Origin of the sequence: Microbispora rosea (genome assembly GCF_900156315.1) — a bacterium.
Lineage (GTDB): Bacteria > Actinomycetota > Actinomycetes > Streptosporangiales > Streptosporangiaceae > Microbispora > Microbispora rosea.
This window is the reverse complement of record NZ_FTNI01000032.1, coordinates 57217-112730: the sequence shown is the minus strand read 5'-3', so window position 1 is coordinate 112730 and position 55514 is coordinate 57217. Positions and strand designations below refer to the sequence as shown.

Sequence of the window (55514 nt, the reverse complement as noted above, 5' to 3'; positions counted from 1 at the left end):
GACATGAAGGACCTGCACATCGGCGGGCAGTGGCGCGACGCGGCCGAGGGCGGCCGGCGCGAGATCCACTGCCCGGCCGACGGACAGCACGTGGCCACCGTCGCGGAGGCCGGCCGCGCCGACACCGAGGCGGCGATCGCGGCGGCCAGGCAGGCGTTCGACGAGGGCCCGTGGCCGCGCACGCCGGAGCGGGAGCGCGGGGCGCTGCTGCTGCGCGTGGCCGGTCTGCTCGAGCGCGACAAGGCCGAGATCGCGCGGGCGGAGTCGCTGGACACCGGCAAACGCCTGGTGGAGAGCGAGTACGACGTCGACGACGTGATCGGGTGTTTCCGCTACTTCGGCGGGATCGCGGGCACCGACGCCGGACGGGTGGTCGACACCGGGCGGACCGACGCGATCAGCCGGGTGGTGTACGAACCGGTCGGGGTCTGCGGCCTGATCACGCCGTGGAACTACCCGCTGCTGCAGACCTCCTGGAAGGTGGCGCCCGCACTGGCGGCGGGCAACACCTTCGTGCTCAAGCCGAGCGAGCTGACGCCGTCCACCGCGATCCTGCTGATGCGGCTGCTGGAGGAGGCGGGTCTGCCGCCCGGCGTGGGCAACCTGGTGCTCGGGGCCGGTGCGGAGGCGGGCGCGCCGCTGGCCGAGCACCCGGACGTCGACATGGTCTCGTTCACCGGCGGGCTGGCGACCGGGCGCCGGATCATGGCCTCGGCCGCGCAGACGGTCAAGCGCGTCGCTCTGGAGCTGGGCGGCAAGAACCCCAACATCGTGTTCGCCGACGCGGACTTCGACACCGCGGTCGACTTCGCCGTGACCGCCGTGTTCCTGCACTCGGGGCAGGTCTGCTCGGCCGGCGCCCGGCTGCTGGTGGAGGACTCCGTCCACGAGGAGTTCGTCGACGCGGTGGTGCGCCGGGCCGAGCGGATCAGGCTGGGCGGGCCGTTCGACCCCGAGGCCGAGACCGGCCCGCTGATCTCGGCCGGGCATCTGGCCAAGGTCGAGGCGTACGTCGAGGCGGGGATCGCCGAGGGCGCGACGCTGCGCTGCGGCGGCCGGCGCCTGGAGGGCGCGGGCTACTTCTTCCCGCCGACCGTGCTGGACGGCTGCCACCGCGGCATGCGGGTCGTGCGGGAGGAGTCGTTCGGGCCGGTGCTGACGGTGGAGCGGTTCTCCGGTGAGGACGAGGCCGTCGCGCTGGGCAACGACACCGACTACGGGCTGGCCGGGGCGGTGTGGACGACGGACGCGGGCAAGGCGCAGCGGGTGGCCGGCCGGCTGCGGCACGGCACCGTGTGGATCAACGACTACCACCCCTATGTGCCGCAGGCGGAGTGGGGCGGGTTCAAGCAGTCCGGCGTCGGCCGGGAGCTCGGCCCGACCGGGCTCAACGAATATCGCGAGATCAAGCACATCTGGCAGAACACCGATCCCCGCCCCCAGCACTGGTTCCGCCCCTGAGTCAGTCGCCTCGCCCGTGCGCGGCGAGGAACTCCTCGATGCGGCCGTCCATCTCGGGCGGCGCCGCGAGGGGAAGGGTGTGATGGGTGGCCCCGGGCAGCACGGCCGTCTCCACGCGCGGCAGGAGCGCCGCGGCGGAGGCGGCCACCCGGCCGATGTCGTGCGCCCTGCTGCGCTCGGCCAGGAGAAGCAGCACCGGGAGCCGCAGCGCCCGCAGCGCCTCCGGGGCGGGGCGCGGACCGGTCAGGGGCCGGGCGGCGGGGAAGGCGGCGGCGCGGTCGTAGAGGCGCAGCCACGTCTCGTCCAGCGCCGCCTGCCCCGTCTCCCAGCCGAGGAACGCGCGGCGTCGGCGTACGGTCGGGCGCAGCAGCATCGGCAGGGCGCGCAGCAGATAGCGGCGGGAGAAACCGGTGAAGCAGTTCGTCGGGTCGGCCAGGACCAGGGCCCTCACCCTCGCGGGCGCGTGCGCCGCGTAGTGCAGGGCGCTCCATCCCCCGTAGGAATGGCCGCACAGAGACACTGCCGGGGACACTCCTGAGATGGCGAGCCCGTCGAGCACGGCGTCGAGCCAGGCCATCTGGTCGCTCAGCGTCCGGATCGCCCGATCGCCGGCGACGCTGCGTCCCGCGTCCCCGACGGTGTCGACCGCGTGCACCCGGTAGGCCGTGCCGAGCGCCCGCGCCGTGCCGGACCAGACGGTCGAGGTGGTCCCACCGCCGTGCAGGAGGACCACCGGCGGCGCGTCCGCGGGGCCGACGGAGTTGACGTGAGTCGTGCCGTAGGGCGTGCGGATCTCCGCCGACTCGGTGGAGGCGGGCCAGCGCGTCGCCAGGACGGCGTCGTAGGCCGCGAGAAACCCGTCGTCGATGGTCGTCAAGACGCCTCCAGAATGCCTCGCTGAGCGATAATCTCGTTCAGCGAGATAATAGGAGGTTTCATGATGACGCGCGGGCACGAGGGCCCGGAGATGGAGATCTTCCACCTGCTGCGGGCGGTCACGGTGGAGTACGGCCTGCGGCAGGCGGAGTTCGCGGCCGGGCACGGCATGCACGCCACCGACGTGCGGGCGCTCATCTGCCTGCTGGACGCGGAGCGGGCCGGGATCGACGCCACCGCCGGCTTTCTCGGCGCCGGGCTGGGCCTGAACTCGGCGGGCACCACGGGGGTCGTCGACCGGCTCGAACGGCTCGGCCTGGTCAGCCGGGTCCGTGACGTCAAGGACCGGCGCCGGGTCCTGCTGCGAGTCGAGGACCGCGCCAAGGAACTGGGGTGGAGCTACTTCGGCCCGCTCATCGACGCGGCGGTCACGGTCCTGTCCGGGTTCGACGAGCGGGAGACCGCCGCCGTGCGGCTCTTCCTCACCACGACGCTGGACGCGTTGACGGCGCAGGACCGATGAGCCGATGCGGGGAGCATGCTGGAGGCATGGACGTGTCCGTGCGCTTCGCACCCGAGCTGTGGATCTTCCTCGCGCCGCGCAACCGTCGGCCCGAGGTGGTCGTGCCGTACGACGGGACGTCCTCACTCGGCCACCTGATCGAATCGGCGGGCGTGCCGCTGACCGAGATCGGCGAGCCGGTCGCCGGAGGCCGCCCGGTCGAGCGGTCGTATCGGCCGGGCCAGGACGAGGTGGTGGAGGTGCCGGCCGTGCCCAGGCCGCAGGCCGTGCCCGACTGCCGGTTCGTCCTCGACGTCCATCTGGGGACGCTGGCGCGGCGGCTTCGCCTGGTCGGCCTGGACACCGCCTACCGCAACGACATAGACGACGACGCCCTGATCGAGCAGGCCGGCGCCGAGGACCGGGTGCTGCTCACGCAGGACCGGGGCATCCTGCGCCGCCGGTCGCTGCGGCTCGGCGCGTACGTGCGGGGCGCGCGGCCGGACGACCAGTTCCTCGACGTGCTCGACCGCTTCCGCCCGCCGCTGACCCCGTGGACCCGCTGCACGGCCTGCAACGGGCGGCTCGCCCCGGTCGGCAAGGCCGAGGTGGAGGACGCGCTGGAGCCCGGAACCCGGCGCAGCTACGACGAGTTCGCCCACTGCCTCGCCTGCGGCCGGATCTACTGGCGCGGCGCCCACGGCGGGAACCTGGGCGCCGTCGTCGACCGCGCCCTCCACGCCGTCCGTCTCGGGTAGCGGTTGCGTCTCCAGTAGGGGGAGACGCCAGGGTGGGGGCATGGACGGCGACACGCTCTACTCGATCGGTGAGCTGGCACGGCGGACCGGACTGACGGTCAAGGCCATCCGGTTCTACTCCGACTGCGGGATCGTGCCGCCCACCGGCCGCAGCCCGGCCGGCCACCGCCTCTACGACATCGACGCCGCCGCCCGGCTGGAGCTCGTACGGACGCTACGCGACCTGGGGATCGACCTGCCAACGATCCGTAAGGTCCTGGACCGGGAGCTGTCCCTGGCGCAGGTCGCGGCGGCGCACGCCGAGGCGCTTTCGACGCAGATCCGCGTGCTGCGCCTGCGGCGCGCGGTGGCGACGGCGGTGGCCAGGCGCGGCTCCACCCCAGAGGAGACGGATCTCATGCACAGACTCGCCAGGCTTTCCGAGGACGAGCGCCGCCGCCTGGTCGGCGGCTTCCTCGACACCGCGTTCGGCGGCCTGGACGCCGACCTGACCGGGATCAGGCGCACGATGACCCCCGAGCTGCCCGACGACCCCGAGGACGAGCAGGTCGAGGCGTGGATCGAGCTGGCCGGGCTGGCTCGCGACCCGGAGTTCGGGGCGCTCATGCGGCGCGTCACCGAGCAGCATCTGGCCGACCAGCACGGGGCCGGCCGCGCCCGGGGAGACGTCCCGCGCCCGGGCGCGGTGGCGATGGTCCGCGACCACGTCGCCCCCGCACTCGCGGCGGGCGTCGACAGCGCGTCACCCCAGGCGGACGCGGTCGTCGCCGCCGTGGTCGCGCGGTACGCCGACCTCGTGGGCCACCCCGACGACAGCGCCCTGCGACACCGGCTGCTCACCCTGCTGGAGACCGCGAACGACCCGCGCAGGGAGGCGTACCTCCGGCTGCTCGCGGTGGTCAACGGCTGGCCGCCCCCGGACCCGCTGACCCCGGCCCTCACCTGGTTCGTCCAGGCCCTGCGCGCTCGCGCTTCGTGAGACGCGCCCCGGTTCCTTCTGCAAAGATCACTCCGAAATGTCCCCGCGTTCCGGAGTGTCCGCCATGACCGATGGCCGCTCAGCCTTCGCCGAGGTGTTCTCCCACTACCGGGAGCTGCTGCGGAAAGAGCCGTGGCTGGAGACGGCCGTCTGCTGGACGGTCGTCGTCCCGCACGAGCCCCGGCCGTTCTCCCTCGCCGACCTCGGAGCCCGGGTGAGCGGGGGAACCCCGCACGAGGCGCACGAAGCCGCCCCGCTGGAGGCGCTCCCCTACTTCGACGGGGTTCACCCGATGTCGGCGGCGCCCGCGGGCCCGGCCGTGGTGCTGTTCGAGAACAACGGATTCCTGGGCAGCCTGCCCGAGGTGCTGCGGCGGCTCAGCCGCGACGGCCGGGTGTGCGGCGTCTACTGGAACGTGGAGGGCGACAACAGGCTGAGCTACGCGGCCGACGGCAGAGTGCTGGTCAACCTCGACGCGATGTTCTGGGACGAGTGGACCGGCGACGACTTCGCGGTGCTCGAACCCGAGTTGCGTGCCATGACCGACCTGCTCGCCGGGGACGAGGACGACTGGCAGGCCGCCGCGATGACCGTGGTCGAGCTGGTGACGGGGGTGCGGCTCACCGCCGAATGGCTGTCCGGAGCGCATCCCTACCTCACGTTCCGGTGGCCCCTGGCGACGGAGCCGCCCTCACCCGAGGAACTCTCCGCATACCGGAACAACCCCGAGGTGAAACTGAGGGACGCGGTGCGGGCCGCGCCGGAGTCGCGGCAGTTCACCGCGCTCACGCACCTGGCAGCGCTGCTCGCCACCCGGTTCCGCCTGGGCGAGATCCCCGTCGTACGAGACGTCCTGGTCGACCTCGCGTCGGGGCGGCGCGCCGGGGCGCAGCGGGCCGTGGAACTGCGTGAGCAGCTCGTGGCGCCGCTGGCCCAGGAAGCTTTCACCAACGACGACGATGACGACGCGGACGACCCGTCGTTCGAGCAGGACCCGGCATGGCAGCGGATGCAGGCGGGAATCGCCCTGCAGATCGCCGCACGCGGACCGAAAGGCGCCGCCCTGACGGACGTCGACATTCCGATGGTGTTCGACGCCTACCATCACGCCGGTCTGGCCCTGGGCGACGACTGGCCGGCGGTCCGCGAGACCGTCCGCGGGATCCTGTCCGGCACGGACGCCTGAACGCCGCCGTCCGCGGCTACGCCTCGTCTGCGGCGTCGTCGATCGGGCGGCCGAACGTGACCGCGTCGCGGACGGCACCGGGCACGGTGGAGCGAAGAGGCGCGTCGGGGCGCAGGCCGAGCGCGTCGTTGACCGTCGAGAACGCCACGCGGAGCGCCACGAACACGGTGATCGTGAAGATCTGCGCATCGTCGAATCCGGCGTCGCGCAGCTCCTGCACATCCGCCGCGGTGGTGCCGTTGGGGTCGCGCGCCACCTTCCGGGCCCACGCCGCCATGGCCCGCTCGCTGGCGCTCAGGCCGTCGTCGACACCCCTGAGCACCCCCGCGGCAGTCCGCGCGTCGCTCGCCTCGGCCAGCCTGCCTCCCCACACGAGTGAGCAGTAGGAATCGCCGAACGCCGACGCGCACGCGGTGACGAGCACGGAACGCTGACGCAGGCTGAGGCGGTCCCCGGTGTTCACCTGCCGCAGCAAAGCGAACAGCCCGGTCACCGTCGCCGGTTGATAGGCCCACAGGCGTGAGACGCTCATGACGTAACCGACCTCGGCGACGTCCTCGTCGAAGATCTGTCGGGCCTCCGCGCCGACGTCGGGCACGCCGAGAAAACCGATTCTGTCCATGGTCTCTTTTCACCGTCACCGGCTCGCTTGGGCTACCAGCGTCGCCGTTCGCCGGCCCCGGCTCATCCGTGCGACGCACGGATTCTCGTACGGACGCGGTCTCGGTGTCGCCTCCTTCGTATCGCCGGGCGCCCGTGCCGAAGGACAATGCGGGGATGAGGCACCACGAGGGCGGCCTGCCCGATCGGCTGGTCCGCGCCGGGGTCACCGTACGCGAGGCCGAGGTTTTCTGGGCGGTCGCGGAACGGCTGCGTAATCGCGAGATCGCCGAACGGCTGCACGTCTCGGTGCGTACCGTGGAGAGCCACATCGCCGCCCTGCTGCGCAAGCTCGACGCCCCGGATCGGGCGGCGCTGGCCGAGACGGGTGCGCGACTGCGGCGTTCCGCACGGGCCGGCTCCGCGCTGCCCGCACCCCTGACCAGCCTCGTCGGCCGGGCGGAGGAGACGAGCGAACTCCTCGCGCTGCTCGGCTCCCATCGTCTCGTCACACTCATCGGTCCGGGGGGCGTGGGCAAGACCCGGCTCGCGCTCCACGTAGCCGAATCCGCAGGGGCCGAATCCGCAGGGGCCGAATCCGCAGGGGCCGAATCCGCAGGGGCCACGGCCCTTGCCGACCGGTTCCCGGGAGGCGTCCGGATGGCCGATCTCGCTCCGGTGGAGCCGGAGTCCGTCGGCGACACCTTCGCCCGGGCGCTGGGCGTCGTGCCGGAGCCGGGATGGCCGCTACGCGACATCATGCGGGAGGTCGCCGCGGTGTCCGGTTGCCTGCTGCTCGCGGACAACTGCGAGCACGTCGTCGCGGAGGCCGCCGAGATCGTCGCCGACCTGCTCGGCGCCGGCGGCGCGCTGCGGGTGCTCGCCACCAGCCGCGAACCGCTCGGCATCCCCGGCGAGGTCGCCTACCAGGTGCCGGCGCTGCCCCTGCCCGCTCCGGACGCGTCCGAGCGGGCCGAGAGCATCGCGCACTACGACGCCGTACGCCTGTTCGTCGACCGGGCGGCGGCCGCGTCACCCGGCTTCGCCCTCACCGACGCCGTCGCCCCGGCCGTCGCGGCGCTGTGCCGGCGCCTCGACGGGCTGCCGCTGGCCATCGAACTGGCCGCGTCGCGGCTGCGCACCTTCGGGCCGGTCGAGCTCGTGGAGCACCTCGACCGGCGTTTCGAGCTGCTGTCCGCCGGAGCCCGTACGGCCCCGCCGCGGCACCGCGCCCTGCGCAGCACCATCGACTGGAGCTACCGGCTGCTGGACGACGGCGAGCGAGCCTTGTTCGAGCGGCTCGGCGTGTTCCCCGCCGACTTCGACCTGGCGGCCATCGAGTCGGCATGCGGAGGCGAGGATCTCGGCGGCGAAGCCGTGATCACGCTGCTGCCCAGGCTGGTGGACAAGTCGCTCGTCTCCACCGCAGGGCGCGGCACCGGGCGCTACCGGCTGCTCGAGACGATCCGGGCGTACGCCGCCCATCGGCTGGCCGGATCGGGTCGTGAATCGGACGCGAGGGGCCGTCACGCCGCCCACTACCTCGCCTTCGCAGAACAGGCCGCCGAGCGATTACGCACCTCGGAGCAGCGCGTCTGGCTCGACCGCATGACCACCGAGCAGCCGAATCTGCACGCCGCGCTGGCACACGCCGTCAGCACCGGCGACGTCGAGTCCGCATGGCGGCTGATCGCCGCGCTGCAGCGATTCTGGGACGTCACCGGACGGCGCCGCGACGCCCACAAGTGGGTCCGGCAGGCGCTGGCCGTCGCCGACCCGCCCGCCACGCCCGCCGTCGTCGCCGGGCTCACCGAGGCCTGCCTGATCCTCGACTCCCGGGACGCTCGCGCCGCGTTCGACCTGGCCCGCAAGGCGGCGAGCCTGGCTGCCGGCCTCGACGGTCTCACCCGTGCCAGGGCGGCACGCGCGGTCGGGACGAGCGCGACCTGGATCCGGCCGGAGCTGGTCGCCCCGGCGTTGCGGGAGGCGCTCGCCGGGTTCGGCGACGAGCATCCGTGGGACAGCGCGCTGACGATGCAGGGCCTCGCGATCACCACCGCCGACCTGGATCGGGCGCTCCAGTGGGGACGGGACAGCGCGGCGTTCTTCCGCAGGGCCGGCGACCAGATTTGCGCGGCCAACACCTTGTACATCATGGCGCAACGGTCGATGTCCGCCGGTGTCGCCGACGACGAGGTGCAGGCGTGGCTCGGCGAGAGCCACGCCCTGGCCGAGGCCGCGGGCAGCGAGGCGGACATGGCCCACGCGGCGGTCGGTTTCGCGCAGCTGGCGTGGCTGCGCGGCGATCACGACCAGGCCGCCGAGCTCATGACCGAGTGCCTGCCCACCCTTCGCCGGCTCGGTGACCGCCGCTGCACGGGCCGGGCGCTGCACATGCTCGGTCAGCGGGCGTACGAGAGGCAGGAGCCGGCCCGGGCCGAAGAGCTGTTGCGCGCCAGTGTCGAGGCCATCGCGCTCGCCGGCCAGTCGTTCGTGCTCGTGTCGGCGATCGAGGCCCTGGCGGCCGTGTACGCCGCGCAGCGGCGCCCCCGCAGCGCCGCCGTGCTTCTCGGCACGGCGCACAGCGTGCGCGAGGCGGCCGGCGCGCACATGCGCCCCCGGCGACCACCCGACCAGGAGCTGCGCCACGCTCTCCTACGGGTCCTCGGCGCCGGGCCCTTCGACAGCGCCCACCGTCGAGGTGAGCGCCTGTCGCCGGCCGCGGCGCTGCGGCTCGTGCCGCTCCACGAACCGCCTCTCCTCACGACGCCGTGACACGGCCTCCCACGCGGCGCAGCGCCTCGGGCGTGAGGTCCTTGAGGGTGGGATATCCGTCGACGGCCATGATGAGGTCCGCCTCGGCCAGTATCGAGCGCAGCACGTGCACGACACCGTCGACGCCGCCGACCGCCAGCGCGTACGCGTACGGGCGGCCGATCCCCACCGCCGTGGCGCCCAGCGCCAGCGCCTTGACCACGTCGGCGCCGCTGCGCACACCCGAGTCGAACAGGACCGGCAGCCCGTCGGCGGCCTCGACCACGCCGGGCAGGCACTCCAGGGCGGGCAGTCCTCCGTTGGCCTGCCGTCCGCCGTGGTTGGAACAGTAGACGGCGTCCGCGCCGTGGTCCTTGGCGCGACGGACGTCCTCGGGATGACAGATGCCTTTGAGCATCAGCGGCAGCTCGGTCTGCGACCGCAGCCAGTCGAGGTCGTCCCACCTGAACGGTCCGCCGAAGATCGGCAGTCTGCGCACGAACGCCTCGGTAGCGTCCTCGCCGGGACGCAGTCCCCGCCGGAACACGGGGTCGCTGGTGTAGTTGCTCAGGCATCCGCTGGGCACCTGCGGATAGTTCGATGCGCGCAGGTCGCGGGGCCGCCAGCCGGTGACCCAGGTGTCCAGCGTGACGGCGATGCCCTTGAAGCCCACCGCCTCGGCCCGGTGCACCAGGCTCGCGGCCAGGTCCCGATCGGGCGGCGTGTAGAGCTGGAAGAAGCCGGGCGTGTCGCCGAGCGCCGCGGCCACGTCCTCCATCGGGTCCGCGGACAGCGTCGCCGCGAAGAACGGAACGTGCGTACGAGCGGAGGCTCGGGCGCATGCGAGGTCGCCGTGCTCGTCCTGGGCGCACACCCCGATCACCCCGATGGGCGCCATGAACACGGGCGAGGGCAGCCGTGTCCCGAACAACTCGATCGACATGTCGCGCTCGGCGGGAGCGACCAGCATGCGCGGATACAGGCCCCAGTGCGTGAACGCCTCGCAGTTGGCTCGCTGGGTGTGCTCGTCACCGGCGCCGCCGGCCACGTAGTCCCAGACCTTCGGCCGCATCGCGGCCGACGCCCTTTCTTCCAGCTCCGCGAAGGTCATCGGATAGGGCGGTTGATGGCCGGTCTGTCCCTGGGCGTACAGCTCGTCCTGGTACTTCGCGAAACTCATACGTGCGCGTTACCCCTGGCAGAGTGCGCTACCCGAGCCCGGCGGCCAAACGACGGCCAAGTATGCGGAAAAGAGCCGGGGCCCGCCGGCGGTTCTGGACGAACCAGTCGTCGTGGTCGCGGTCCGACTCCCGAGAGCTGTCCGAGCCGGTGTTCAGACGGATTCGGTGAGTCGTGAATAGGGCACGCCCGTCGATTGCTCGGATATCGTCCAGAGTCGACGCCGCTCCACCGGGTCGTAGGCGCGGGCCGGCGCCCGTTGCGGCTTCGGGGCGCCCTTGAACTGCCCCGGACCGCCTGGCCCGTAGTACTCGCCGCCGGTGGCGTGTGGGTCGGTAGCGGCCCGTAGCACGGGCAGAGCACCCCGCTCAGCCGACTGGGTGAGCAGCCATCCGATCGTCGCGTTGATCAGCCGGAACCCTGGCGAAGCGTCCCGGAACAACTCGGTGCGCGCACCGCCCGGATGCGCCGCGAGGCTGATCGTGGAGCAACCGGCCGCGATGAGCCGGTGCTGGAGTTCGAAGGCGAAGAGCAGATTGGCGAGCTTCGAGGCGTTGTAGGCGGTCGTCGGCCGGTATCGGTCGAGGCTGCCGGGGTCGAGGTTCGTGACGGAGCCTGCGCTCGCCCCCTTGCTGCTGACCGTGACTACCCGGCCGTTCGGCGATCGTTCGAGCAGGTCGAGGAGGAGGCCGGTCAGCGCGAAGTGGCCGAGATGGTTGACGCCCATTTGTGACTCGAAGCCGTCTTCGGTGAGGCGGGCCGGCTGCCACCAGAGGCCGGCGTTGTTGACCAGGATGTCGAGCCGGTCGAAACGCTGGTGGAACTCGGTTGCCGCCCGCCGCACGGATCTGAGGGATGCCAGGTCAAGGGCGAGCACGCTGCCGGTGCCGGGTAACCCGCGCACGGCGTCCCCGCCACGCGCGGCATCGCGGGCTCCGAGGACGACGTGTGCGCCCCGGGCTGCCAGGGCCTTCGCTGTCTCCAGCCCGATGCCGGCGGTGGCGCCGGTCACCAACGCGATGGTGCCGTCGAGCGGTGGGATGTCTCGCGCACTCCACATGGTGCCTCCTATGTTCGGAACGATCGCCCCGTTTCGAATATACGGAACGCCCGCCCCGTTTGTCGACGTCTTCAGGAGGAACCTTTGCGCGCCGACGCTCGCCGCAACCGCCAACGCATCCTCGACACCGCCTACGACGTACTCGCCGCCGAAGGCGTCGGCGTACCCATCGATGAGATCGCCCGCCGCGCCGGCGTCGGCGCCGGCACCGTGTATCGGCACTTCCCCACAAAGGAATCACTCATCGAGGCCGTCGTGCTCGACCGCATCCACGCCATGACTGACAAGGCCCGCTCCGGCATCGACTTCACCGCGTTCTTCGCGTTCATGGTGGAGGCCGGCCTCGCCAACCGCGCCATCGCCGACGCGCTGGCCAGCGGCGGCTACCAGATTCCCGCCGACGCCGAGGCAGCCCTCAACACCGCCTTCGCCGAGCTCCTCCAGAAGGCGCAGACAGCTGAAACCATCCGCTCAGACATCACGCCCGACGACCTTAAGGCCCTCATCGTCGGCTGCGTCGCCACCGCCAGACACCGCGGTGACACCGACCTCGTCCAGATCGTCGTCGACGGCCTACGCCCTTGACGCCAGCGGCATCGGCGGCCAGGCGCGGGCGGCACCCCCACGATGGGACGAACTCATCTCGGCATGAGCGGACGTGTCGCTGCGCGACATGATGAGATCGCGAAACCGGATCGCTAGGGGGTCTGCCAAGGTGTCCGAGGCCGACAACAGAGCGTTTCTGCAGGGAGTCTTCGCCGAGACCGCGAAGGGTAACGGGCGGCCCTTCATCGACGCCCTGGCCGACGACGTCCGCTGGACGATCATCGGGCAGACCGCGTGGTCACGCACCTACGAGGGGAAGCGTGCCGTCTTCGTCATGCGCGGCGGCAAGGTCGCCGAGATCCTCGCTCCGCCTCCGGCCGCACTGTCACCACACTGCCCCAGGTGACAGGAAACCGTACGCGCCGGCCAGTCTTGATGAGGAACAGCATCGCCTCGTGAAAGAGATGCGCCTCCTTGGATACGAACATCCTCCGAACGGGGAAAGCGCCAAGCACGGGCAGCGGGGTGTCGGCAACTGACGGCTCGTCCGAGCGACAAACGGGCAACGAGCAACAGAAAAGCCCGCAAGCGGCGGTCTCAGGAGGCGACGGGGTAGGTCGTGAGCGCCTTCTCGAACCAGTCGATCGTGCGGCGCAGGCCGGTGACGGGGTCGATCCGCGGACGCCAGCCGAGCCGCTCCTCGGCGAGCGAGGTGTCGGGACGGCGGACGGCGGGGTCGTCCACCGGCCGCTCGACGAACCGGATCGGTGAGGACGAGCGCGCGAGGTCGCGGATCGTCTCCGCCAGCTCCGCCATCGACATCTCGGCCGGGTTGCCGATGTTCACCGGCCCGGCGAAGTCGCTGTCCGCCAGCGCGAGCACGCCGTCGATCGTGTCGTCGACGTAGCAGATCGACCGCGTCTGGCTGCCGTCGCCTGTCACGGTGATCGGCTCGCCCAGCAGCGCCTGGCGGATGAACGTGGGGATCGCCCGGCCGTCGTAAGGCCGCATCCGCGGGCCGTACGTGTTGAAGATCCGCACGATGCCGGTGTCGGCACCGCGCGCGTTGCGGTAGGCCGTGGTCAGCGACTCGGCGAACCGCTTGGCCTCGTCGTACACGCTGCGCGGCCCGACCGGGTTCACGTTGCCCCAGTAGGTCTCCTTCTGCGGGTGTTCCAGCGGGTCGCCGTACACCTCGCTCGTGGAGGCGAGGACGAACCGCGCGCCCTTCTCGGCGGCGAGCCCGAGGGCGTGCAGCGTCCCCATGCTGCCGACCTTGAGCGTCTCGATCGGATGGCGCAGATAGTCGGCGGGGGACGCGGCCGAGGCGAAGTGCAGCACCAGGTCGACCTGGCCCGGCACGTGGACGAACCCGGTGAGGTCGCACTCCACGAGCCGGAACGCCGGCCGCCCGATCAGGTGCTCCACATTGCGCGGCGATCCGGTGAGGAAGTTGTCCAGGCAGACGACCGCCGCACCGCGCTCCACGAACCGTTCGCACAGATAGGAGCCGAGAAACCCGGCTCCCCCGGTGACCACGACACGAGATCCCTTCACCGCACCCCCACTCCTCGCAACTTCCTGACCGCGTCGAGCACCTCGGGCACCCCGATTTCGAGCAGCCCCTCCGACGGCCGGTCGCCGTGCGGGTCGCCCCTGCGCCCTGCCCACAACGCGATGTGCGGGCGGTCCGGCGGCGGCCCCCACAGCGCGGGCGGCACCGGGCCGTACAGGATGACCGAGGGCGTGCCGACGGCGACGGCCAGGTGCGACATGCCCGTGTCGCCGCAGACGACGAGCGCCGCCTGCGCCGTAAGCGCGGCGAGCTCGGGCAGGTTCGTACGGCCGGCCAGCACGGACTCCTCCGGCAGGCCGGCCAGCTGGGCGACGTGCCGGGCGAGCGCGATCTCGGTCACGCTGCCGGTGAGGACGACCCGGTGGCCCTGGCCGGCCAGATCGGCCGCCACCCGGGCGAAGCGGTCCGGCGGCCACTGCCGCGCCCGGAACGCCGCCCCGGGATGGATGATCACCTCGCCGCCGGCGAGCGGGCTCGGCCCCGGGTCGCCCAGCGCGAGGTCCTCCGGGTCGGCCGCGATGCCGTACCACTCCAGCAGGGAGCACCACCGCCGCCTCTCGTGCGTCTCCGGCTCCCAGGGCGGCCCGCCCGAACCCGGCACCAGGTGGTGGGCGTGCGTGAGCAGGCGGCCCGGCCGGGTGCGGCGCAGCGCCTGGATGCTCTCCGGGCCGCTGCCGTGCAGGTTGACCGCGACGTCCGGAGACTCGTACGGCACCGGCCCGGGGCCGGACACGTCGAGCAGCTCGTCGATGCCGCCGACCAGCGGCAGCAGCCCGCCGAGGTAGGCCGGGGCGGCGAGCACGAAGCGGTGCTCCGGGTGCGCCCTCCGCAGCGCGCGCAGGGCGGGCACCGAGGCGAGCAGGTCGCCGAGCCCGAGCCCGCGCAGGGCGAGCAGCACCGGTCTTCGCGGATCTTCTAGGGCCATGACGTCTCCGTTGAGGCGCACACGACCAGCTCCCTGACCTCGCAGCCCTGCGGCTGGCCGAGCGCGAACAGGATCGCCGAGGCGACGTCCTCCGGCTGGTTCAGCCGAGTGTCGGGGCCGGGCTTGTACTGGTCGGGACGGTCGTTGAAGAAGTTCGTCTGCATGCCGCCGGGGATCAGCAGGGTCACCCCCACCTGCCCCGCCAGTTCGGCCGCCAGGGCCCGGGTGAAACCCACGACGCCGAACTTCGAGGCGCAGTAGGCCGTCGCATCGCTGAGCGCCCGCACCCCGAGCGTGGAGGCGACGGTGACGACCTTGCCACCCGACCGGCGCAGGTAGGGCAGGGCCGCCCGGACCACCGCGGCGGTCCCGAGCAGGTTGACCCCGATCACCCGTTCCCACTGCTCGGCGGCCACGTCCTCCAGCCGTCCGCAGGCGTCCACGCCCGCCGCCGTCACGACGCCGTCGAGCCCGCCCGCCCGGCCGGCGAGCTCGCGTACGGCCCGCTCGGCCTGCTCGCGGTCGGCCAGGTCGGCCCGCACATGATCGAACCCGCCGTCCGGCTCGTCGACGTCCACGACCAGGGGCCGTCCGCCGGCCTTGGCGACCGCCATGGCGGTGGCCCGGCCCAGGCCGGACGCGCCACCGGTGATCAATACGTTTCCCACCATTGAGGTCGATCCCTTTCGATAGGCGGCCGAAGTCACGAAGCGGCTCGGGCGGCGGCGATCAGGCCGGTGGTGGAGTAGCCGGGCACGGTCGGCAGGATGACGACCTCCCCGCCGGCCCGGCGCACGGCCTCGGCCTCCGGCATCGACCGCTCGTCGTAGTCGCCGCCCTTCACCCACACGTCCGGGCACAGGCGCTCGATGACCTCCGACGGCGTGTCCTCGCCGAAGACCGTCACCGCGTCCACGCAGCCGAGCGCGCGCAGCACCTCGACCCGGTCGCGCTCGCTCACCAGCGGCCTGCTCGGCCCCTTGAGCCGCCGGATCGAGTCGTCGGAGTTCACACAGACCACCAGGGCGTCGCCTAACGCCCGGGCCCGCCGCAGCAGGCTCACATGACCGGCGTGCAGCAGGTCGAAACACCCGCCGGTCGCGATCAGGCGGCCCCCCGCGGCGCGTACGGCGGCGGCCACCTCGAAGGCGGACGCGCCGGGCGCGAACGGCACCGGCGGCTCGGCGGCGGGACAGTGCCGGCCGGGCCGGTGCTGCCCGGAATGGTGCAGGCGCAGCGCGGCGGCCCCGCCCTCCTCCACGAACCTGGTCGCCTCGCCGACCGCACGGGCGACGGCGTCCTCGGTGGACGCGCCGTCCGCGAGGGCGAGCGCCGCCGCCGCGGCGAAGCGGTCGCCCGCGCCGCAGGCGTCCGTGCCGGACGCGACGTGCGGGACGGGGACCGGCCCGAACCTGCCGCCGCGCCGGGCCAGCATCGCCCCGCGCTCCCCCAGTGTGATCGCGACGGCCTCGGCGTCGAGGTCGCGCACCAGCCTGCGGGCGGTGCGCTCCGGGGAGACGTACGGCTCCTCGCACATGCCGCGGGCCTCGGCCTCGCTGGGCGTGACCAGCGCGCATCCCCGGACGGGCAGCGACCCCCGGGGATGGGGGTCCCAGACCAGCGGGACGTCGAGGCCGCGCAGCGGCTCGCGCATCAGGTCGGCCACCCCGCGCCCGTAGTCGGCGACCAGGACCGCGCTCGCCGCGGCGAGGGCGTCGGCCGCGCGGGCGAACGCGGAGGCGGAGGCGATCTGGCCGGGCCGGCCCATCGCCCGCCCGTCCCCGGTGTCGATCCTGACCAGCGTCTGCCCGCGGGCGCGGACCCGCGCCTTGCGCACGGTCGTGCCGCGCAGCGGCAACCGCACGATCTCGACCGTGGGCGACAGCAGGTCCTCCAGGCAGCGGCCCGAGGGGTCGTCGCCCAGAGCGGTGATCAGCACCACCCGCGTGCCGTCGCGGGCGGCCAGCAGCGCCGCGAGCCCCGCGCCGCCCGGCCGGTGGTGCTCCGCCTGCCCCTCCACGACGGGAACGGGGGCGTCGGGGCACAGCCGGTCGGCGGTGCCCTCGACGTCGACGTCGAGCAGGGAGTCTCCGACGATGACGAGTGGTCCGCTCACGCGACGGCCTTCTCTATCACGTCACAGAGCATGTGGATCACCGTGAGATGCACCTCCTGGATCGTCGCGGTGTCGTCCGCGGGCACGGTCAGGGCCTCGTCGCACAGCTCGGCGAGCGGGTTCGGCCCGGGGCCGGTCAGCGCCCAGGTCGTCAGGCCGCACTCGCGGCCGGCCTCGGCCGCCTCGGTCACGTTGCGGCTCGTCCCGCTGGTCGACAGGCACATCAGCACGTCGCCGGGGCGGCCGTGCGCCCGCACCTGCCGCGCGTACAGCTCGGCCATGCCAAAGTCGTTGCCGATGGCGGTCAGCGACGAGGTGTCGCCGTGCAGCGGGATCGCGGCGTACGGCCGCCGGTCGGCGCGGTAGCGCCCGACCAGTTCGGCGGTCAGGTGCTGCGCCTCGGCGGCGGAGCCGCCGTTGCCGCAGGCGAGCAGCCGCCCGCCGCCGCTCAGCACCGCCGCGAGCTTGTAGCCCCAGGCGTGGATCTTGGGTGTCTCCGGGTCCACCGCCGTCAGCGCGGTGCTCAGCCGGGCCAGGTGAGGATGCATCGCTCAGCCTCCCGCGGCGGCGAGGGTGCCCAGGCACCCGCCGGCCTGGTTTCGGTACACGGACTCGGTCTGCTCGGCGATCCTCGGCCAGCCGTAACGGGCGCGGGCCCGCCGGGCTCCGGCGGCCGACAGCGCCGCCCGCAGTCCGGGCCGGGTCAGCAGATCGCAGAGCGCGCGGGACAGCGCGCGCGGCCGCCGGGGCGGCACGAGCACGCCGCATCCCGCGACGGTGTCGAGGTGGCCGCCGACCGCGGAAGCGACCACCGGCACCCCGCAGGCCAGGGCCTCCAGGGGCACCATGCCGAACGGCTCGTACCAGGGGACGGTCACCAGGACGTCCGCGGAGCGCATGAGGGCCGGCACGCCGGCCCGGCTCACGCTGCCGATCAGCCGGACCCGGTCGCCGACGCCGAGGCCGTCGGCCAGCGCGCGCAGCCGCGTGCTCTCCTCGTCGCCCGGGTCGCCGCCCGCGATGACGAGCTCGGCGCCGGGCACGTGCCGCATCGCCCGGACGACGGTGTCCACCCCCTTGCGGGGCACCATGCGGCCGATGCTCAGCACCCGGGGCCGGTCGCCGCGCGGGGCGGCCGGGCCGTCCGGGCGGAACACGCCGAGGTCGACGCCGCACGGCACGACCGCGATCCGGTCGCGCGGCACGCCCATCGTGACGAGTTCGCCCACCTCGTCGGAGCAGGTCGCGACGACCGCGACCGCCCGGTGGCCGATGTCGCGCTCGATCGCGAGCCGGCTCGGCGGGCTGGTGTCGGCCTCGCCCTGCCAGCGCCGCTTCACGGTGCCGAGCGCGTGGTAGGTCTGCACGACCGGGATCTCAAGAGGCTCCGCCGCCGTCAGGGTGGCCAGCCCGCTCATCCAGAAGTGCGCGTGCGCCACGTCGGGCGGCTCGGCCTTCCACCTGCGGGCCAGGTGCGCCCCGAACTCCGGCATGTGCGGCAGCAGTTCGTCCTTGGGGAGCGGCTCCGCCGGGCCGGCCGGCACGTGCTCGACGGTGACGCCGGGCGCCATCGGGACGGCGTCCGGCTGGCCGGGGCAGGTCCGCCGGGTGTGCACGACGACCTCGTTGCCCCGTTCGGCCAGGGCCAGGGCCAGGGCCGCGACGTGCACGTTCTGCCCGCCGGCGTCCACACCGCCGAGGGTCGCCAGCGGGCTGGCGTGCTCCGACACCAGGGCGATCCTCATGGCACCCTCTCCTTCACCGCCTCTTCGGCGGGTATGAGGCGGCGCACCGCGTCGACCACCTGCTCGCCGCCGACCGTGGCCAGGCACGGGTGCCCGGGCACGGGGCAGACGCGCGCCCTGCTTCCCCGGCAGGGGGCGTCCTGGTCGCCGAGCACCACCGTGGGCACCCCGTACGGCGCCCAGCGGGCGGCGGGCACGACCGGCGCGAACAGGCTGACCACGGGTGTGCCGACGGCCGCGGCGAGGTGGGCGGGGCCGGTGTTGGCGGCGACCACCGCCGACGCCCCGGCCAGCACGCCGGCGAGCTCCGCGAACGTGGTCGCCCCGCCCAGATCGAGCGCGGGCCCGGAGACGAGCGCGGTCAGCGCGCGCTCTCCCGGGCTGCCGGTGACGACGACCCGCTCACCCGCGGCCAGCAGCGCCTCGACCGCCTCCGCCCACCGCTCGGCGGGCCACGCCCTGGCCGGCGCGGTCGTGCCGGGATGCACCACCACATAACCGGGCGGGCCGGTGAGGTGCTCCACGTCCGGCAGCGGACCACGCACGGCGAGCCGCCCGTCGTCGCCCCGCGGGAGGTCGAAGCCGGCGGCGCGCGCGAGGCCGAGCATCCGCTCCGGCTCGGGGAGGTCCACGCTCTCGTCCACGACGTGCCGCACGTCGAGCAGGGAGCCGGGGTAGTCCTCGCTGATCGCGGCGATCCGCGGCACTCCGGCCAGCCGGAGCAGCAGGGCCGTCGGCAGTGCCGACTGGTGGAAGGACGTGAAGACGACGGCCGCGTCCGGGCCGACGGCGCGAACCTGCTCCACCAGGCGGGCCGCGTGCTCGGAGGTCATCGGGATCCGGTCGGGGTCGATCCACGGGGCACGCCATTCCAGCACGCGGTCGACGCCGGGCAGCAGTTCGGCCGCGGCCCTGCCGTACGGACCGGCGAGCATCACGACCTCCCGCGCCCCGGCGGCGACGGCGCGCACGGCGGGCCCCGCGAGCAGCACGTCCCCCGCGTTGTCGGGCCGCACCACCAGAGCGGTCCCGATCACGAGCGCCTCCCCGTCCGTGCCTTCACCTCGCCTCTGATCCGGTGCGCGCAGGCCACCGGAGGGATGACCAGGCTGGTCACGGCCATGCGCGCGACCTCCTCCGGCGTACGCGGGCCCGGGGCGATGCGCGCCCAGGCGAACTCGGCGGAGAGGCCGAGCCAGGCCAGTCCCGCAGCGGCGGCCAGTCGCCGCCGCCGCGGCCCCCCACCGGCGGCGAGCGTGAGCGCGAGCAGGCCCATGCCGGTGGTGAGGACGTGCCGCTTGAGCCGGCCGCCGTGACCGCCGATGGCCGCCCGCCAGTCGCGGCCGTGCACGCGCCGCATGAGCGCGTCGGACGCGTTGCCGCGCTGGAAGCGCACGCTGGACCAGAAGCCGTCGTCGCGCACCGGGTGGCGGGTCAGGCGTTCGCCCTTCACCAGCGCGAACCCGGCCCGCTCGACCCGCAGCGCGAGGTCGGCGTCCTCCCGGTAGGCGCCGGGGAAACGCTCGTCGAAGCCGCCGGTCGCCTCCAGGGCGGTCCTGCGGTAGGCCATGTCGGCGGTGATCCAGTCGGCGTCGGCCAGCCCGGCGGTGTTGCGCTCCGCGTCGGTCGGGCGGCGGCCCGGCGGCAACGGCACCTCCAGCCGTCCCTGGCTCCCGCCGACGTTCCCGGGCAGGCGGGCGAGGTCGTCCGTCAGCGCGCGGACCCAGCCGGGGCCCGGCACCACGTCGTCGTCGAGGAACACCACCCACGGCGTCGTCGCGGCCCGCCATCCGGCGTTGCGCGCGGCGGCCGGGCCGCGCCCGCCCGACCTGAGCACGCGTACGCGGCCGGGCACCTGCAGCGGCTCCCAGTCGTCGCCCCTGCTCTCCTCCGGCCGGTCGTCCACGACGACGATCTCAGGGCCGGGACCGACGGCGGCGAGCGTGGCGGCCAGGCTCGGGCGCCCGATCGTCGGGACGACGACCGTGACGGCCTGTCCCGTTTCTTGGTGCGGCTCCCCGGTGGGAGCCGCGTTCGTCTCCCGGGTCGTCTCAGTCGTCATCCGGCGAACACCGCCCCCCTGCGCATGACGTACGGACCGAGGACGAGCACGTCCACCGGGGCCGAGCCGAAGCACTCCAGCGCGTCGCGGGGGTCGTCCACCATCGGCCGGCCGGCCGTGTTGAGGCTCGTGTTGACCACCACAGGCAGCCCGGTGCGCGCCTCGAACTCCTCGAGCAGCCTTGCCAGCAGCGGGTCGCGGCCGCGCTCGACCGTCTGGATCCGGGCCGTGCCGTCGACGTGCACGACCGCGGGGAGGCGGTCGCGCCACTCCGGCCGCACGTCGTGGACGAAGAGCATGTACGGGCTCGGCGTCGGGCCCCTGCCGAAGATCATAGGGGCGCGTTCCGCCAGCACCATCGGGGCGATCGGACGGAACTGCTCGCGGCCCTTCACGTCGTTGAGCCGCTCGGTGTTGCGGGGGTTGCCGGGGTGGGCGAGCAGCGACCGGCGGCCGAGCGCGCGGGGGCCGTATTCGGCGCGCCCCTGGAACCAGGCGATCACTCGGTCGGCCGCGAGCTCGGCGGCGACGGTCGTGGCGAGGTCGGCGGGGCGCTCGTACGGCACGCGCGCGACGTCGAGCCAGGCGCCCAGCTCCTCGTCGGTCCAGCTTCGCCCGAGGTCGGCGCCGGGCATCGGCGTGACGGGGTCGCCGCCGGCCTGGGCGAGGTGCAGCGCTCCCCCGAGCGCGGTGCCCGAGTCGCCCGCCGCGGGCTGCACCCAGACCTCCTCGAACGGGCCCTCGGCGAAGAGCCGGGTGTTGGCCACGCAGTTGAGCGCCACTCCCCCGGCCATCGTGAGACAGCGCGCGCCGGTCCGCTCGTGCAGCCACCTGGCGAGGTCGAGCAGCACCTCCTCAAGGCGGATCTGCACGCTCGCGGCGAGGTCGGCGTGGTCGGCCGTCCACTTCTCGCCCTTGCCGAGCGCCTTGGCGTAGACGCTCCAGTCGATCGGCTCGACCCGGAAGCCGCCGTCGCCGGTGGGGTGGACGAGCTCGCGCATCTCGCGCAGGAAGCGCGGCTCGCCATAGGAGGCGAGGGCCATCACCTTGTACTCGTCGCTCGACCGGAGGAAGCCGAGGTGCTGGGTGAGGTCCTCGTACATCAGCCCGAGGGAGTGCGGCAGCGCCTGGCTGGCCAGGACGGTCAGCTCGCCGTCCCGGTAGTGCCCGGCCAGGTGCGAGACGGCCTCGCCCCGGCCGTCGCAGACCAGCACCGCCGACTCGCGGTAGGGCGCGGCCAGCCCGGCCGACGCGGCGTGCGCGATGTGGTGGGGGACGAAGCGCACCTGGGCGGCGTCGAGCCCGGGCAGCGCGGAGGCCAGGAAGTCGGGGGCGCGGCGTGCGTAGGTGGTGCGCAGGTCCTCCCAGTGCCCGTCCTGCCCGGGCCCGCCGGGCACCACGAGCTCGGGGTCGTAGGAGTAGGCGACGCCGTCGAGGTCCTCGGGCCGCAGGCCGGCCTGTTCGAGACACCACGCGGCGGCCAGCTCCGGCAGTTCCCAGGCGGAGAAAGGAACCGGGCGCTTGCCGTGCTTGCGCCGGCTGAAGCGCTCTTCCTCTGCTGCGGCGATCACCTCACCATCCACGACCAGCGCGGCGGCTGGATCATGAAAAATCGCATTTATCCCCAAGAACCGCATCGGTTTCCCTCCGTTGCGCAGTGGAGGTCTGGTTACCGAGAGAAGCGCTACCAAACACTCCTTTGTAGAGAAGTCGACGTGAGTGGGGGATGCACTCAATAACTACTACTCTGCGTAGTCGTGGGCGGAGTCGTGGCGGTGTTTGCCGATCTGTCCCCCGGGTAGCCCGGCGGGCGATTCACGCAGGAGGTCGCTCGTGTCCCAGCCCGCCCGTCCACCCGCCGCGGTGCTTTTCGACCGTGACGGAACGCTCATTCACGACGTTCCTTACAACAGTGATCCTGAGCGGGTGGAGCCCGTCGCCGAGGCCCGGACCGTGCTCGACCGGCTGCGTGCGGAGGGCGTCCCGGTCGGGATCGTGACCAACCAGTCGGGAGTCGCCAAGGGTCTGATCGCCCCGGAGGCCCTGCGCGCCGTCAACGACCGGGTGGACGCGCTGCTCGGCCCCTTCGACGTGTGGGAGGTCTGCCCGCACGACGACGGCGACCGCTGCGACTGCCGCAAACCCGCGCCCGGTCTCGTGCTGCGCGCGGCCCGGCGGCTCGGCGTACGTCCGGAGGACTGCGTGGTGATCGGCGACATCGGCCGGGACGTCGAGGCCGCCCGCGCCGCCGGCGCCCGGGGCATCCTCGTGCCGACCCCGGTGACGCTGCCCGAGGAGGTCGCGGCCGCCCCCGAGGTGGCGCCCGACCTCGCCGCGGCCGTCGATCTGGTGCTCGGGGGAATTCAGCTCACAGCTGAGGATGAAGGGGCATGACCAGGGCAGATGGGTGAGGCGCCCGCGGGCGGAGGGCACGGTGTTCCGAGGTCGGCAGAACGGGGAGCGACGCGATGAAGATCATGGTCTGGCATGTCCACGGCTCGTGGACCACCTCTTTCGTGCATGGAAGGCACGACTATCTGGTGCCGCTCACCCCCGACCGGGGGCCCGACGGGCGGGGCCGGGCCGACACCTATCCCTGGCCCGGCACCGTGCGGGAGGTGCCGTACGACCGGCTGGCCGGCGAGGACGTCGACGTGGTCGTCTACCAGCGGCCGCACGAGCTCGACCTGGCCCGCGAATGGCTGGGGCGCGACGTGCCCGGCGTCTACGTCGAGCACAACACGCCCGCGGGGGACGTGCCCAAGACCCGTCATCCTCTGGCCGACCGCGACGACATCCCGATCGTCCACGTCACCCACTTCAACGACCTGTTCTGGGACTCCGGCCGCGCCCCCACCCACGTCATCGAGCACGGCGTCGTCGACCCCGGCTACCTCTACACCGGCGAACTGCCCCGTGCCGGCGTGGTCGTCAACGAACCGATCAGGCGCTGGCGGGTCGCGGGCACCGACCTGCTTCCCACGTTCGCCGCCGCGACCCCGCTCGACGTGTTCGGCATGAAGGTCACCAACCTGCCCGCCAAACTCGGCCTGGCCGGGGAGATGGAGGCGTTCGAAGACCTGCCGCAGGCCGCCATGCACGCCGAGCTGGCCCGCCGCCGGGTCTACCTTCACCCCTACCGCTGGACCTCGCTCGGCCTGTCACTCATCGAGGCCATGATGATCGGCATGCCGATCGTCGCGCTCGCCACCACCGAAGCCGTGGAGGCCGTGCCGCCGGAGGCCGGAATCGTCTCCACCAAACTGCCCACGCTGCTACGGGCGCTCAACCAGTTCGCCAACGAACGCGAGCTCGCCGTCCAAGCGGGCAAGGCCGCCCGCTCGGCCGCACTGGCCCGATACAACCTCGACCGCTTCCTCACCGCCTGGGACACCCTGCTCACCACCGTCGTCCCCGGATGATCCCGTTCACGGGCGGCCTCAGAGGCGGACCTTGATTGTTTACCGAGAACGGGGCACCGCGAGGGCAGGTGATCCGGTCCGGGTGGGAAAAGGCTCCTCATGATGCGCAACCTGGTGAACGGCGCCGTCGGCGGCGCGCTCGCGACGGCCGTGTACAGCGCGATGCTGATGGCCGCGGACAGGGCCGGCCTGCTGGAGGAGCCGCCGCCGCGGCGGTTCGCGCGGCTGACCCTTCCCGGGCGGGACAAGCCCAGGAGGGGCGAGAACGTGCTCGGCACGATCGCGCACTTCGCGTTCGGCTCCTCCTGCGGTTCGGTGCTGGGCCTGTTGTCGGCGGGGCAGCGGGTGCCCGTTCCGATCGGCACGGCGTACGGGTTGCTGGTGTGGTATTTCGGCTACCAGGGCCTGGCGCCGAGCGTCGGCGCGTACCCGCCCGTCCCGAAGGACCGCCCCGGCCGCCAGGCCGCGCTGCTGGCGGGACACCTGCTGTGGGGCACCGCGCTCGCCTTCGCGCTCAACCGGCTGCGTACCGAGAAGGCGCCGACCGCCGACCTCGCGCCCCGCGTGCGCGAGCAGGTCCGGCGCGTCATGCCCACCCCCGAGCCGGTCTCCGCACGCTGATCCGGCCCGCTCGTCCGGCTACCAGAAGCCGACTTCCGGATACTTGGCCGACGGCCCGTCCAGAAGCGGCCGTCGCTCGCCCTTCAGGTGGGTGTCGAGAAAGGCGGTGACGTAGTCCCGGGTGATCCGCAGGGATCGCTCACCGTTCATCGGGGCGACCTGCATGCCGAGCTGCGGCCCGAGCACCGCGTAGTCGACGAAGCTCACGTGCTCGGCACCGGTGACGGTGAGCCAGCGCTTCCACGTGCCGGTGACATGGGGCCAGAACAGGTCCCACGACTTCGGCTCCCCGCCGGCGACCGGCTGCTGCCGAGGGGTGCCGATCATCATGAACGGCTTGGTGATCGGTTTGGCGGGGGTCGTGGGGTTGTAGGAGCCGTCCAGGTTGACCGCGGCCGTGATCCGATCGCTCACGGCGAGCAGGTGGGCCGCGCTCTGGCCGCCGACCGAGTGCCCGACCATCGCGATCCTGCGCTCGTCGATCAGCCGGTTCCAGCGCCTCGTCCGCTCCAGCCGGTCCAGCACGAAGGTCGTGTCCGCCGCCCGCACCCGGGCGACCTTCTCCCCCAGCTCCGTGGTCTGACCACCCGCACCGGCCTCGAACGTGACGGTCCTGCCGTCGGGGAACGTCGTGGCGACCGACTCGTAGGTGTGCTCGATGCCCGCGACCACGTAGCCCCGGCTGGCGAACTCCTCGGCCAGCGAGGTCAGCGTGGCCCGTGGCATGGTCATGCCGGGCGACATGACCACCAGCGGCCATCCGCCTCTCTTCGCCAGCGCGGGCACGTCGGCGCGGGCGTACGTCCTCGTCTTCGTGAGCGTGTCCGGCGGGAGGTCCTTCAGCTGGGGGAAGCCCTTGAGGATCAGCGCCGACTCCTGCGGGGTGACGTACGGCGCGGTCGGGCCCTTCGCCTTCACGGCCGGATACCAGAGGGAGACCATCAGCTCTCGCGGCCTGCCGTCCACCCAGGGGTCGGGCCGATGGGAGTCGACCAGGTGGACGTCGGACCGTCCGACCGCGTAACGCCCGGTCGGAGCGGGCAGGGCGGGCTTGGAGGCGGCGGGGGAGGCGGGGGAGGCGGAGGCGCCGCCGGTCAGCGGAGCCAGGGCGATCACGCCGGCGATCAGGAGTTGTCTCATGCCCGTCACCCTGCCGGGCGGCGCCGCCGTACCGTCCCCTGCGAAGGTCACGCGACGTGCGCGACTTTCGTAGGGGGTCGCCCCGCCGGACGCAGCAATAGCCTCTGAGCGTGAACATCCTGGATCGGGCCCTGCCGTGGGCGCTCGGCGGCGCGGTGTTCCTGCTCTGCGCGGGCTCCGCGTACGGCTGGGCCGGCGTCGCGACGACGCTGCCCGCCCCGGTGGCCCTGACGATCGCCGCGGCCGCGGCCGCGGCCGCCGTCGTCGCCAGGCGTTCGGTCTGGCCGGTGACCGTGATGGCGGCCGTCGCCTATGTCTGGCCGGCCATGTGGCCGCCGGCGATCGTGGCCTCCTACTACGCGGGCCTGCACTTGGGGCGCCGCCGGACCCTGTGGCTCTACGCGGCCGGCGCGTCCGCGGTGTGGGCGCTGGGCGGAGTGGTCTCCTCCCTGAGCGGCGGCCACCGGGCGCTGGCGATGGGCTCTTCGCCGAACGTGCTCATCCTGGGCGGTGCGCTGGTCGGGCTTCCGCTGGTGGCCGGCTTGTGGAGCCACGCCAGACGGCAGGTGCTCGTGGCCATGCGCGAGCGAGCCGAACAACTGGTGCGGGAACAGGTCCTGCGCGCGGATCGGGCACGCGCCCAGGAACGCGCCCGCATCGCGCGGGAGATGCACGACGTGGTCGCGCACCGGGTGTCGCTGATGGTCCTGCACGCCGGCGCGCTGGAGGTCGGCGCGCCGGACGAGCGTACGGCCAAGGCGGCCGCTCTGATCGGCGACGTCGGCAGGGAGGCGCTGAGCAACCTGCGCGAGGTGCTCGGCGTCCTGCGCGCGCAGGACGCCTCCCGCGACCCGCAGCCCACACTGGCCGACCTCGACCGGCTGCTCGCGCAGTCTCGCGCTCTCGGCCTCGTGGTCAACCGGCGTGACGAGGGCCAGGCCCGCCCGATCGGGCAGTCCGCGGAACGCACCGCCTATCGGGTGGTGCAGGAGGCGCTGGCCAACGTGCACAAGCACGCGGGCGGCGCCGAGACCGACGTGGCCGTCCGTTACCTGCCCACCGGTCTCGAGATCGTCATCCGCAACGCGCCGTCCGCCGCACGCGAGGAACTTCCGAAGTCCGGCTGGGGCCTGGTCGGCCTGCGCGAACGTGTCGAATTGCACGGGGGCACCCTGGAGGCCGGCCCGTGCGACGGCGGTTTCCGGGTACGGGCGAGGATTCCCGCCGCATGATCCGCGTACTGATCGTCGACGACGAGGCGCTGGTCAGGTCGGGGCTGCGGATGATCCTGGAGGCGGCGGGCGACGTGGTGGTCGTCGGCGAGGCACGCGACGGCGAGGAGGCGATCGGCGCGGCCGCCCGGCTCAGGCCCGAGGTCGTGCTCATGGACGTCCGGATGCCCGGCATGGACGGCCTGACCGCCACGGGACGGCTTCTGCGCGCCGCCGGCCCCCCGAAGGTGGTCATGGTGACCACCTTCGACCTGGACGAGTACGTCCACGAGGCGCTGCGTCTCGGCGCCGTGGGGTTCCTGCTCAAGGACACCCCGCCGCGTGAACTGATCGCCGCGGTCCGCACGGTCGCCGAGGGCAACGCGATGCTCTCGCCCTCCGTGCTCAAACGGCTCCTCGGCTCGTTCGCGCACAAGGCGCCTTCGCGTGCCGAGGTCGCGCGTCACCGGCTCGCCGCCCTCACGGCCAGGGAGGAAGACGTGGTCAGGGCACTGGCACGTGGCCTGTCGAACGCCGAGATCGGGCGGGAGTTGAAGCTGTCCGAACCGACCGTCAAGGCGCACGTGAGCCGGCTGCTCGCCAAGCTGGGCCTGGCCAACAGGGTGCAGGCGGCGATCCTCGTCCACGACGCCGACCTCGGGTGACGCCCGGGCCGGGACCCCTCACGCGACGAAAGTAGGGGGTGAGGTCTGCCGATCGTCCGATGTGCCGTGACCCGCGGAGTGTCTAGCTTCGTGGCGTGTCGGCCCCGACCCCTGTGTGAGGGACGGGCCCGCGTCCGATCCGGGATCTCCCGGATGTCCTCGACGCCGACAGGCCGACACGGTGTACGAGTGTCCAACGATCGGAGTCACGCTCATGACGCACGCCATCCTCGACCTGGTCCAGCAGGTGATGTCATCGCCCTGGCTGTACGTGGCGCTGTTCGCCCTGGCGCTGCTCGACGGGTTCTTCCCGGTCGTGCCGGCCGAGACCTCGGTGATCACCGCCGCGGTGTTCGCCGCGTCGGGCGAGACCAACCTGGCCCTGGTCATCGTGGTCGCGGCCCTCGGCGCGTGCGCGGGTGACCACGTCTCCTATCTGATCGGCAGCAGGTCGGCGGGCAGGCTGCGGGAGAAGAAGCCGTTCGTCTGGGCGCGGAAGGCGCTGGCCGAGCGGGGCGGGCTCGTCCTGGTCGTGGCCAGGTACATCCCCGGCGGGCGCACCGCGACCACGGTCACCATGGGCGCCGTACGGTATCCGCTGCGCTCGTTCACGTTCTTCGACGCGATCGCGGCGGGCTCGTGGGCGGTGTACTCCGGGCTGATCGGCTTCTTCGGCGGGATGGCGTTCGAGAACGACCCGATCAGGGGCCTGCTCCTCGGCCTCGGCATCGTGCTGTCGATCACCGTGGTCGTCGAGGTGGTGAGATGGCTCAGGAAACGACGCTCCGCCCGGCTCTCGCCCGGGCGTCTTCCCACCCCGTCATCGGGGGAAGAATGTGATCTCGTGTCTGCCGCCGATTGACGGCAGCGCTGACCGACCGAGGAGGAGCAGATGAGCAAGCTCGATGAGAACGCCGTAGCTCTGCTGAAGGAACCGGTCCACGCCTGGGTGACGACGGTCCGGCCGGACGGATCGCTGCACAACACCGTGGTGTGGGTCGACTACGACGGAGACGCCGTGATCTTCAACACCGCCGTGGGGCGGGCGAAGGAGCGGAACCTGCGGGCCAACCCCCGGGTGTCGGTCAGCGTGCTCGACCCGGAGAACGCCTTCCGCTTCGTCAGCGTCTCGGGCGCCGCCGAGCTGGAGCTCGAAGGCGCGGACGCGGTCATCGACGGCCTGGCGAAGAAGTACCTCGGCGTGGACGCCTACCCCTACCGGCAGCCGGGAGAGCAGCGCATCACCGTCCGCGTCGTGCCCGAGAAGGTCGTCTTCAGCGCCGGCCGCTGACCGGGCGCCCTCCGCGGCGGCGCCGAGGTCCCGCTCACACGGCGGCGCGCAGGTAGGCGAGCACGGCGAGCACCCGGCGGTGGTCGTCGGCGTCCGGGGGCAGGTCGAGCTTGGCCAGGATGCTCGCGATGTGCTTGGCGACCGCCGCCTCGGAGACGAACAGCGCGCGGGCGATCGCGGCATTGGACCGTCCCTCCGCGACGAGCGCGAGCACTTCGCGCTCGCGCGGCGTGAGCCGGGCCACCGGGTCGCGCCGCCCGCGCAGCAACTGCCGGACGACCTCGGCGTCGATCACCGTGCCGCCGCCCGCGACCGTGGCCACCGCGTCGGCGAACTGCGTGACGTCGCCGATGCGGTCCTTCAGCAGGTAGCCGACGCCGCCCCCGCCCGGGGAGCGGGTCTGGTCGAGCAACTCGGCGGCGTAGGTCTGCTCGACGTACTGGCTGAGGACCAGCACCGCGAGGGACGGCCGCGCCGCCCGCAGCTCCAGCACGGCCCGCAGCCCCTCGTCGCTGTAGCCGGGCGGCATGCGCACGTCGGCGACGACGACGTCCGGGTCCTGCCCGGCGACCGCCGCGATCAGCCCGGGGGCGTCGCCGACGGCCGCGACGACGCTGTGCCCGAACCGTTCGAGCAGGCCGGCGAGGCCCTCCCTGAGCAGCACCGAGTCTTCGGCGATCACCACGCGCACGGGAACTCCGCCCTCACCGTGGTCGGGCCGCCGTACGGGCTCTCGACGGTCAGCGCGCCCCCGACGGCCGACACCCGGTCGGCGAGCCCGGTCAGGCCGGTGCCGCGCGCCGGGTCCGCTCCCCCGCGCCCGTCGTCGGCGATCTCCAGCACGAGGCTGTCCCCGCGCAGCCGGCCGCGCACCGCGCAGGAACCGGCCCCGCTGTGCTTGGCCACGTTCGCCAGCGCCTCGCAGGCCACGTAGTAGGCCGCCGCCTCCACCCGCTCGGGCGGCCGCCGGTCGAGCTCGACGTCCACCCGCGCGGGCACCGGCGACCTGCCGGCCACGTCGCGTACGGCGGCGGGCAGCCCGCGGTCGGCGAGCACCTGCGGATGGACGCCGCGGATCAGCTCGCGCAGCTCCGCGAGCGCCTGACCGGCCAGCTCGCGCGCCTCGTCGAGCCGCACGGCCGCGGGCGAGCCCGGCGGAAGGTCGAGCCCGGCCAGGCCGAGTTTCATCGACAGCGCGACGAGCCGCTGCTGCGCGCCGTCGTGCAGGTCGCGCTCGATGCGGCGGCGCTCGGCCTCGAAGGCGTCCACCAGCCGCGTGCGGGAGCGCGCGATCTCCCGCATCTCGGCCTCCTGCGGCACGAGCATCGCCCGCGCCATCGCCGCCCGGGCGCCCGCCCAGGCGGCCACCGTGTACGCCGCGACGGGCACCAGCAGCAGCCCGACGGCCGATCCGAGGAAGGTCTCCCCCAGCGTGGCCTCGCCCTCGGGAGGGGTCGGCTGCACGACCGGGGAGAGGATCAGCACCACAGGCCCGGCGATCGCGGCCGCCACCAGCAGCAGGTCGGCCCACCAGAGCGCGACCAGCGCCACGACGGCGTGCCCCGCCTCGCGCCACCCCGGCCACCAGCCGTCCGGCAGTCCGCGCACCGGCTGCCGGTCCACGAGGCGCATCCGCCACCGCTCGAACCGGGCCACGGGCGTCAGCAGCAGCGCGGCCACCCCCAGGGACAGCGGCACGGAGAGCAGGCCCCCCACCGCGCGGACGGGCGCAAGGACGGCGGCGAAGGCCAGGCCGGGGACGACCCCGGCCAGCAGGTATGCCAGAGACCTCCACGGCCAGGCCGAGGCGAGGAAACGCTGCGGCGGCCCGGCGAGCGCGTCCAGCGCGGTCCGGGGCACCAGGGGCACGGGGGCGGAGGCGGAGGCGGAGGCGAGGAGCGGGGTGGCCACGGCACCGACGCTAACCGCTGGGCGCGCCGATGTCGGTAGTGCTGGGGATACCCCCGGTTCTCGCCCCAGCGCCAGTGCCTCGCGGCCCCGCCGCCGATTGGCTGAGCGACATGACACAGACAACCGGGCAGGCGGTCCTGCTCGACGCGGTCCGCGTGGTGTACGGCACCGGGCCCAGCGCGGTGACCGCTCTCGACGGCGTGACCCTCGGCTTCGGCCAGGGGACCTTCACCGCCGTGATGGGGCCCTCCGGCTCCGGCAAGTCCACGCTGCTGCACTGCGCCGCCGGGCTCGACCGGCCGGCGTCCGGCGCCGTGCTGATCGGCGGCACCGACCTCGGCCCGCTGAGCGAGAAGGCGCTCACCCTGCTGCGCCGGGAAAGGATCGGCTTCGTATTCCAGGACTACAACCTGGTCGACGCGCTCACCGCCGAGGAGAACGTGGCGCTCCCCCTCCGCCTGGCCGGGCGCCGCCCCGGCCCTGACGAGGTGCGCGACGCGCTCGCCCGGGTCGGCCTCGACCGGCGGGGCGGGCACCGGCCCGCCGAGCTGTCCGGCGGCGAGCGGCAGCGGGTGGCGATCGCCCGTTCACTCATCACCCGGGCGCGAGGAACCGGGCCCGCCGTGCTCTTCGCCGACGAGCCGACCGGCGCGCTCGACCGGGCCGCGTCCCGCGTGGTCATGGAACTCCTGCGCGCGCTGGTCGACGCCCACGGGCAGACCGTCGTCATGGTCACGCACGACCCCGCCGCCGCGGCGTACGCGGACCGGGTCGTGCTGCTGGCCGACGGCCGGCTCGCGGGGGAGCTCGGGCGGTCGAGCGCCACCGAGATCGCCGCCCGCATGGCCCTCCTGGAGGAGGCATGCTGACCCCGTCTCTGCTCCGTTGTCTGCTCCGGGGCCGGTGGACGGGGCTCGCGGGCACCTTCGTCGCGCTCTGCCTCGGCGCCGCGGTCCTCACCGCGAGCGCGCTGCTGCTGACGTCGGCGGGCCCGCGGGTGCCCGCGCGGTACGCCGCCGCGCCCCTGCTCGTGCACACCCCCGGCGTGCCCGGGGACGACAACAACTTCGCCGAGAACCGGCCCTGGTCCCCGGAGACGGTGGAGGCGCTGGTCCGCGCGCTGACGCCGGTGCCCGGCGTGGCGGCGGCCGTCCCCGACCGCGCCTTCTACGCCCAGGCCGTCGTCCGGGGCAGGCCGGCCGGCGCGCACGAGGCACGGGGCTGGAGCACCGCGGCGTTGGCGCCGCACCGGCTGGTGGCGGGCAGGCCGCCGGTCGGCGCCGGAGAGGTGGTGCTCGATCGCGCGCTCGGACTCGCACCCGGCTCACCCGTCACGCTGCTGACCGCCAGGGGCCCCGCGCCGTACACGGTCAGCGGGCTCACCGACGGCCCCGGGCCGTACGTCTCGGACGGCGAGGCCGCGCGCCTCGGGGGCGGCGTGCGCGTCATCGGACTGCTCACCCGGCCGGGGGCGGACCCTGCCGCTGTACGGGCCGCCGTGCGGCGTGCCGTGCTCGGCGTCGTCGGCGGGTCCGGGCGGGTGCTGGCGGGGCCGGACCGGGCGGCGGCCGAGCCCGCGGCCGACGCGCGGACCCGCTGGATCGGCATGCAGGTGCTGACCGCGATGGCGCTGCTCGGCGGGTTCGTGTCGGTGTTCGTGGTGGCCTCCACGTTCGCGTTCCGGGTCACGCAGCGGCGCCGGGAGTTCGGCCTGCTGCGGGCGGTCGGCGCGACCCCGCGGCAGGTGCGGCTGATCGTGTACGGCGAGGCGCTCGCCGTGGGCGTCGTCGCCGCCGCGGCCGGGGCGCTGCTGGGCGCGGCCGTCGCGCCCGCCGTGGGCGGGGTGCTCGTCGCCGCGGGCTTCGAGCCCGAGTCGTTCGGCGTGCGGTTCACCCCGCTGCCCGTGGCGGCGGCGGTCGTGGCCGGGATCACGGCGGGCCTGCTCGGCGCCTGGTCCGCCTCGGGCCGGGCCGCCCGCGTCCGCCCGCTGGAGGCCCTTCGCGACCACGCGGCGGGCGGCACGCCGATGACGCGCGTGCGGTGGATCGCGGGGGTCGTGTCGGTCGCGGGCGGTCTGGCCCTGGCGGTGGCGAGCGGTTCCGCCGGCGAGGACGCCCTGGTCAACGACGTCCTGCTCGCCGCGATGGCGCTGATCGCCGGGCTCACCCTGCTCGCGCCGGTCGTCTTCCCGCCGCTCGTCCGCGGCTTCTCGTGGCCGATCTCCCGGCCGGCCGTGGGCATGCTGGCCGGGCGGAGCGCGATGACCGCCGTGCGGCGCACCGCCGCCACCGCGGCCCCGGTGCTGCTGACCGTGGGCTTCGCCGTGCTCGTCACGGGAATGGTGCGCACGACCGCCGCGGCGTACGCGGCGGAGCGGGCGGCGAGCACCTCCGCGGCGGCGGTGCTCGTGCCCGACGGCGCCCCCGGCCTGTCAGACGCGGCGCTCGCGGCGGCGTCGGCCCCCGGAGCGATCACAACGCCGCTGCCCACGACCGTGTACGGCGCCCGGCCGCTCTCCGCGCTGGGCGACGGTGGCCTCGCCGGGGACGAAGCGGCGGTCTCCGAGTGGGTGGCCCGGGACCACGGCTGGCGCACGGGAGACGTCGTGCCGCTCACCTTCGAGGACGGCAGCACGGTGCGCCTGCGGATCGCCGCGGTCCCGTCCGGCGCGCCGGCGGAGGTGCTGGTCTCCAGGGACACGGTGCGGGCGCACGACCCGTCGGCGCTGACCCCCGAGGCGTACGTGTCCCGGCCGGCCGGGATGGCCTTCCCGGGGGCGAGGACGGTGAGCGTCGCCGACCGCGCGGCCGGCGACCAGGCGGAGGAGGACCGGCTGGTCTGGCTGTTCACGCTCCTGCTGGTCGGGGTCTCGGCGGGATACTCGGGCCTGGCGATCGTCAACACGCAGGTCATGGCGGCGTCGGCACGCGCGCGCGAGTTCGCGGTCCTGCGCCTGTCCGGCACGACGCGGCGGCAGGTGACCGCGGCGGCGGCCGTCGAGGCGGCGCTCGTCACCGGAATCGGCGCCGTGCTCGGTCTCGCCGTGGCCGTTCCCGCGCTGCTCGGAATGCGCGCCGGGCTGGCGCAGAAGTCCGGCGCGGCCGTTCCCCTGGTCGTCCCCTGGCCCACGGTCGCGGCGGTCGTCGCCGCCTGTCTCGTCCTGGCCGCCGGAGCGAGCACTGTCTTCTCAGGAAAAACATCCTTCACATTGAAAAATGCTCAATCCAAGCCGCCTACCAGCGAAAATGCTTGATCAGGCAAAGCGAACGTCGATCCTTCGCCTTGTTATCGCAAGGGTTGCGATTCGAGGCGTTCAGGAGGCTCAGTTTCCGGATATCCCTCATTAACATTTTTTTCCTCAGCATTGCATTGCGAACACGGATGGAGGGGTCATGGCGGGCTGGCACATGCCTTCCCTTTTACGCCCGCGCTCGATCCAGGCGAGGACCGCCCTGATGAGCGCGGTCCTCTCCCTCCTCGTCCTCACGGTGATCGGGTTCGGCCTGGACCTCACCGTCCGCAACCGGATCCACAGCCATCTCTTCATAGACACCCAGCGGGTGGCCACCGACTGGATCGCCTCGATGGGGCCCAACGGCGTCCCCGAGCCGCCGGCCGCGCACGAGGACCTGGTGCAGCTCGTCGACTCCCGCAACCGGGTGATCACCGCCAGCCGGGCGGCGAGCGGGCGGGCCCCGCTGACCTCCCCCTTCCCTGACGGCGAGGACGGGTTGCAGTACCGCATCGACTGCCCGGACGGGGACCGGTGCGTCGTGCTCACCGCCGTACGCGTCCTGCCCGTGCAGTCCCGGCTGTTCTGGAACGGGGAGCCGCACGCCGTGTACGCGGGGAGGCCCGAGCCCGGCCTCCTGGCCACGCATCGGCTGGAACTGTTCATCGCGATCGGAGTGCTGCTGATGACCGCCGGATGGACCTGGGCGAGCTGGTGCGTCGCGGGCCGCACGCTGCGCCCGGTCAGAGAGATTCGCGAGAGGGTGACCGAGATCAGCGTGCGCGACCTGAGCCTGCGCGTCCCCCAGCCGCACGGCCGCGACGAGATCGCCGAGCTCGCACGGGCCTCCAACAGCTTCCTCGACCGCCTCGACACATCGGTGCGCCAGCAGCGGCACTTCGCCTCGATGGTCTCCCACGAGCTGCGGACCCCGCTCGCGGGGCTGCGCACGCAGCTGGAGGAGGCCCTGCTCTACCGTGAGGAGACCGACCCGTACGAGACGATCAGCACGGCGGTTCGGACCACCGAGCGGTGTCAGGCGATCATCGACGAGATGCTCACGGTCGCCCGGGTCCGCACGGCCGCGACGCACCAGCCCGAGCCGGTGAACCTCGGGACGCTCGCGCGGGAGGAGGCCGCGGCCCGCACCGACGGCGTGCCCGTGCGCGTCGAGGCCGAGGACGAGGTGATCGTCCTCGGCAACCGGGTCCAGCTGTGCAGTGTGCTGACCAACCTGCTGGTCAACGCGCAGCGCCACGCGTGCAGCAGGGTCGACGTCATGGTGAGGCGGGACGGGGACGAGGCGGTCGTCACCGTGCTCGACGACGGCGACGGCATCGCGCCGGAGGACCGCGAGCGGGTCTTCGAGCCGTTCGTCCGCCTGAAGGACGGGCGCCGCCGCGACCCCAAGGGCACCGGGCTGGGCCTCGCCCTGTGCCGTGTCACGGCGGACGCGCACCACGGGACGCTGCGGGTCGAGGACTCCCCGCGCGGCGCCCGCTTCGTCCTGCGCCTGCCGCTGCCCGCGGGCGCCGCGGCCGCGGGCAGCGCGCCCCAACTCAGCCGGTGACGCTCAGCCGGTGACGCCAGGGCGGGCGCTCCCGGCGGCGGTCAGGGTCAACGCGAAGTCGGCGGAGCTGTCGGTGTACCAGCGGCAGACCGCGAACCCGGCCCGGGACAGCTCGTCGAGCACGCCCTCCCTGTGGAACTTGGCGCTGATCTCCGTGCGCGTCTCCTCGCCCTCGGCGAAGGAGACCGTGAGGCCGAGCGCCCTGAGCGGGACCTCCATGGGCCGGGTGGCCCGCAGCCGCATCTCGATCCATTCGTTGTCCTCGTCCCACAGCGCGACGTGCTCGAACGCCTCCGGCTCGAACCCGGCGTCCAGCTCCCGGTTGAGCACGTGCAGCACGTTGCGGTTGAAGGCGGCCGTCACGCCTCCCGGGTCGTCGTACGCCGCGACCAGCCGTTCCCTGTCCTTCACCAGGTCGGTGCCGAGCAGCAGGGTGTCGCCCGGCCGCAACGTGGCCCGCAGTTCCTTGAGGAACACCTCTCGCGCGGCGGGCGGGAGGTTGCCGATCGTGCCGCCGAGGAACGCCACCAGCCGCCTGCCGGTCCTCGGCAGCAGCGCCAGGTGCTGCTCGAAGTCGGCGCGCACCGGCCGCACGTCCAGGCCGGGATAGCGTACGGCGAGCCGCTCCGCCGCGGCCTCCAGCGTGACCTCGTCCACGTCGACCGGCGTGTAGGCCCGAAGCGTGCCCGCGTTGGCCAGCGCGTCGAGCAGCAGCACGGTCTTCTCACTCGTGCCCGAGCCCAGCTCGACGAGCGTGTCGGCCCGGGTGAGACCGGCGACGTCGACCGCGCGGCGGCGCAGGATCTCCAGCTCGCGCCGGGTGGGGTAGTACTCCGCCAGCCGGGTGATGCGGGAGAACAGCTCGCTGCCCGCGGCGTCGTAGAACCACTTGGGGGGCAGCCACTTGGGCGACGAGGTGAGCCCGGTGCGGACGTCGCTCTCCAGAGCCTGGCGCAGATAGTCGCCGCCGAGATGATCGGTAACCATGGTCGCCTCTCAATCGATGGGTGTCACCGAAACGCCGTCGGGGGACGCGAGCAGCAGGCTCCGGTCCGGCACGGCCCGCCAGCCCGGCCGGTCGTCCAGCGGCTCGCTCGCGACGAGCACCCCCTCCTCCAGGTGCGTGAACAACGTGTCGCCCCACGCGACGGCGGCCAGGTGGGAACCTCCCGTCACGAGCAGGTTGAGCCGGGCCTCCGGGTCGCCTTCCGACGCCGCGCGGACGACGGCGGGCAGGACGCCGGCGAGCGGCAGGCCGTCCCGCAACCGGGTGAACACGGCCGCGGCGAGCCACGCCGAGTCGCACACGCTCTCCGCGTCGGCCGCGAGGGGCCGGACGGCCTCGCGCCCGACCCTGCCGTTGTGGCTGAGCAGCCAGGGCCCGTCGGCGAACGGCGCGGTGGCCGTCTCCTCGATCGGCATCCCGACCGTGGCCGACCGCACCGCCGCGATCAGGCAGTGCGAGCGGGCCGCCGAGGCGAGGCCGGGCATGTTGGCATCCGACCAGACGGGCACCGTACGGCGGTAGCGCACGGGCCGGGACCCGTCGTACCAGCCGAAGCCGAACCCGTCGGCGTTCACCGTGCCGTACTTCTGCAGGCGCGGCGCGTACGACTGGTGCAGCAGGCCGTGTCCGGGGTCGCTGATGAGCGTGGTCAGGGACCGCACCGGGCCCAGCCACGCCGCGTGGCGGCACATTCCCTCACTCCTCCGAGCGGGCGCAGCGGAAGCCGGCGAAGATCTGCCGCCGGATCGGGTAGTCCCAGTTGCGGAAGGTCGTGCGAACGGCGGACGGATGGGTGGCCCACGACCCGCCGCGCAGCACCCGGTAGGTCTCCCCGAAGAAGACCTTGCTGTACTCCTCGTAGGGGAAGCACCGGTAGCCGGGATAGGGCTGGAACCAGGAGTCCGTCCACTCCCACACGTCCCCGATGAGCTGCTCCACGCCGTAGGGGCTCGCGCCGTCCGGGAACGCCCCCGCGGGCGCGGGCCGGGCCGCGCGGTGGCCGAGGTTGGCCCAGCGCCCGAGATGGCCGGGATCGGCCTCGCCCCAGGGGTACGTGCGGCCGCCGCACGCCTTCTCCCACTCGGCCTCGGTCGGCAGGCGCTTGCCCGCCCACCGGGCGTACGCGTCGGCCTCGTACCAGGAGACGTGCTGCACCGGCTCGTCCAGCGGCACGGGCTCCTCCCGGCCGAACCGGACCCGCCACCAGGTGTCGCCGTCGCGCGTCCAGTACAGCGGAGCCTCCACGCCGTTGCGCTCGGCCCACTCCCATCCCTGTGGCAGCCACCAGCGCGGGTCGCGGTAGCCGCCGTCCTCGACGAACTCCAGATAGGCCACGTTCGTGACGGGACGGCGGTCGATCCAGTAGCCCGGCAGGTAGATCCGGTGGGCCGGCCGCTCGTTGTCGTACGCCCAGGCCACGGTGTCGGTGCCCATCGTGAAGACCCCGGCGGGGATGTGGACCTCGGGCTCGGCGGCGGGCCTGCCGGGCGGCAGTTCGCCGTCGCGCACCAGGCCGGGCCGCCGGGACAGCTGGAGCGTGGCGAGCATGGTCTCGTCGTGCTGGTGCTCGTGCTGGAGCACCAGCCCGAAGACGTAGCCGCCGGAGCGCAGCGGATCGGGGGCGGCCAGGTCCACCTGGTCGAGCACGTCGAGCACCCGGCCGCGCACGCCGGAGATGTACTTCCTGGCTTCGGCCGGGCCGAGCAGCGGGAGCGACGGCCGGTCCTTGCGCGGGTGTTTGAACGCGTCGTAGAGGTGGTCGATCTCCGGGCGCAGCGGCTCGATGCCACCCACCTCGCGCAGCACCCACAGCTCCTCGTAGTTGCCGACGTGCGCGAGGTCCCAGACCAGCGGCGACATGAGGGGCGAGTGCTGGCGCACGAGCATGTCGTCGTCGGCGTCGGTGTAGGCGAGCGACCGCTCGCGTACGGCGGCGAGCTCGGCCGCGATCCGCTCCTTCAGGCCGGTCGGGCCGGCGTTGGCCAGGACGGCGTCGAGATCGGTCACCGAGACCTCCGGAGGCAGCCCGGTCCTTCAGGGCCGGGAGGAATCTGGACCCCGCACGGGGTGGCCCGGCGGAGCTGGGACAGCCCAGAGCACGAAGCGCTCACGACTTTGCTCCTTCTGCTGACAGTTAGGCAAAGCGCCCGTAAAATGCGAACATGCGTACGGCTTACAAGGTGCGGATCTACCCCACCCCCGAACAGGCAGCGGTGCTGAACCGCACGTTCGGCTGCGTACGCCTGGTTTGGAACACGGTCCTGGCCTGGCGGCAGGCCCGCTACCGCGCCGAGGGCGCGACGACCTCCTACGTGCAGACCGACCGGTACCTGACCGAGCTGAAACGCGACGGCGGCCATAACTTCCTGTACGAGGTCTCCAGCGTCCCCCTGCAGCAAGCGTTGCGGCACCAGCACACGGCCTTTGTGAACTTCTTCGCAGGACGCGCCCGCCATCCGCGGTTCAAGTCCCGCCATGGCCGCCAGTCCGCGACCTACACCCGGTCGGCGTTCCGCTGGCGGGATGGGCGACTGCACCTGGCGAAGATGGACGGCCCGCTGGAGTTCGTGTGGTCCTGGCCGGAGGTCGCCCCGGCCATGATCGACCCGACGACGGTGACCGTCTCGCGCGATCCTTCCGGCCGCTGGTACGCCTCTCTCGCCGTGGAGGCCGATGCCGATCCTGAGCCGCTGCCGTGCACCGGCAGCCAGGCCGGAATCGACCTCGGCGTGACCGACTTCGTCGTCCTGTCCACCGGTGAGAAGATCCCCAACCCTCGCCATCTGGGATGCAAGGCCAGAAACCTGGCCCGCTACCAGCGCAGGATGGCCCGCAAGCAGCGCGGCAGCGCGAACCAGGCCAAGGCCAAGGCGAAGGTCGCCCGCGCCCACACCAAGGTGCGGGACGCCCGCGCCGACTTCCTGCACCGCATCTCCACACGGCTGGTCCGCGACCACGACCTGATCGTGATCGAAGACCTCAACGTCAAGGGCATGGTCCGCAACCACAGCCTGGCCAGGGCGATCTCCGACTGCGGGTGGGGCGAGTTCCGCCGCCAACTGGAGTACAAGACCGCCAAGTACGGCCGGACCCTGGTCGTGATCGACCGCTGGTATCCCAGCTCCAAGACGTGCAGTGCGTGCGGGCACCTGCTCGCTCAGCTCTCGCTCAGCACTCGGACGTGGCAGTGCCCGTCCTGCGGTACCCGGCATGACCGGGACGTGAATGCCGCCAAGAACATCCTGGCCGCTGGTCGAGCGGTGTCTGCCTGTGGAGCTGATGTAAGTCCGCAAGGGTCCTCCCTTCGGCGGTCGGCTGTGAAGCAGGAAGCCCAGCCCGTGAGGGTGGGAATCCCTCGCCTTTAGGCGGGGGAGGAAGTCAAGCGAACATCTCCTCCATCTGATCGGCGGCCGGCGACCGGCCGGAATCGATGTGCCGAGAGGCGAACGCGCGGACCCGGGCGACCAGCGCGGGCTCGGCCCCGAGGCGGGGCAGGGCCTCGGCGGCGGCGCGGAAGCAGGCCGAGGCGGACCGGCGCAGGCCGGGGTCGGCGAGACCGAGACGGGCGGCGTCCGCCCACCGGTGGGCGACCGGCCGGGCCGCCTCCATGGCGATCGCGGCGGCCCGGTCGTCGGTGACGAGCGCGTGGACGACGGCCACGCACACGGGCCACTCGGCGGCCCCCTGCGCGTCGAGGTAGCGCACCTCCAGCCAGCCCCGGGGCCGTACGGGCGGGAAGAGCGTGGTGGCGTGGTAGGCGAGGTCGTCCTCGCCGGGTGGCCGCCCGGCCACGCGGGCGAAGTCGCGGAACGCCGAGCCGTCGAGGACCGGCAGGAGACCGCCGGTGTCCCGGACCAGCATCAGGCGGGCGTCGAGGAGGTAGCGCGCCCAGTCGTATGCCGGGTCGCCGTTCCGCGCGACCGGCGCGGTCCTGCTCGGGTCGAGCCTGCCCCACACGGCCTGGCGGCCGGAGGCCCACCCGTCGGCGGGCGAGTTGGCGAAGGCCGCCACCAGCACCGGGCCGAGCGCGTGGGCGCGTTCCCAGCGGGCCCGGGGATCCTCGCCGAAGTCCAGGTTGACCTGGATCGACGCCGTCGAGCACATCATCGTCAGGCCGTGCGGCCGCTCCAGGAACGCGGCCATCGCCTCATACCTGGGCTCTCGTAACTGCCGTATGGCGGGGCGCAGGGTGTCCAGGCCGCGGCCGCCCAGCCGCAGCCCGGCCCGCGCGAGCGCGAGCCGTACGGCGTCGACGTCGGCGGTGAGCTTCGCGACAGCGGCGGGCAGGACGTCCGGCGGGGCGGACAGTTCGAGCTGCCCGCCCGGCTCGAACGTCACCCGGCTGCCACCCGTGAGCGCGGGAAGCGCACCCGCGATCCGGGCGATGGGGACGGGAAGCACGGGGTTGTCCGCGTCGAAGACCAGGAACTCCAGCTCGACGCCCAACCGGTCGGAGGTGACCCCGCGGAAGCAGTCCCGTGCGTACCTCTGCACGTCGGTCATTCGCCCCCCAACGGGCCGATGTTTACGCGACTCGGTCGTGCCGAGTCAACTTTCCCCGTAATCTCCCCGTTCAACCTGAAACCCACTGAAACAGTGCGTTACACGGCTGCGAGGCGGGCGTCGTCCGCCCCGGGAATCCCTCGTCGCGAGCCGGTAGCGTTGGTGCACATGACAGCTATCGACTCCTCCACCTCGGGTGCGTACGGCATCGGCCTCGCCACGATCGCCGCGGACGGCACCGTGCTGGACACCTGGTTCCCCTTCCCGGCGCTGGGCGAGCCGCCGGCCGTGGGCACCGAGCCGATCACAGGAGACGACCTCGGCGACGGCATGACGGAGCTGGTCGGTCCCGACCCCGCCCGGGGCGTCGAGGTCGTGGCCGTGCGCACCGGCATCGCCGACCTGTCGGCCCCGCCGGCCGACGCGCACGACGTGTACCTGCGCCTGCACCTGCTGTCCCACCGCCTGGTCCGGCCGCGCGCGCTCAACCTCGACGGGATCTTCGGGCTGCTGGCCAACGTCGTGTGGACCAACCACGGCCCGTGCAAGGTGGAGGGGTTCGAGGAGGTGCGGCTGCGCCTGCGGGCCCGGGGCCCGGTGACCGTGTACGGCGTGGACAAGTTCCCCCGGATGGTCGACTACGTGCTGCCGGCCGGGGTGCGGATCGCCGACGCCGACCGCGTACGGCTCGGCGCTCACCTGGCGAGCGGCACCACCGTCATGCACGAGGGGTTCGTCAACTACAACGCCGGCACGCTCGGCGCCTCCATGGTCGAGGGCCGCATCTCGGCCGGGGTGATCGTGGGCGACGGGTCGGACGTGGGCGGCGGCGCCTCGATCATGGGCACGCTGTCCGGCGGCGGCAAGGAGGTCATCTCGATCGGCGAGCGCTGCCTGCTCGGGGCCAACTCCGGCGTCGGCATCTCGCTCGGCGACGACTGCGTCGTGGAGGCCGGGCTGTACGTCACGGCGGGCACCAAGGTCACGCTGCCGGACGGGGCGGTCGTGAAGGCGAGGGAGCTGTCGGGCAAGTCGGGCCTGCTGCTGCGCCGCAACTCGACGACCGGTGCGGTCGAGGCGGTGTCCCGCGACAGCAGGGGCATCGAGCTCAACGCGGCGCTGCACGCCAACGACTGACGCCGGCGCGGGCCGCCTCCCCCACCCTGAGATGACCCTGAGTCTGCCCTGAACTTGGCCTTCGGCCCTGTGAACGGCGGGAGGGCGGCCCGTACGGTGAAGGCATGGGACGCATTCTCCTCATCGCCGCAGCCGTAATCGTCGGGTTCTTCCTTCTCGGTTCCGTCATCGGGCTCATCTTCGGTGCGCTGAAGTGGGTCCTGATCATCGGCGCGATCGCGCTGATCGTGTCGGTCGTGCTCAAGCTCACCCGGAGCAGCAGGTCGAACCACTACTCCTGACCGGCAGCGTGGCCGGGAAAAGGGGGCGGGCCCCGCCGCGGATGCGGCGGGGCCCGCTGTCACTCGCGCCTCGTGTTACGAGAGGGGCGGGTAGGCGTTCTGCATGAGCTGCTGGAACTGCGCGGAGAACCAGTGGCCCGAGACCGGAGCGCCCGCCAGGGCGCCGCTCGGGTTGTTGCCGTTCAGGCTGTTGCCGCCGTACGTCGGGTCGCACATGCGGTCGAAGCCCTTGCCCTCGTCGTTGTCGATGGCCGAGCTGGAGCCGTCCGACTCACCCGGGGGCTTGATCCAGACGTAGGCGTCGAGACCGGCGGCGGGGTTCGCCCTCGGACGCTCGCCCATACCGGCGCCGGACTGGTTGCACCAGTTGCCGGCGTGGATCCGGCGGTCGACGCGCGACTCGTTGACGAAGGTGTCCACGTTGGTGGACGTGCTCGCCCCGCTCGGACGGGCCGAACCGCCCCAGCCGTTGCGGGAGGTGTCGATCAGCATGCCGAGGGTGTTCGGGAAGCCCTTCGCGACCAGAGCGTTGCGGAGAGCGACCGAGAAGGACTGCTCGTCCACGTACCAGTTCCAGTCGACCCAGTGGGACTGACGCACCGACTGGCCGTTCACCGAGGTGTTGATGGTGAAGTACGGCTCGACCGTCGCGCCGAAGTTGGCGGTGTTCACGATGAAACCGTCGATGCTGTTCACGCCGGCGGTGGTGCCGGTGGCGACCTGGTAGAAGAGGTTCACCATCGGCTGGAAGTTGGTGTCCCAGCCGAGCCAGGCGTGGTGCGCCGCGTCCACGTAGGTGTAGACGTTCTTGATCGCGTGCAGCTTGTTCAGCGCGTACTGCACGCCCTGGACGTAGGCGCCCGAGGACTGGGCCTCCTGGCACGCCTGGAAGGCGTTGACGTTGGTGATCAGGTTCGGCAGCGAGTCGGGCTCGATGACCGTCACGATGCGGAGGTTCGAGTACTTCGAGTCCGCCATGATCCCCGCGATCACGTCGATGTACTCGCTCTTGTACCGCGCGAGGCCGTTCTGCGCGATCTTCAGCTCGCCGTTGGAGGCGAGCGCCGAGCAGTCGCGGTTCGGCAGGTCGTAGATGACGACCTGGATCGTGAGAGGCGCGCTGCCGTTGGCCGCGTCCTGGGCGACCGCCTCGTCGAGGTGGTCACGCAGGCCCATGCTGTTGTTGCCGGCCGAGCCGGAGCTGATCGCGGCGATGCGGTCCAGCCAGACCGCCGTGGAGATGTTGGCCACCCGCGAGCCACCCGGCTCGGACTTCGCACTGGCCGACCAGTCCGGGTTCACGTAGCCCGTCGCACCGGAGTACGGGTTGTCCACGTGGGTCCCGGGCGGCGGCGGCGAGGACGACGGAGAAGCGGACGGCGACGGGGACGCCGACGGAGAGACCCGGGGAGAGGGCGAAGCCGACGGAGAGACCCTCGGGGAGGGCGAAGCCGACGGGGAGACCCTCGGGGAGGGCGAGGCGGACGGCGACGGCGACGGCGACGGCGACTGCGGGGTGCCGTTGCAGGACACACCGTTGATCTTGAAGTCGGTCGGCGCCGGGTTGCTCCCGGACCAGGTGCCGTTGAATCCGATGCTCGTCGAGCCGCCGGTGGACAGCGACTTGTTCCAGTCCATGGCGGTCACGGTCACGTTGCTGCCCGACTGGCTCCAGTTGCCCGACCAGCCCTGGCTGACCTTCTGGCTGCTGTTCGGGAACGTGAAGGCGAGGGTCCAGCCGTTGAGGGCGTCGCCCAGGTTCTGAATGGTCAGGTTGACGGACATGCCGCCCTGCCACTCACTGGCGGAGTAGTTGACTTTGCAGGAGACCGCGGCACTCGCCGAGGTGGCGGTTGCGACGGCCGCCGTGGAACCGAGCGCGAGCACGGCCGCCGCGACCAGGCCGCGGCGCACCGTGGAGCTCACGGCTCCCGGTCGGGGGGTGGATCTCATTGGGAAGGTCCTCCTGGCGATGAATTCTGCGCTTGGGAGCGCTCCCACGAACCATAGGCACCACCTCCGGCGCCGTACAGGGACCCGTCAAGGGCGGATGAACGGCGAAGTCGCGGCCCGGCGTGCACTTCGCGTCCGAGCAGGGATTCCGTCGCGCCGTTACGTCTGAAGTCACCTGCGTGTTTCGTGAAAGTTTCACCCTTTGGTCGGCGAAACCTGTGGCCAGAGGCCGGATGCCCCGTGCAACCCCCGACACGGACGTGAGCGCCCCGACGAGCGACGCGGGGAACACGGCCCTACCTGGTCACGGGAGGAACCGGCCCGACGGGTAGCATCCGTGAGTCACACATATCGCGAATGGGGATCGTCATGACCGTCAAAGTGACCGTCACCGGCGCGGCCGGCCAGATCGGTTACGCGCTGCTCTTCCGCGTCGCCTCGGGTCAGCTCCTCGGGGCAGACACCCCGGTGAAGCTGAGCCTTCTGGAGATCCCGCAGGCCGTCAAGGCCGCCGAGGGCACCGCGATGGAGCTCGACGACTGCGCGTTCCCGCTGCTGCGGGGCATCGAGATCTCCGACGACCCGGCCAAGGCCTTCGACGGCGCCAACGTCGCGCTGCTCGTCGGCGCCCGCCCGCGTACGAAGGGCATGGAGCGCGGCGACCTCCTGGAGGCCAACGGCGGCATCTTCGGCCCGCAGGGCAAGGCCATCAACGAGCACGCGGCCGACGACATCCGCGTGCTCGTCGTGGGCAACCCCGCCAACACCAACGCGCTCATCGCGCAGTCCGCGGCTCCCGACGTTCCGGGCGAACGGTTCACCGCGATGACCCGTCTCGACCACAACCGCGCGCTCTCGCAGCTCGCGGGCAAGCTGAACGTGCCGGTGACCGAGATCAAGAAGATGACGATCTGGGGCAACCACTCCGCCACGCAGTACCCGGACCTCTTCCACGCCGAGGCCGGCGGCAAGATCGCGGCCGAGCAGGTCGAGCAGGAGTGGCTGCGCGACACCTTCATCCCGACCGTCGCCAAGCGCGGCGCCGCCATCATCGAGGCGCGCGGCGCGTCCTCGGCGGCGTCCGCGGCGAACGCGGCGATCGACCACGTGCGCGACTGGGTGAACGGCACGCCCGAGGGCGACTGGACCTCGGCGGCCATCCCGTCCGACGGCTCCTACGGCGTGCCCGAGGGCCTCATCTCGTCCTTCCCCGTGGTGTCCAGGAACGGCCGCTGGGAGATCGTCCAGGGCCTGGAGATCGACGCGTTCTCCCGGGAGCGGATCGACGCCTCGGTGAACGAGCTGGTCGAGGAGCGCGACGCCGTACGGGCTCTCGGTCTCATCTGACGACAGCGCACGGAGGGGGCGGGACCGCACGGGCCCGCCCCTTCGTGTCGTCCGGGGCCGGCCGCACGATACGGCTCCGCCTGCCTGGGCAGTTGACGGGCATGGACGGCATGTACGACGTGGTGGTGCTCGGCCTGGGACCCGGCGGGGAGGACGTCGCGGGACGGCTGGCGGAGGCGGGCCTCAACGTCGCCGGCGTGGAGGCCGGCCTGATCGGGGGCGAGTGCGCCTACTGGGGCTGCGTCCCTTCCAAGATGATGGTGCGCGCCGCGGGGCTGCTCGCCGAGGCGCGGCGGGTGCCGGGCATGGCGGGCGCGGTCCGGGTCTCCCCCAAATGGGCCCCGGTGGTCGACCGGATCAGTGGAGAGGCCACCGACGGCTGGAGCGACGACGCCAAGGTGGAGCAGTTCGAGAGCAGGGGCGTCCACCTCGTCCGCGGGCGCGGCCGGATCACGGGGCCGCGGGAGGTGACCGTGGACGGCCGGGTGCTGCGCGCGCGGCGCGGGATCGTCCTCGCCACCGGGACCAGCCCCGCCGTCCCCCCGATCGACGGCCTGGAGGGCACGCCGTACTGGACCAACCGGGACGCCGTCGCGGCGCCGCACGCACCCGAGTCGCTGATCGTGCTCGGCGGCGGGGCGGTCGGCTGCGAGCTCGCCCAGGTGTTCGCCCGGTTCGGCACGCGGGTGTCGGTCGTGGAGGCCGCCGACCGTCTGCTGGCGCAGGAGGAGCCCGAGGCCGGGGTGCTGCTGGCCCGGGTGTTCGCCGGCGAGGGCCTCGAGACGCACGTCGGCGTCGCGGCCGAGCGGGTGCGGCACGACGGGGACGGCTTCACACTCACGCTGGAGGACGGCCGGGCCCTCCGCGCCGCGCGGCTGCTGGTCGCCACCGGACGCAGGACCGACCTGGCCGCGATCGGCGCGGGCGACGCGGGCCTCGACGAGAGCGCCCGGTTCGTCAGCGTGGACGGGCGGATGCGGGCCGCCGACGGCGTGTGGGCGGTGGGCGACGTGACCGGCCGGGGAGCGTACACGCACGTCGCCGTCTACCAGGGCAGGATCGCGGCCCGCGACATCCTCGGCGAGGGCGGCCCGCCGGCCGACTACCGGGCGGTGCCCCGGGTCACGTTCACCGACCCCGAGGTCGCCTCGGTCGGCCTGACGGAGCGGGAGGCCCGGGAGGCGGGGCTCGACGTGCGGGTGGGCTTCGCCTCCGTCAGCGAGTCCGCCCGGGGCTGGATCCACGGGGCCGGGCACGAGGGCTTCGTGAAGCTGGTGGAGGACGCGCGGCGCGGCGTGCTGGTCGGCGCCACGAGCGCCGGGCCGGCCGGCGGGGAGGTGCTCGGCGCGCTGGTGGTGGCGGTGCAGAACGAGATCCCGACGACGCGGCTGCGGCACATGATGTACGCCTATCCGACTTTTCACCGGGCCATCGAGGACGCGCTCGAGACGCTCGACGGCCAGACGTAGGCAACCGAGTTGTGACGAACCGGTGATGCCCCGGGCGGGTCCAATGCATGACCTCCCAGGAAGGAGCAGTCATGCGCAACCCCACCCTGCCGATAACCCTGCCGATCACATCGGGTCTGGTCGGCCTCGCCCTGTCCACGTTCACGATCTCCGCGGCGTCCGCCCCGGCCGCGGCCACCGCGCACCACTCGATCCGCTACGCCTCGGTGGACGCCTGCACGGCCAAGGACGGCACCGAGAGGCCGTGCCACACCTGGCGGGTGGACCTGCTCGACGGCAGGCGGGTCGCGCTCGAGGACGCCATGCTGTGGCCGCTCAACGCCAAGGGCAAGGTCGACAAGAGCACCAGCGCTCCCCTCACCGTCAGCGGCGACGGCGATTCGGTGGCCTACTTCCGTAAGTCGGACCATCGCCTGGTGGTGCGCGAGTTCCACGGCGGGGTGCACGGCGCGGTCCACGTGATGCCGAAGACGCCGCTACCGCGCGGCATCGGCATGGACTCGGTCTGGCTGGACATGTCCCAGGACGGCAGCCGCCTGGCCCTCGCCTACACCGACGACGACGGCGTGACGCGCGGCCGCCTGTTCGACGTCGCGCGGGCGACCGCGACCGGCACGATCCCGAAATCGGGCGGGTTCTCCGGCTTCAGCGGCGACGGCTCGGCCGTCCTCCTGCAGCAGGACGCCCCCGCCAACACCACCGGGCTGTCCGTCCACGACGTCACGGGCGCCGAACTGACCGGCGCCGTCCCACCCCAGATCGTGGCGAACAACGGCCCGTGGGCGCTGTCCGCCGACGACCGCACGGTCGCCTTCGTCACCGGCAGCGGCAAGAAGGCCGCGCTCCGCTTCTACGACGTCAGGACCGACCAGACGACGGGCTCCGTGCGTTTCTCTCTGCCGGGGGACACCTCGCCCGACATGATCGACTGGACCGGCGAGCACGAGGTGACCGTCCACGTCACCGATTCCGAGGGCGGCCGCGACGTGGTGACCGTCCTGAGAATCGACACGCGGACGGGCACGACCCGGGTCCGTGACCGATACAAGGTCCGGGCCGGCATCTACACCTACCAGAGCTGCGGCGGTTGACCTCGCCACAGACCCTGCCACAGACCCTGCCACAGACCCTGCCACAGACCCTGCCACAGACCCTGCCACAGACCCTGCTGCCGACCCTGCCGCCGATACGGACATGGCCACCAGCGCCGCCATCTCGGAGACGACGGTGAGGCGCTGGGTGAGCCCGGCCGGAACGGCCCCGGGGTCGAGATGCAGCATCCGGAAGGCGTACGGCAGGACCACGAGGAGCAGCGAGCCGAGCGCGACGGTGCACAGCACGCGCACCAGGCGCGAACGAGTGACCCGGGCGACCATCAGCCCGGCCACCGGCAGGCTCGCGAAGGCGGCGAAGGCGGCATAGCGGTGAATGTTGCCGGAGAGCGACAGCGGCACCCCCAGCGGGTCGGTCGGGAACCCGGCCACCAGCAGCAGGCAGGCGCTCCACATGCCCACCAGCAGCGCCGCGCGCCGGTCCAGCCGCCCCAGCCGGTCCAGCCGTACGGCCAGCACGGCCGAGCCCACGGCGATCGACGTCAGCGAGACCGGCAGCAGCCAGCCGTGGGGCGCGTAGAAATACTGGCTGATCGTCGCCGTGAGCGGGTCGAGCCCTCCCACCAGGTGCAGCGCGAGCATCGCGGTGGCGCCGGCCGCGACCAGCGCGTATCCCAAGACCATTCCCATGGCTCTTCACTGTGGCCGTGGGAAGGGCGCGGGCCCATCGGAGATCCACCCGAGCCGCCCCTGAGGGATCCCCTAGGAGACGTCGGCGGAATCGGCCGGGGCCGTCTCGGGGGTGGAGGCGCGGAACCAGCGGCAGCCGTACCTGCCCATGGGGAAGCGGGCCCGGCCGGAGCCGGAGATCTCGACCGTGCCGTCCACCAGCAGGTCGGTCAGCACCTTGGACGAGTCGAGCCCGTCCAGGGTGATCTCGACCTCGACCTCGGTCTCGCCGAGGTTGTGCACGGCCACGACCGTCTCGCCGTCGCAGTCGGCCCGGTGGGCGAAAACGGCGTCCACGCCGGTGTCGAGCACCGTGTACTCCCCCCAGGCGAACTCGGGGCAGTCGCGGTAGTGCCGGATCAGCCGGGTGATCCACGACAGCAGCGAGTCGGGGTCGCGCTCCTGCGCGCTGACGTTGACCTTCTCGGGGCCGTAGTCCCCGGTGGGCATGGGGATCTGCACCTTCGAGGGGTCGGCGTCGCTGAAGCCTCCGTTGCGGTGCGGGGTCCACTGCATGGGCGTGCGGACGGCCTGGCGGCCCTCCAGCTCCAGGTTCTCCCCCATGCCGATCTCCTCGCCGTAGAAGAGCACCGGAGTGCCCGGCAGCGAGAACAGCAGGCTGTAGGCCATCTTGATCCGGTCGAGGTCGCCGCCCAGCATCGTCGGCAGGCGCCGGCGCAGGCCCCGGCCGAACAGCTGCATGTCCTTGTCGGGGCCGAAGGCCGCGAAGACCTCCTCGCGCTCGGCGTCGCTCAGTTTGTCGAGGGTGAGCTCGTCGTGGTTGCGGACGAACGTGGCCCACTGGGAGTCCTTGGGCGGCTTGGGGCGCTCCCGCAGCGCGGCGGCCAGCGGACCGCCGTCCTGACGGGCCAGCGACAGGTACGTCCGCTGCATGGTGATGAAGTCGAAGCACATGGTGATCTCGTCGCCGAGATCGTTGCCGAAGTACCGCACCAGGTCGCCGTACGGCAGGTTCACCTCGCCGAGGAGGATGGCGCTGCCGTCGCGGCGACTGAGGAAGGCTCGCAGGCAGGCGAAGAACTCGTGCGGGTCCGGCAGGTCGTCGCTGTCGGTGACCTGCTCGACGAGGAACGGCACGGCGTCCACCCGGAAGCCCGACAGGCCCAGCTCCATCCAGAAGCCGAGGATCCGGGAGATCTCGTCCTGCACCTCGGGGTTGGCGGTGTTCAGGTCGGGCTGGAACCGGTAGAACCGGTGGAAGTAGTACTGCCCGGTCTTCTCGTCGTACTCCCAGAGGCTGTCCTCCTCGTCGGGGAACACGATGCCGTTGGGATCGTCGGGCTCCGGCTTGTCGGACCAGATGTACCAGTCCCGATAGCGGGAGTCGCGGCTGGAACGCGCGTCCTTGAACCAGGGATGCTGGTCGGAGGTGTGGTTGACCACGAGATCGGCGATGACCCTGATGCCGCGGTCCCTGGCCACCCGCATGAACTCGACGAAGTCGCCGAGCGTGCCGAGGCGCGGGTCGACGCGGTAGAAGTCGGTGATGTCGTAGCCGTCGTCCTTGTCGGGCGTCGGGAAGAACGGCATGAGCCAGATGCACGTCACGCCCATCCGGTCCAGATGGTCGATGCGTTGGATCGCCCCTCTGAAGTCACCGATCCCGTCGCCGTTGCCGTCGGCGAAGGTTTCGATGTCGAGGCAGTACACGACCGCGTTCTTCCACCACAGATCGGAGGTCATGCTCAATCTCATGACCGTTGCCGCTGCCCGGCAAAGGAACGGTAAAACATCGGGCCCGCGCCGCCGCAGCGGCGCGGGCCGACGTGGTGCCGCAGGCGCGGCCGGTCACGACCGCGATGTCACCATGAGTCACGTCGTCAGAGCGGCGTGACCTGTTCGGCCTGCGGTCCCTTGTTGCCCTGAACGGTCACGTAGCTGACTCTCTGGTTCTGGTCCAGCGTGCGGTAACCGTTCGAAGTGATCGCCGAATAATGAACGAACACGTCAGCGGTGCCGTCGTCCGGAGCGATGAAACCGAAGCCCTTTTCGGCGTTGAACCACTTGACAGTGCCTTCAGACAACTGCTTCTCCTTCTTGGAAGCCACACCATGTTCCCAGGTCGGGAGCACGAGGCTGCGCAGCGGATTCGTCGCGCGACCGCGTGAGACGCTGGAAATGCGCGCATATCCGCCACCGGGTCTGACCCGGGTGCGCTTTTTACAAACCATGTTTTCAGGAATTGTCTACTGCGACACTCGCAGCCTGTACGGTCAGTACCCGCGATTACCCGAGGCTATGCCGGTGCCGCCATGTACCAGCGCGCGTGCCCGTCACCGCGTGTGAGCGAGTCGAGCCGCCGGGGCAACTCCTGCCGGGAGAACGGGTCGCCGGAGGCGTTCCGGATATGGATGCCCACGGCGTACATGTCTCGCACCTCCATCAGGGTGCTGTAGCCGGGCCACAGCCGCAGGTCCGAGCCGTACGCGCGGGCGAACTCGTCCACGTCGGCCGCCGACAGGCCGAAGCGGCGCTGCCCGTGGTAGGTGTGCACCAGGTCCCACTGGCGCGGGCCGACGGCCACGCCGTCCCAGTCGCACAGCACCACGTGCCCGTCCTGGCAGCGCAGCAGGTTGTCGATCCAGGCGTCCCCGTGCAGCAGCACCGGCGAGCCGGTGTCCAGGTCGTGCCAGCGCCCGGTGAGCTCCTCGATGCGGTCGCTCAGCCAGGACCGCTGGGCGACGGTGAGCACCTCGGCCCGGTGCTCCACCGCGTGCCGCACCTCGGCGAGGGGGTCGGTGAGCGTCCGCAGCCCCACCGGCGGCACCGGCTCGCGGTGCAGGCTGCGCAGCACCCGGCCGAGCTGCCGGGTCGTCGGACGGCCGCGGGAGGGGACGTACCGCCAGAAGGTGACCGCCCGGCCGTCGTGCACGATCGGCTGGTCGGCGATCTCGTCGGCGGGCCGCACGGTCGGGAAGCCCCGGTCGGCGAGCCAGCGGGCGACCGCCACGACCACCGGCAGCCGGGTCAGCGCGTCCGGCGCGGTCGCGATCCGCACCACCAGCTCCCCGCCCGCCACGTCTCCCTGCAGCTTGAAGACCGCGTTGCTGCGCAGCCGCAGGAGCCGCGCGCCCCGCGTGTCCACCCCGATCTTCGCGCAGACCTCGCGCAGGACCCCGAACGCCTCCTCGGCCAGCGGTGCCGGCTCCATCGTCCTCATGGCGGTTTCAGGCGTTCTCGGCGGTCTCGGCGGCGACGTGGACGTCCGCGACGGGGAACAGCCCGCTGAGGGCGAGCGTGGGCGACGACTCCGACAGCACCCGTCGCAGGCGCCGTACGGCGGGCAGCGCGGGATCGGCGTCCGCCAGCAGGGCCCTGGCCCGGGTGACGACGATCGACGTGCGGTGCTCGGCGGGCACCTGCCGCAGCGCGTCCGCGGCGATCCTGCACGCCTCCTCGTGGTCGCCGTGCCTGGCCAGGTGGCTCGCCTGGTCGAGCAGGATCAGCGCCGGGTCGATGGTCTGGAAACCCGGGGGGAACCCGTCGATGCCCTGCACCTGCTGGGCGTCCCCCAGCTCGATCAGGGTGCCGGTGCGGTAGAACTTCATCCGCTTTTCGGTGAAGACGAAGGCCAGGTCGTCCTGGCTGATGCCGCGCATGCGGGCGAAGATCTGCTCCGCCTCGGCGAGCGCGATCCTGGCGGCCTTGCCGTCCCCCATCCTGGCCAGCGCGCGGGCCTCGGCCGCCGCCGCCAGCGCCGCGGGCGAGCTGGGGGCCGAGCCGGCCAGCATCCGCGCCTCGCGGGCCAGCCGCACCGTCTCGTTCAGGTCGCCGTAGTAGTAGAGGAGCATGGTCTGCTGGGCCCGCACGAGCGCCCGCAGCCGCAGGTCGCCCACGTCGTCGGAGGCGGCGCGGGCGGTGCCGTACCAGGCGTGGGCCTGGCGGGTGTCGCCCAGCTTCATCAGCGCGTCGGCGGCGAGCAGGGTGAGCATGGTGGTCGCGGTGAGCAGGCGGCGCTGCACCGACGACGGCTGGCGGACCCCGCTCAGCCGGCGCACGTCGGAGATCTCCAGCATGACCCGGCAGAGCATCGGCGTCGGCGGGGTCGTCATGTACTCCCTGCGGTAGCGCAGCACCTGCTCGTCCAGCCGGTCGAGCTGGTCCTCGCTCACCGTGCCCGTGGCCATCGTGCGGTCGAGGTCGTGGCGCAGGCCCTCGACCTCCGCGAAGAACCGGCCGCTCGGCGTGCCCATCAGCATCGCCTGGTGGAACAGCGCCCGGCGCTCCGCGTCGTCGGCGGCCGGGTCCTCGGCCCGGGCCTGCTCACCGGTCTGGCCCGGCCCCACCACGACGATCTTCTGCCCGCCCGTGTCCTCGCAGTAGTCGCCGGCCAGGCCGAGCCGTACGGCGTTGGCCCGGTAGAGCCGGGCCAGCAGGTCGATGGTCTGGGGACGCGGGCGGGCCCGGTTGTTCTCCCAGGCGTTCAGCAGGTCGATGCTCGCCCGAGGGTGACCGAGATTGTGCTGCTCGCACAACTGCTCCAGCTCCTCGATCGCCTGCCTGGCCGACCACCCGCGGCCGAGCCTGTGCGCTTTCAGCAGGCTGACGCCGCAGCACCCGTGGATCGCCTGAACGGTCTGCCAGAGCGTCCACTGCCGTGCCTGTGCCTGTTCGCGCCAGCGACGCGCGCAAGCGGGTGAGTGCTCTCCGCGGGCCATGTGCACGCCCTCCACTGGTGAAGCGGTCCCCGTTTACGGTTGTTTCCCCAAGGTAAACGCGCAGGCACGCAACCCCCCGGGACTGTTACCCCTTCGTGTTCCCGAACCCGCGGGTGTTCCACGGAATCCGAGCGAGTTCCCTGGTTATTGCACGGTTTCGGCGAATCGGCGCGATTGCCGGTGGGTCGTTGCGGGTTCACCCTTTCCGGTGATAGGTCCTGACGTTCCCGGAGGCTGACCATGACGACGGTAGACCGCAGCGAGGCGATGGACCACCTGGAGCGGCTCGCCGCGCAGCTCGAGGCCCACTCCTTCCAGGTGCGCCTGACGGCGCCGGCCGGCCTCTATCCACGTCTGCGCGTCATCAACCCCATGGAGCCCACGATGGCCGAGGACGTGCTCGCGTCCAGCGCCAGCGACGGCGAGTGGTGGTACTGGCTGTCCTGGGCCGGCCGGATCGGGCACGCCTCCGACGTGGTCACCGCCGCGGAGCGCATCGCCAGCGTCCTCCACGTCATCCGCCGCTGAGTCACCCGCGGCACAGCTCCCGCTCGACCGCGCCGCCGCCCGCCAGCGCCTATAGTCCTATCTAGACAGACTAGACAGGAGCGCCGCTATGACCGCCTGGCAGGTGCAAGAGGCGAAACAACGGTTCAGCGAGGTCGTGCGCCGCGCGCTTGACGAAGGCCCGCAGGTCGTTACACGGCACGGTGAAGAGGTCGCGGTGGTCATCGACATCGCCGAATACCGCCGTCTCAAAGGAGACGCCCCCGACTTCGCCCGTTTCCTCCTCGCGGACCCCGATTGGGACGACGACGTCGAGTTCCCTCGGAACAAGGACCTCCCACGAGAGGTGGACCTCGGCTGATGCCCGTCGGCTATCTGCTCGACACGAACGTGGTGTCGGAGGCGCGCAAGCGGAACGGGAGCGTCTCAGTCAGGGACTGGATCGACGCGGCTCACGGACCCACGCTCTACATGAGCAGCCTCACCGTCGGCGAGATCCGTTGCGGAGTCGAACTCCGCAGGCGCAGCGACCCCGCACAGGCGGCGGTGCTGGAGCGCTGGCTGCACGCCTTGCAGCGGCAGTTCGGAGACCGCATCGTCCCCGTGACTCCCGCGGTCGCCGAGGAGTGGGGACGGCTGAACGGCGTACGAACCCTGCCGACGACGGACGGCCTGATCGCGGCGACGGCCAGGGTGCACGGATGGACCCTGGTCAGCCGGAACGTCAAGGACTTCGAGGGCACCGGTGTCTCTGTGCTGAATCCGTTCGACCTTCACGGCTGACCGGTAGCGAGGGTCAGGCGAACTTCGACTTCGGGCGGTCCTGGAGGACGCCGTCGACGTACACGTCCACCTTCTCGTCGTAGAAGGCGACCAGCCCGGCGATCTTCTGCGACTCCGGGAGCGGCGTGGGGTACGACCAGACGAGGTCCCTGCCGGATTCGTCCTCGCCGACCGACCAGTACACCGCGCGGCCCTTGTACGGGCAGTGGGTCACGGTCTCCGACGGGCGCAGCAGGTCCAGCCGCACGTCGGTCTTCGGCAGGTAGTAACGCGGCGGCAGGCCGGTCTCGAACAGGATGCGCGGGCTGCGCGAGTCGGCGACGGTGACGCCGCCCACCTCCACCCGTACGTGACGCGAACTGGGCAGGATGTCCACCCGCGTGTACGGGTCGCGGGGATGGACGAAGACCTCCTCGTCCTCCTCGAACCAGTTGTCCATCGCGTTCCACTCGAAGCGGACGTGGCCCCGGATCTGCTCCAGCGGCGCGTCGTCCCCGTACACGAGGGCGGCGCCCGCCCGGCCGGCCACGTCGTGGACCGCCGCGTCGCCCCTGCTCGGCGAGTGCCGCGTCTCCCCGGTGGCCTTCAGCTCCTCCGCGCGGACGTCGTCCGCCGGGAAGTAGTACGTCGGGTAGTAGGGGACCTCCCAGACCAGCAGGGCCCGGGTGGTGTCGGCCACC

General features: G+C 72.6%; 54 protein-coding genes and 1 pseudogene (2 of these 55 only partly in view). 28 read left to right on the top strand and 27 right to left on the bottom strand.

Features of this window, described 5'->3' with window-relative positions:
• Together betA and BXA11_RS34110 are read left to right on the top strand one after the other, a co-directional pair.
• Window positions 1–2: a 2-nt sliver of a choline dehydrogenase gene (gene betA / locus BXA11_RS34115; protein ID WP_076441216.1), read on the top strand. Its footprint begins 1633 nt before the window's first position; only 2 of the gene's 1635 nt are visible here; its start codon lies off the left edge, out of view; the stop codon is cut by the window's left edge — 2 of its three bases fall inside, at window positions 1–2.
• A 1-nt stretch (window position 3) separates the two neighbouring features.
• Window positions 4–1461: an aldehyde dehydrogenase family protein gene (locus BXA11_RS34110; protein WP_076441214.1), complete on the top strand. Its 1458-nt coding sequence runs from the start codon at window positions 4–6 to the stop codon at window positions 1459–1461.
• A 1-nt stretch (window position 1462) separates the two neighbouring features.
• Here BXA11_RS34110 and BXA11_RS34105 read toward each other — a convergent pair whose 3' ends face one another.
• Window positions 1463–2338: an alpha/beta fold hydrolase gene (locus BXA11_RS34105; protein WP_076441212.1), complete on the bottom strand. Its 876-nt coding sequence runs from the start codon at window positions 2336–2338 to the stop codon at window positions 1463–1465.
• 60 nt (window positions 2339–2398) lie between these two features.
• Between BXA11_RS34105 and BXA11_RS34100 the strand changes: the two genes are divergently transcribed.
• The 4 genes from BXA11_RS34100 (at window position 2399) to BXA11_RS34085 (ending at window position 5762) form a co-directional block, all read left to right on the top strand.
• A complete protein-coding gene (locus tag BXA11_RS34100; RefSeq protein ID WP_076441210.1) occupies window positions 2399–2860 on the top strand; it encodes a MarR family transcriptional regulator in 462 nt (153 codons plus the stop codon).
• A gap of 26 nt (window positions 2861–2886) precedes the next feature.
• A complete protein-coding gene (locus tag BXA11_RS34095; protein ID WP_076441208.1) occupies window positions 2887–3597 on the top strand; it encodes a Mut7-C RNAse domain-containing protein in 711 nt (236 codons plus the stop codon).
• 40 nt (window positions 3598–3637) lie between these two features.
• Complete coding sequence (locus BXA11_RS34090) at window positions 3638–4576, top strand: MerR family transcriptional regulator (RefSeq protein ID WP_076441206.1); 939 nt, start codon at window positions 3638–3640, stop codon at window positions 4574–4576.
• 64 nt (window positions 4577–4640) lie between these two features.
• Window positions 4641–5762, top strand: a complete 1122-nt coding sequence (locus BXA11_RS34085; protein WP_076441203.1) for a DUF6461 domain-containing protein — start codon at window positions 4641–4643, stop codon at window positions 5760–5762.
• A gap of 16 nt (window positions 5763–5778) precedes the next feature.
• Here BXA11_RS34085 and BXA11_RS34080 read toward each other — a convergent pair whose 3' ends face one another.
• Window positions 5779–6384, bottom strand: a complete 606-nt coding sequence (locus BXA11_RS34080; protein WP_076441201.1) for a carboxymuconolactone decarboxylase family protein — start codon at window positions 6382–6384, stop codon at window positions 5779–5781.
• A gap of 155 nt (window positions 6385–6539) precedes the next feature.
• Between BXA11_RS34080 and BXA11_RS44100 the strand changes: the two genes are divergently transcribed.
• Window positions 6540–9137: an ATP-binding protein gene (locus BXA11_RS44100; RefSeq protein WP_076441199.1), complete on the top strand. Its 2598-nt coding sequence runs from the start codon at window positions 6540–6542 to the stop codon at window positions 9135–9137.
• Here BXA11_RS44100 and BXA11_RS34070 read toward each other — a convergent pair.
• Window positions 9124–10296, bottom strand: a complete 1173-nt coding sequence (locus tag BXA11_RS34070) for an alpha-hydroxy-acid oxidizing protein (protein ID WP_076441197.1) — start codon at window positions 10294–10296, stop codon at window positions 9124–9126. The two genes, BXA11_RS44100 and BXA11_RS34070, sit on opposite strands and share 14 nt — an antisense overlap.
• A 153-nt stretch (window positions 10297–10449) precedes the next feature.
• On the bottom strand, window positions 10450–11355 hold the full coding sequence (locus tag BXA11_RS34065) for an oxidoreductase (protein WP_076441195.1): 906 nt from the start codon (window positions 11353–11355) through the stop codon (window positions 10450–10452).
• An 84-nt stretch (window positions 11356–11439) separates the two neighbouring features.
• Here BXA11_RS34065 and BXA11_RS34060 point away from each other — a divergent pair, with 84 nt between their 5' ends.
• Both BXA11_RS34060 and BXA11_RS34055 read left to right on the top strand, forming a co-directional pair.
• Window positions 11440–11940, top strand: coding sequence for a TetR/AcrR family transcriptional regulator (locus tag BXA11_RS34060; protein ID WP_076441193.1), 501 nt, complete (start codon window positions 11440–11442; stop codon window positions 11938–11940).
• Window positions 11941–12013: 73 nt separating this feature from the next.
• Window positions 12014–12307, top strand: coding sequence for a nuclear transport factor 2-like protein (locus tag BXA11_RS34055; protein WP_143734680.1), 294 nt, complete (start codon window positions 12014–12016; stop codon window positions 12305–12307).
• Window positions 12308–12498: 191 nt separating this feature from the next.
• Here the strand turns inward: BXA11_RS34055 and BXA11_RS34050 are convergent, their stop codons facing one another.
• From BXA11_RS34050 to BXA11_RS34010, 9 genes are read right to left on the bottom strand one after another with little or no spacing between them, the layout of a single operon-like run.
• On the bottom strand, window positions 12499–13458 hold the full coding sequence (locus tag BXA11_RS34050; protein ID WP_030512285.1) for a UDP-glucuronic acid decarboxylase family protein: 960 nt from the start codon (window positions 13456–13458) through the stop codon (window positions 12499–12501).
• Window positions 13455–14402, bottom strand: coding sequence for a glycosyltransferase family 9 protein (locus BXA11_RS34045; RefSeq protein WP_076441251.1), 948 nt, complete (start codon window positions 14400–14402; stop codon window positions 13455–13457). Before BXA11_RS34045 ends, BXA11_RS34050 begins: the two co-directional genes overlap by 4 nt.
• The gene (locus BXA11_RS34040; protein ID WP_076441189.1) at window positions 14393–15073 is read right to left on the bottom strand and encodes an SDR family oxidoreductase; all 681 of its coding nucleotides are present in this window, start codon (window positions 15071–15073) and stop codon (window positions 14393–14395) included. The genes BXA11_RS34045 and BXA11_RS34040 overlap by 10 nt, the downstream gene beginning before the upstream one ends.
• Window positions 15074–15105: 32 nt before the next feature.
• Window positions 15106–16518: a PfkB family carbohydrate kinase gene (locus tag BXA11_RS34035; protein ID WP_076441187.1), complete on the bottom strand. Its 1413-nt coding sequence runs from the start codon at window positions 16516–16518 to the stop codon at window positions 15106–15108.
• Window positions 16515–17066 carry a D-sedoheptulose-7-phosphate isomerase gene (locus BXA11_RS34030; protein WP_030512289.1) on the bottom strand — a complete coding sequence of 184 codons (552 nt, stop codon included), beginning with the start codon at window positions 17064–17066 and terminating at the stop codon, window positions 16515–16517. The genes BXA11_RS34035 and BXA11_RS34030 overlap by 4 nt, the downstream gene beginning before the upstream one ends.
• A gap of 3 nt (window positions 17067–17069) precedes the next feature.
• Window positions 17070–18263 carry a glycosyltransferase gene (locus BXA11_RS34025; protein WP_076441185.1) on the bottom strand — a complete coding sequence of 398 codons (1194 nt, stop codon included), beginning with the start codon at window positions 18261–18263 and terminating at the stop codon, window positions 17070–17072.
• Entirely contained in the window at window positions 18260–19300 is a 1041-nt protein-coding gene (locus BXA11_RS34020) for a glycosyltransferase family 9 protein (protein ID WP_076441183.1), read from the bottom strand. The genes BXA11_RS34025 and BXA11_RS34020 overlap by 4 nt, the downstream gene beginning before the upstream one ends.
• On the bottom strand, window positions 19297–20325 hold the full coding sequence (locus BXA11_RS34015) for a glycosyltransferase family 2 protein (protein WP_083744779.1): 1029 nt from the start codon (window positions 20323–20325) through the stop codon (window positions 19297–19299). Before BXA11_RS34015 ends, BXA11_RS34020 begins: the two co-directional genes overlap by 4 nt.
• The gene (locus BXA11_RS34010; protein ID WP_076441181.1) at window positions 20322–21962 is read right to left on the bottom strand and encodes a carbamoyltransferase family protein; all 1641 of its coding nucleotides are present in this window, start codon (window positions 21960–21962) and stop codon (window positions 20322–20324) included. Before BXA11_RS34010 ends, BXA11_RS34015 begins: the two co-directional genes overlap by 4 nt.
• Before the next feature lie 196 nt (window positions 21963–22158).
• Here BXA11_RS34010 and BXA11_RS34005 point away from each other — a divergent pair, with 196 nt between their 5' ends.
• From BXA11_RS34005 to BXA11_RS33995, 3 genes are all read left to right on the top strand, one after another.
• On the top strand, window positions 22159–22719 hold the full coding sequence (locus BXA11_RS34005) for a D-glycero-alpha-D-manno-heptose-1,7-bisphosphate 7-phosphatase (RefSeq protein ID WP_239105233.1): 561 nt from the start codon (window positions 22159–22161) through the stop codon (window positions 22717–22719).
• A 74-nt stretch (window positions 22720–22793) separates the two neighbouring features.
• Complete coding sequence (locus tag BXA11_RS34000; protein WP_076441179.1) at window positions 22794–23747, top strand: glycosyltransferase; 954 nt, start codon at window positions 22794–22796, stop codon at window positions 23745–23747.
• A gap of 102 nt (window positions 23748–23849) precedes the next feature.
• Complete coding sequence (locus BXA11_RS33995; RefSeq protein ID WP_204053965.1) at window positions 23850–24368, top strand: DUF6789 family protein; 519 nt, start codon at window positions 23850–23852, stop codon at window positions 24366–24368.
• Window positions 24369–24386: 18 nt separating this feature from the next.
• On the opposite strand, the gene BXA11_RS33990 is transcribed toward BXA11_RS33995, so the two are convergent.
• Complete coding sequence (locus BXA11_RS33990; RefSeq protein ID WP_076441175.1) at window positions 24387–25508, bottom strand: alpha/beta hydrolase family protein; 1122 nt, start codon at window positions 25506–25508, stop codon at window positions 24387–24389.
• A gap of 110 nt (window positions 25509–25618) precedes the next feature.
• Here BXA11_RS33990 and BXA11_RS33985 point away from each other — a divergent pair, with 110 nt between their 5' ends.
• The 4 genes from BXA11_RS33985 (at window position 25619) to BXA11_RS33970 (ending at window position 28675) form a co-directional block, all read left to right on the top strand.
• Window positions 25619–26740: a sensor histidine kinase gene (locus BXA11_RS33985; protein WP_239105232.1), complete on the top strand. Its 1122-nt coding sequence runs from the start codon at window positions 25619–25621 to the stop codon at window positions 26738–26740.
• A complete protein-coding gene (locus tag BXA11_RS33980) occupies window positions 26737–27384 on the top strand; it encodes a response regulator (RefSeq protein WP_076441173.1) in 648 nt (215 codons plus the stop codon). Before BXA11_RS33985 ends, BXA11_RS33980 begins: the two co-directional genes overlap by 4 nt.
• A 214-nt stretch (window positions 27385–27598) precedes the next feature.
• Entirely contained in the window at window positions 27599–28246 is a 648-nt protein-coding gene (locus BXA11_RS33975) for a DedA family protein (protein ID WP_076441171.1), read from the top strand.
• Between the two features lie 30 nt (window positions 28247–28276).
• The gene (locus BXA11_RS33970; RefSeq protein ID WP_076441169.1) at window positions 28277–28675 is read left to right on the top strand and encodes a PPOX class F420-dependent oxidoreductase; all 399 of its coding nucleotides are present in this window, start codon (window positions 28277–28279) and stop codon (window positions 28673–28675) included.
• 34 nt (window positions 28676–28709) lie between these two features.
• Here BXA11_RS33970 and BXA11_RS33965 read toward each other — a convergent pair whose 3' ends face one another.
• Both BXA11_RS33965 and BXA11_RS33960 read right to left on the bottom strand, forming a co-directional pair.
• Window positions 28710–29366, bottom strand: a complete 657-nt coding sequence (locus BXA11_RS33965; protein ID WP_076441167.1) for a LuxR C-terminal-related transcriptional regulator — start codon at window positions 29364–29366, stop codon at window positions 28710–28712.
• Window positions 29354–30586 carry a sensor histidine kinase gene (locus BXA11_RS33960; RefSeq protein ID WP_239105231.1) on the bottom strand — a complete coding sequence of 411 codons (1233 nt, stop codon included), beginning with the start codon at window positions 30584–30586 and terminating at the stop codon, window positions 29354–29356. The genes BXA11_RS33965 and BXA11_RS33960 overlap by 13 nt, the downstream gene beginning before the upstream one ends.
• Window positions 30587–30696: 110 nt before the next feature.
• Between BXA11_RS33960 and BXA11_RS33955 the strand changes: the two genes are divergently transcribed.
• From BXA11_RS33955 to BXA11_RS33945, 3 genes are all read left to right on the top strand, one after another.
• Entirely contained in the window at window positions 30697–31455 is a 759-nt protein-coding gene (locus BXA11_RS33955) for an ABC transporter ATP-binding protein (protein WP_076441165.1), read from the top strand.
• A complete protein-coding gene (locus BXA11_RS33950) occupies window positions 31449–33839 on the top strand; it encodes an ABC transporter permease (protein WP_083744778.1) in 2391 nt (796 codons plus the stop codon). The genes BXA11_RS33955 and BXA11_RS33950 overlap by 7 nt, the downstream gene beginning before the upstream one ends.
• Before the next feature lie 202 nt (window positions 33840–34041).
• Entirely contained in the window at window positions 34042–35388 is a 1347-nt protein-coding gene (locus tag BXA11_RS33945) for a sensor histidine kinase (RefSeq protein WP_159454890.1), read from the top strand.
• 3 nt (window positions 35389–35391) lie between these two features.
• Here BXA11_RS33945 and egtD read toward each other — a convergent pair whose 3' ends face one another.
• The 3 genes from egtD to egtB are packed head-to-tail and all read right to left on the bottom strand — an operon-like array spanning window position 35392 to window position 38401.
• Complete coding sequence (gene egtD / locus BXA11_RS33940; RefSeq protein ID WP_076441163.1) at window positions 35392–36375, bottom strand: L-histidine N(alpha)-methyltransferase; 984 nt, start codon at window positions 36373–36375, stop codon at window positions 35392–35394.
• Window positions 36376–36384: 9 nt separating this feature from the next.
• The gene (gene egtC, locus BXA11_RS33935; RefSeq protein ID WP_076441161.1) at window positions 36385–37086 is read right to left on the bottom strand and encodes an ergothioneine biosynthesis protein EgtC; all 702 of its coding nucleotides are present in this window, start codon (window positions 37084–37086) and stop codon (window positions 36385–36387) included.
• 4 nt (window positions 37087–37090) lie between these two features.
• On the bottom strand, window positions 37091–38401 hold the full coding sequence (gene egtB, locus BXA11_RS33930; protein ID WP_239105230.1) for an ergothioneine biosynthesis protein EgtB: 1311 nt from the start codon (window positions 38399–38401) through the stop codon (window positions 37091–37093).
• 155 nt (window positions 38402–38556) lie between these two features.
• Here egtB and BXA11_RS33925 point away from each other — a divergent pair, with 155 nt between their 5' ends.
• Complete coding sequence (locus BXA11_RS33925) at window positions 38557–39759, top strand: RNA-guided endonuclease InsQ/TnpB family protein (RefSeq protein ID WP_076441159.1); 1203 nt, start codon at window positions 38557–38559, stop codon at window positions 39757–39759.
• A gap of 13 nt (window positions 39760–39772) precedes the next feature.
• On the opposite strand, the gene egtA is transcribed toward BXA11_RS33925, so the two are convergent.
• Window positions 39773–40897: an ergothioneine biosynthesis glutamate--cysteine ligase EgtA gene (gene egtA, locus BXA11_RS33920; RefSeq protein ID WP_076441157.1), complete on the bottom strand. Its 1125-nt coding sequence runs from the start codon at window positions 40895–40897 to the stop codon at window positions 39773–39775.
• A gap of 168 nt (window positions 40898–41065) precedes the next feature.
• Between egtA and dapD the strand changes: the two genes are divergently transcribed.
• Both dapD and BXA11_RS43475 read left to right on the top strand, forming a co-directional pair.
• Entirely contained in the window at window positions 41066–42034 is a 969-nt protein-coding gene (dapD, locus tag BXA11_RS33915; protein ID WP_076441155.1) for a 2,3,4,5-tetrahydropyridine-2,6-dicarboxylate N-succinyltransferase, read from the top strand.
• A gap of 104 nt (window positions 42035–42138) precedes the next feature.
• Window positions 42139–42315: a hypothetical protein gene (locus tag BXA11_RS43475; protein ID WP_156081201.1), complete on the top strand. Its 177-nt coding sequence runs from the start codon at window positions 42139–42141 to the stop codon at window positions 42313–42315.
• Between the two features lie 75 nt (window positions 42316–42390).
• On the opposite strand, the gene BXA11_RS33910 is transcribed toward BXA11_RS43475, so the two are convergent.
• Window positions 42391–44268 (bottom strand): glycoside hydrolase family 6 protein, encoded by a 1878-nt coding sequence (locus tag BXA11_RS33910; protein WP_076441153.1) that lies wholly within the window; start codon window positions 44266–44268, stop codon window positions 42391–42393.
• Window positions 44269–44637: 369 nt separating this feature from the next.
• Between BXA11_RS33910 and BXA11_RS33905 the strand changes: the two genes are divergently transcribed.
• The 3 genes from BXA11_RS33905 to BXA11_RS45030 all read left to right on the top strand — a co-directional run bounded on the left by BXA11_RS33905 (window position 44638) and on the right by BXA11_RS45030 (window position 48175).
• Window positions 44638–45615, top strand: coding sequence for a malate dehydrogenase (locus tag BXA11_RS33905; protein WP_076441231.1), 978 nt, complete (start codon window positions 44638–44640; stop codon window positions 45613–45615).
• A gap of 101 nt (window positions 45616–45716) precedes the next feature.
• Window positions 45717–47084: a dihydrolipoyl dehydrogenase family protein gene (locus tag BXA11_RS33900; RefSeq protein ID WP_076441151.1), complete on the top strand. Its 1368-nt coding sequence runs from the start codon at window positions 45717–45719 to the stop codon at window positions 47082–47084.
• A 71-nt stretch (window positions 47085–47155) separates the two neighbouring features.
• Window positions 47156–48175, top strand: a complete 1020-nt coding sequence (locus BXA11_RS45030; RefSeq protein ID WP_076441149.1) for a hypothetical protein — start codon at window positions 47156–47158, stop codon at window positions 48173–48175.
• Between the two features lie 156 nt (window positions 48176–48331).
• Here BXA11_RS45030 and BXA11_RS45850 read toward each other — a convergent pair.
• The 5 genes and pseudogenes from BXA11_RS45850 to BXA11_RS33870 all read right to left on the bottom strand — a co-directional run.
• A pseudogene (locus tag BXA11_RS45850) lies at window positions 48332–48778 on the bottom strand (DUF998 domain-containing protein); the annotation flags it as partial.
• 120 nt (window positions 48779–48898) lie between these two features.
• Entirely contained in the window at window positions 48899–50569 is a 1671-nt protein-coding gene (locus tag BXA11_RS33885; protein ID WP_239105228.1) for an alpha-amylase family protein, read from the bottom strand.
• A 137-nt stretch (window positions 50570–50706) separates the two neighbouring features.
• Window positions 50707–50910 carry a cold-shock protein gene (locus BXA11_RS44090; RefSeq protein ID WP_030511616.1) on the bottom strand — a complete coding sequence of 68 codons (204 nt, stop codon included), beginning with the start codon at window positions 50908–50910 and terminating at the stop codon, window positions 50707–50709.
• 212 nt (window positions 50911–51122) lie between these two features.
• Window positions 51123–52037 (bottom strand): phosphotransferase enzyme family protein, encoded by a 915-nt coding sequence (locus tag BXA11_RS33875; protein WP_204053963.1) that lies wholly within the window; start codon window positions 52035–52037, stop codon window positions 51123–51125.
• 16 nt (window positions 52038–52053) lie between these two features.
• On the bottom strand, window positions 52054–53544 hold the full coding sequence (locus BXA11_RS33870) for an NsdA family TPR-like regulatory protein (protein WP_204053962.1): 1491 nt from the start codon (window positions 53542–53544) through the stop codon (window positions 52054–52056).
• Window positions 53545–53784: 240 nt separating this feature from the next.
• On the opposite strand from BXA11_RS33870, the gene BXA11_RS33865 reads away from it, so the two are divergent.
• The 3 genes from BXA11_RS33865 to BXA11_RS33855 all read left to right on the top strand — a co-directional run bounded on the left by BXA11_RS33865 (window position 53785) and on the right by BXA11_RS33855 (window position 54834).
• Entirely contained in the window at window positions 53785–54072 is a 288-nt protein-coding gene (locus BXA11_RS33865) for a hypothetical protein (RefSeq protein WP_030511619.1), read from the top strand.
• Window positions 54073–54160: 88 nt separating this feature from the next.
• Entirely contained in the window at window positions 54161–54412 is a 252-nt protein-coding gene (locus BXA11_RS33860) for a type II toxin-antitoxin system Phd/YefM family antitoxin (RefSeq protein ID WP_030511620.1), read from the top strand.
• Window positions 54412–54834, top strand: a complete 423-nt coding sequence (locus BXA11_RS33855; protein ID WP_076441143.1) for a type II toxin-antitoxin system VapC family toxin — start codon at window positions 54412–54414, stop codon at window positions 54832–54834. The genes BXA11_RS33860 and BXA11_RS33855 overlap by 1 nt, the downstream gene beginning before the upstream one ends.
• A 13-nt stretch (window positions 54835–54847) precedes the next feature.
• Here BXA11_RS33855 and BXA11_RS33850 read toward each other — a convergent pair whose 3' ends face one another.
• Window positions 54848–55514, bottom strand: partial view of a DUF427 domain-containing protein gene (locus BXA11_RS33850; protein ID WP_030511622.1) — the 3' portion only. 77 nt of this gene lie beyond the right edge of the window; 667 of the gene's 744 nt are visible here — the last part of the coding sequence; the start codon falls outside the window, past its right edge; it ends in the stop codon at window positions 54848–54850.

Excerpts from the sequence above, each read along its gene's own strand:
- BXA11_RS34110 (WP_076441214.1), top strand. The coding sequence starts at position 4 with ATGAAGGACCTGCACATCGGCGGGCAGTGGCGCGACGCGGCCGAGGGC.
- BXA11_RS34100 (WP_076441210.1), top strand. The coding sequence starts at position 2,399 with ATGATGACGCGCGGGCACGAGGGCCCGGAGATGGAGATCTTCCACCTG.
- BXA11_RS34095 (WP_076441208.1), top strand. The coding sequence starts at position 2,887 with ATGGACGTGTCCGTGCGCTTCGCACCCGAGCTGTGGATCTTCCTCGCG.
- BXA11_RS34090 (WP_076441206.1), top strand. The coding sequence starts at position 3,638 with ATGGACGGCGACACGCTCTACTCGATCGGTGAGCTGGCACGGCGGACC.
- BXA11_RS34085 (WP_076441203.1), top strand. The coding sequence starts at position 4,641 with ATGACCGATGGCCGCTCAGCCTTCGCCGAGGTGTTCTCCCACTACCGG.
- BXA11_RS34080 (WP_076441201.1), bottom strand. The coding sequence starts at position 6,384 with ATGGACAGAATCGGTTTTCTCGGCGTGCCCGACGTCGGCGCGGAGGCC.
- BXA11_RS44100 (WP_076441199.1), top strand. The coding sequence starts at position 6,540 with ATGAGGCACCACGAGGGCGGCCTGCCCGATCGGCTGGTCCGCGCCGGG.
- BXA11_RS34070 (WP_076441197.1), bottom strand. The coding sequence starts at position 10,296 with ATGAGTTTCGCGAAGTACCAGGACGAGCTGTACGCCCAGGGACAGACC.
- BXA11_RS34065 (WP_076441195.1), bottom strand. The coding sequence starts at position 11,355 with ATGTGGAGTGCGCGAGACATCCCACCGCTCGACGGCACCATCGCGTTG.
- BXA11_RS34045 (WP_076441251.1), bottom strand. The coding sequence starts at position 14,402 with ATGGCCCTAGAAGATCCGCGAAGACCGGTGCTGCTCGCCCTGCGCGGG.
- BXA11_RS34040 (WP_076441189.1), bottom strand. The coding sequence starts at position 15,073 with ATGGTGGGAAACGTATTGATCACCGGTGGCGCGTCCGGCCTGGGCCGG.
- BXA11_RS34030 (WP_030512289.1), bottom strand. The coding sequence starts at position 17,066 with ATGCATCCTCACCTGGCCCGGCTGAGCACCGCGCTGACGGCGGTGGAC.
- BXA11_RS34025 (WP_076441185.1), bottom strand. The coding sequence starts at position 18,263 with ATGAGGATCGCCCTGGTGTCGGAGCACGCCAGCCCGCTGGCGACCCTC.
- BXA11_RS34015 (WP_083744779.1), bottom strand. The coding sequence starts at position 20,325 with ATGACGACTGAGACGACCCGGGAGACGAACGCGGCTCCCACCGGGGAG.
- BXA11_RS34010 (WP_076441181.1), bottom strand. The coding sequence starts at position 21,962 with ATGCGGTTCTTGGGGATAAATGCGATTTTTCATGATCCAGCCGCCGCG.
- BXA11_RS34000 (WP_076441179.1), top strand. The coding sequence starts at position 22,794 with ATGAAGATCATGGTCTGGCATGTCCACGGCTCGTGGACCACCTCTTTC.
- BXA11_RS33995 (WP_204053965.1), top strand. The coding sequence starts at position 23,850 with ATGCGCAACCTGGTGAACGGCGCCGTCGGCGGCGCGCTCGCGACGGCC.
- BXA11_RS33990 (WP_076441175.1), bottom strand. The coding sequence starts at position 25,508 with ATGAGACAACTCCTGATCGCCGGCGTGATCGCCCTGGCTCCGCTGACC.
- BXA11_RS33980 (WP_076441173.1), top strand. The coding sequence starts at position 26,737 with ATGATCCGCGTACTGATCGTCGACGACGAGGCGCTGGTCAGGTCGGGG.
- BXA11_RS33975 (WP_076441171.1), top strand. The coding sequence starts at position 27,599 with ATGACGCACGCCATCCTCGACCTGGTCCAGCAGGTGATGTCATCGCCC.
- BXA11_RS33970 (WP_076441169.1), top strand. The coding sequence starts at position 28,277 with ATGAGCAAGCTCGATGAGAACGCCGTAGCTCTGCTGAAGGAACCGGTC.
- BXA11_RS33955 (WP_076441165.1), top strand. The coding sequence starts at position 30,697 with ATGACACAGACAACCGGGCAGGCGGTCCTGCTCGACGCGGTCCGCGTG.
- BXA11_RS33950 (WP_083744778.1), top strand. The coding sequence starts at position 31,449 with ATGCTGACCCCGTCTCTGCTCCGTTGTCTGCTCCGGGGCCGGTGGACG.
- BXA11_RS33945 (WP_159454890.1), top strand. The coding sequence starts at position 34,042 with ATGAGCGCGGTCCTCTCCCTCCTCGTCCTCACGGTGATCGGGTTCGGC.
- egtD (WP_076441163.1), bottom strand. The coding sequence starts at position 36,375 with ATGGTTACCGATCATCTCGGCGGCGACTATCTGCGCCAGGCTCTGGAG.
- egtC (WP_076441161.1), bottom strand. The coding sequence starts at position 37,086 with ATGTGCCGCCACGCGGCGTGGCTGGGCCCGGTGCGGTCCCTGACCACG.
- BXA11_RS33925 (WP_076441159.1), top strand. The coding sequence starts at position 38,557 with ATGCGTACGGCTTACAAGGTGCGGATCTACCCCACCCCCGAACAGGCA.
- egtA (WP_076441157.1), bottom strand. The coding sequence starts at position 40,897 with ATGACCGACGTGCAGAGGTACGCACGGGACTGCTTCCGCGGGGTCACC.
- dapD (WP_076441155.1), top strand. The coding sequence starts at position 41,066 with ATGACAGCTATCGACTCCTCCACCTCGGGTGCGTACGGCATCGGCCTC.
- BXA11_RS43475 (WP_156081201.1), top strand. The coding sequence starts at position 42,139 with ATGGGACGCATTCTCCTCATCGCCGCAGCCGTAATCGTCGGGTTCTTC.
- BXA11_RS33910 (WP_076441153.1), bottom strand. The coding sequence starts at position 44,268 with ATGAGATCCACCCCCCGACCGGGAGCCGTGAGCTCCACGGTGCGCCGC.
- BXA11_RS33905 (WP_076441231.1), top strand. The coding sequence starts at position 44,638 with ATGACCGTCAAAGTGACCGTCACCGGCGCGGCCGGCCAGATCGGTTAC.
- BXA11_RS33900 (WP_076441151.1), top strand. The coding sequence starts at position 45,717 with ATGGACGGCATGTACGACGTGGTGGTGCTCGGCCTGGGACCCGGCGGG.
- BXA11_RS45030 (WP_076441149.1), top strand. The coding sequence starts at position 47,156 with ATGCGCAACCCCACCCTGCCGATAACCCTGCCGATCACATCGGGTCTG.
- BXA11_RS33885 (WP_239105228.1), bottom strand. The coding sequence starts at position 50,569 with ATGACCTCCGATCTGTGGTGGAAGAACGCGGTCGTGTACTGCCTCGAC.
- BXA11_RS33875 (WP_204053963.1), bottom strand. The coding sequence starts at position 52,037 with ATGGAGCCGGCACCGCTGGCCGAGGAGGCGTTCGGGGTCCTGCGCGAG.
- BXA11_RS33870 (WP_204053962.1), bottom strand. The coding sequence starts at position 53,544 with ATGGCCCGCGGAGAGCACTCACCCGCTTGCGCGCGTCGCTGGCGCGAA.
- BXA11_RS33865 (WP_030511619.1), top strand. The coding sequence starts at position 53,785 with ATGACGACGGTAGACCGCAGCGAGGCGATGGACCACCTGGAGCGGCTC.
- BXA11_RS33860 (WP_030511620.1), top strand. The coding sequence starts at position 54,161 with ATGACCGCCTGGCAGGTGCAAGAGGCGAAACAACGGTTCAGCGAGGTC.
- BXA11_RS33855 (WP_076441143.1), top strand. The coding sequence starts at position 54,412 with ATGCCCGTCGGCTATCTGCTCGACACGAACGTGGTGTCGGAGGCGCGC.